This window comes from Sphingobium sp. SYK-6, from assembly GCF_000283515.1.
In the GTDB taxonomy this organism is placed as follows: domain Bacteria; phylum Pseudomonadota; class Alphaproteobacteria; order Sphingomonadales; family Sphingomonadaceae; genus Sphingobium; species Sphingobium lignivorans.
The window spans coordinates 1,651,142-1,708,812 of sequence record NC_015976.1; the positions used below are offsets into that span (position 1 = coordinate 1,651,142).

Here is a 57,671-nt window from a genome sequence, read left to right on the forward strand (position 1 = left end):
CCCAGCTCGATATTGTAGTGCGGTTCGAACAGCGAGCCCGTGTCGTAGCTCATGCCGATCTTGCCCGCCACTTCACGCGCGGTGGCCGGCATCAGCTGCATCAGGCCGCGTGCGCCGGCGCGGGAAATGATCGCACGGTCGAACTGGCTCTCCTGCCGGGTGATGGCATGGATCATCGTCCAGTTCATCTGCTGGCGATCGGGCACTTTCATGCGGGGGAAGCTCGCGTCCGCATAGCCGGAGAGGCCGTTCGCCATGGCGCGCCGGCCGACCATGACACCCAGGTCGGGGCGTCCCAGCATCTGGGACAGCTCGGCCACGAGCACATGGTCTTCGTCCGTCTCGGCCGTGGAAGCGAGAGCGCGCACGAAGCGGGACTGTTCCATCCATGCGCCATCCCTGCCCAGCTTGAGCGTTGCCTGCACGATCGGCCGCGAGAGGAAGGCCTTGCGCTGTGCCGCAGCAATCTCCACGCGTCGTTCGGCGGCTGGCGGTGCCGGAATGGCCTTGCCTTGCCGCTCCAGCGCGAGCTGGCCATAATATTGATCGGGGAAGGCGGCGGCCCGCGCGAAATGCTCGTTCGCGACGCTCTGACGACCAGCGGCAGCGGCGGCGCGGCCTGCCCAGTAATAGCCCTTCGATACGGTCTGCGGTGATCGGGCGCCGGTCGCATAGCGCACGAACATGCCTTCCGCGTCGGCCGGGCGACCAAGCTTGTTGAGTGCGGCCGTCCCGGCGAGCCAGACCAGGCTCGTATAATCGTCCCGCACGCCCAGCGGCTGGGCGCTCACGTCCGTTCCCGGCTCGAAGGCGTCGTCGACCTTGGATGCGATGGCGTAGGCGTTCGACCACTGGCTATCGGAGCCTGCGGCCCGCGCGTGGGCGAGCAGCAGTTCGTACCAGCGCTCGGCGTCGCCGGGCCGCTGCATGAGCGTCATGCGATTGGCAAGAAGGGTTCGCACCCCGGCGCTGTCGCCATTCTCGGCCATCCAGCGGGCCTTGTCGGCAAGATAGCCGGCGTCCATAGCGCCGACCGGATCGGCCGGCCCCATCTTCAACGCCGCGTCAGCCGCCTTCCGCTGGAATGCGATGCGCGCGGCGACGACGGCCTGGCGCGTCACGGGCACGGAGGGCAGCACGCGCTCGGCCACATCCGCGCGACGGCGCCAGAGCGCGGCATCGGCGCGTTTGAGATGGTCATCCGCCGTGAAAACCGAGAAGAACTGCCCGCGCAGCTTTTCCTCGTATTTCGGGTCCATCGGCCCCGCGATCCAGGCGGCGCGGGCCACGCCTCGCGCGTCCTCGAACCGGGCAAGGCGCGCCAGCGCCAGCGCATGGACAGCCTTGCCCTGCGCTGTCGTGGCCGGATATCTCTCGAAGAAGCGGATGATCTTGCCGGGGTCGTCCATGTCCGGATCGGCCAGGCGCTCGGCATTGCCGCGCAGCCGGCCCTCGTCCGGCCAGCCGGGATAGCCGAGCAGGAAATCGGCATAAGCGGCAAAGCCAAGCGCATCGCTGGAGGCCAGGCGCCGCCATTCGCCGATCGCCGAGGTGATCTGGGCATCGGAGGCGCTGTTGGCAGCGATCCGTTCCCGAACCGCCTCCCAGGTGACGGTCGTGGCGGACTGCGGTGCGGACGCGCTGGTCGCCCCCGAGGCAAGTGCCGCGGCGATGACGATGGCGGGCAAGCGAAGGTCTTTTCCCATGCGGTACATTATGGCAGAGCCTCGATGATCGAACGGTGAACGGGCGCGTGCATGGCCCCAATATGCCTGTCCGAGCGCGCGCTTTGAAGGAGTTTTTTCATGTTTTCCGGTTCGATTCCTGCACTTGTCACGCCGTTTCGCGACGGACGGGTCGATGAAGCAGCGTTTCGCGCCTTCGTGGACTGGCAAATCGCCGAAGGATCCAGCGCGCTAGTGCCGTGCGGAACGACCGGCGAAAGCGCCACGATGACGATCGAGGAACATAACCGCGTCGTGCGAATCTGCGTCGAGCAGGCGGCGGGGCGCGTGCCGGTGATCGCGGGGTGCGGATCGAATGACACGCGGATCGCTCTTGAGCACATGTTCGCCGCGCAGGCGGCCGGCGCTGCCGCCGCGCTGGTGGTTGCGCCTTATTACAACAAGCCCAACCAGGAAGGGGTCTATCAGCACTTCGCTTATCTGGCGTCGCGCTGCGACTTGCCGATCGTGCTGTACAATGTGCCCAGCCGGACGATCACGGACATCGGCATTCCGGTCATGCACCGGCTGGCGGAGGAATTCAGTTCGATCGTCGGGGTGAAGGACGCGACGGGCAATCTTGGCCGCGTGACGGCTCAGCGCCTCGCTTGCGGACCTGATTTCTGCCAGCTTTCGGGCAATGACGAGACAGCGCTCGGCTTCAATGCCATGGGCGGGCGGGGCTGCATCTCGGTCACGGCCAATATTGCGCCACATCTCTGCGCGCAGTTCCAGAATGCCTGCCTGTCCGGTGACTGGGACACAGCGCTTCACCTGCAGGACCGTCTCTATCCGCTTCATGATGCCATGTTCTGCGATTCGTCCCCGGGTCCGGTGAAATATGCCCTGTCCCGACTGCGCGAGGACATGCCGGCGGAGGTTCGACTGCCTATTACATGGCCATCCGGTGCAGCGCGCGCGACCGTTGACCGGGCCCTCGAGATCGCGGGTCTGGTTTAGCAGCGGTTCATCTCCTAGATATAGATTGCTTCACCGAAAGAGAGTTTCCATGGCCCGCCCGCGTCCATCCACCTTCAATAAGGTCAGGACCGTCGCCGAGAACCGGCGCGCTCGCTATGACTATGCCATCGAAGACGTGTTCGAGGCTGGCATCGCGCTGCGCGGCACGGAAGTGAAATCCCTGCGCTTCGGCGAGGGGTCGATCACGGAGAGTTATGCCGAAGTGAACGATGAGGAAGTGTGGCTCGTCAACAGCAACATTCCCGAGTTCAGCCACGGCAATCGCTTCAACCATGAGCCGCGCCGGGCTCGCAAGCTGCTGCTGCATCAGCGGGAGATCCAGAAACTCCATGGCGCCGTGGCGCGGCATGGCATGACCCTGGTGCCGCTGAGCGTCTATTTCAACGAGCGCGGCAAGGCGAAGGTCGAGCTCGCGCTGGCGCGGGGCAAGAAGGCCCATGACAAGCGCGAGACGATCAAGGAACGTGACTGGAAGCGCGAGCAGGGCCGGCTGCTACGGGAGCGGGGCTGATGCCTAGCAAGCGGCTGGTGCGGGCCTTTCGCGAGTCCATGCCCAGCCGGGAAAGCCTTGAGCAGAACCGGTTCGTCAAGCCAGTCGCGCACCGCGTGCTCGCGCCGGAGCTGTGGCGCTTCACCCGGCGGTCGGTGCCGCGCGGGGTCGCTCTTGGACTGCTGGTCGGCATCTTCCTGCTGATCCCGGGTCTGCAGATTGCAGGGGCGGCGCTGCTGGCATTGCCGGTGCGCGCCAATGTGCCGCTGGCCGCCGCCATGACCTTCCTGTCGAACCCGGCGACGACGCCTTTCATCCTGGCCGCCTCTTATTATGTCGGCTCCACCATGCTCGGGCGCTCGGGCGATCTCAGCCAGGTGATGGCACTCATCAACAATCATGCCGGCGTGGGCGACTGGATGCGCTGGCTGTTTTCCGAAACCGCGCCGGCTCTGCTGTTCGGCCTTGCGGTCGTTTCGGTCGTGTGTGCGGCGGTCGGCTATCTCCTCTCTTCGCTGCTGTGGCGCTCCCGCCTCGCACGGAAGTGGAGGCAGCGTGCGCACGCTCGCCTGCGCGAACCGGAGATGGAAGGCGACGCAATCGAACTCGGCCTGAGGGAACAGGCTTCGTGAAAGCTATCGGCCCGGGATCCCATCGTGGCGACTTGCTCAGCCTGACTGCTGACAGGCCCACCGTGAATCCCGTGCCGGTCATCGTCGCGGCGGCGTTCGTCAGTGCGCTTCTGCTGCTCTGGCTGCTGGGGGACGTTGTTCTGGCGGCCGGCTTCGGGGCAGCTGTGATCGGGGGCGCGGCACTCATCTGGTATGCCCAGCGGCTTTTCCCGTCGGCACAGGTGGATCAGGCTGTCGTGACCGACTGGACGGTCACGCGGGCGGCTGCCGAGGCGGCGGGGCATGCGATCGCGGTCACCGACCGCACGGGCCGCATGGTCTGCGCGAGCGATCAATATGGGGAGTGGTTCCCAGGCTATCCGGTGCCGGCGGAAATCAAGGTTTCAGCGCGCGATCAGGATCGGCTCGCCCAGGCCGCCCGCGCGGCATGGCGCGATGGAGAAGCCGAAGTGTCCGGCCTGTTGCGTGGCAGCCTGCAGCTCGATGTCCATGTGCTGCGCACCGGCCGCATTGACGACTATCTGCTCTGGCGCTTCGCAAGCGTGCGGCAGGCCAGCGTCATGGACGATTATCTGCGCATCATAGAAGGGCAGGCGGGACGGCAGCTCTCCGAAGCAGGCATCATGTGCGTGATGATCGGGGGCGAGGGACGCATCCGGGCCGCCAACCCCGCTTTCACCCTGCGCGCGACCGGCAGGCCGGACAGCAACATCATCGGCCGCGATTTCTCCGCCTATATGCGCGTGGATGCCAAGGGCCGCATCTTCTATGCGCAGGAGGAGCAACAGGCGACGCCGGTTCGCATGATGCAGATTCCGGTGCGTCCGGAAGATCCCGCCGGTCTGCTGGTGCTTGTGATGGTCGACGACAATGTGCCGTCGGTCGAGGGCATTTCCAGCCTCGCTTATGTCGAGACGCTGCTTTCGCTGCTGCCTTTCGGCCTTGGCATGGCCGATCGGGACGGGCGCCTGCTGTTCTACAACAATGCGTTCGCCCGGGCGGCCGGCATCGGGCCGGGCGACAAGCCGAGCTACCCCGGCGATCTGGTGATCGGCGAGGATCAGGCCGCTGTCGCCGAAGCGATCCGCCGCTATGCCATCGGCCCGCAGATGTCCGGCGATCTCCAGGTCCGCCTGCGCGGAGCCCCGGAGGAGTCCGTGTCGCTCAGCCTTGCCGGCGTGCGCGGTCTGGGCGAGGCGGCGGTGCTGCTCAGCCTCAAGGACAACAGCGAGGAGACACGTCTCAAGCGCCAGGTCGCCCAGCAGACCAAGATGCAGGCGGTCGGCCAGCTGGCGGGCGGCGTTGCCCATGATTTCAACAATATCCTCACTGCCATCATTGGCCATTGCGACCTGATGCTGATGCGCCATACGCCGGGCGACAGCGATTATGACGACATTCAGCAGGTCAAGGCCAATTCCAATCGCGCGGCATCGCTGACCCGGCAGTTGCTCGCCTTTTCGCGTCAGCAGACGCTCCGGCCGCAGGTCCTCCAGTTGCCTGACGTGGTGTCGGAAGTGTCGAGCCTGCTCAAGCGCCTGCTGGGCGAGAACATCAAGCTGGAAGTCTATCATGGCCGGGGCCTGGGCACCGTGCGGGCGGACCCGGGGCAGCTCGAGCAGGTGATCGTCAATCTCGTCGTCAATGCGCGGGACGCCATGCCGGACGGGGGCACGGTGACTGTCCGTACGTTCGCGGTGTCAGCGCAGGACGTGCGTGACCTTAAGAACGAGATCATGCCGATCGGAGACTATACCGGCCTCAGCATCGGGGACACCGGCGTCGGCATCGCGCCCGATCTGCTCGGCAAGATCTTCGAGCCTTTCTATACCACCAAGCCCGTGGGGCGCGGGACCGGTCTCGGCCTTTCCACCGTTTACGGCATCATCAAGCAGTCCGGCGGCTTCATCTTCCCCGAATCTCAGTTGGGTGAGGGCACGGTCTTCAAGATCTATCTTCCGGTCCACGCCACCAGCGCGGAAGTGGGCGGGAGCACGGCAGTGACTCGCAAGCGCCCCGCCACCGAGACCTGGGGCACGGGCACCATCTTGCTGGTGGAGGATGAGGACATGGTCCGCAGCGTCGCCGAACGCGCGCTCACGAGGCAGGGCTATACGGTCGTCAGTGCCAGCGATGGCGAGCAGGGGCTGGCCCGCCTTGCGCAGACCGAGAAGGTCGATCTGCTTATTTCGGACGTGGTCATGCCGGGAATGGATGGGCCGGCCATGGTGCGGGCCGCCCGCGCATCCTATCCGGATATCCCGGTGCTCTTCATGTCAGGTTATGCGGAGGAACAGCTGCGCAAATCGATCGATATCGATAACGTCGCTTTCCTTCCGAAGCCGTTTTCCGTCTCCCAGCTGGCAGAAGCGGCGCGCGACGTGCTTGCAGCCGCGCGCGCGGCGGGCTGAACCCGGCACCATTGTGCAGGGCGGCGCCCATCGCCATCACCGGGCGATCAGAAGGGACGTTCCCCGATATAATTGCCGGCCTGGGCATAGCGGCAGACCAGCACGTCTTCGTCTGCGCCCGTCGCACGCGCGCAGCCAACCTGCCTTGTCGCGCGCCACACGACCTGCGTGTAATGGCCTACATCTTCCACCCGGCCGGTGATGCTGTTGTCCGGGAAGGTGCCGCGACGGAAGTTGCGCTTTTCCCTCACCCATGCATCGACCATCGCCTCGGGGGTGTAGTGGCCTTTCGTGCCCGCCCAGAGATTCTCGCCGACTGGTTCGCGGGAATTCTCCGGAGCATGTTCGAACTCGCCGTTCCTGGCGAGATGATCGGCCCAGCTCTGGGCTGAGCGGGCCAGTGCCGCATTCCAGTTGAGCGGCTCGATCCCAAGCTTGAGGCGCTCCACATTGTGCGTAGTCAGCAGGCGCTGCTCGAAATTCAGCATCGGGTCCGTGGCGCCCATGGCGAATGGCGCCGCCAGGGCGAGAAGGCCGGTGCAAAGGCGGCTGTGCCAGCTGTGATCCGTCATCGCTCAGAACTCCCGCAGGTCCGCGGGATTTCTCTCACCAGCTCGTCACGAGCATGTGGACGAGGCTGGTTAACGGGATTTTAACGTCGAGGGTGTCGGCCGTTCATCGTGACGGGCAAGCGCTTGCTGGCGGTGGACTCGATCAGTCCGTTTGCCGGGACATCAGATCTGAGTCTGGCGGGGCGGCGAGCCGTTCTGATCGTCGGCGGGGACGATCACGACCATGTCTCCCTTGTGCATCTGCGCGAAGAGCAGCCGCGCAAAAGCCAGCGGCACGCCGATGCAGCCATGGGTCGCCCGGCCGACCCGCACATCGCTGCCATGGATCGCCACGCCATCATCTGTCAGCCGGAGCATGTAGGGCATGGGCGCATCATATGTACGGGAATGATAGTCCGCGTCCTTCTGCAGGACGGTGAAGCTGCCTGTCGGCGTGGGCTTGCCATCCGTGCCATAGAGAATGACCGCGGATCCGATCTCGTGCCCGCCACGGAATACGGAGAGGATCTGCCGAGCGAGGTCCACCCGCACCCATAGCGGCCCCTCGGGCACGCCTGCCTCGTTCCAGACATGCGTGCCGAAGCGCATCGGGCCGCTGACATTGAGTATGCTGTGGATGGCGCGCCGCTCGCCGTCCGGCATGAGCATGACAGGGTATTTGCCCGGCGGGTAATGCTGCCGCGTGCGTTCGCCGGAGCTCTCCGCGCTGATCCGGGACAGCTCGGGGGTGACACGCCGCGTCTTTGCTTGCTGGTGCAGGCCGAGGGCCGCGATGACGATGCCGGCGCCGAACAGCAGGAAGGACCGCATTCCCTTTCGCATCGATGGCGCTTCGCCCGGGCGGCCTATTGGCGCGCCATGCGGCGACGTCCGGTCACGCGCATCATCGCACCCACGACGCACAAGCCCAGCAAGATGGCGGCCCAGGTGGCCGGCTCGGGAATCGGCAGTGGCTGCGGATCAGGCGTGGGACCGGGGCCGGGGCCGGGCGGCAGGATACCGCCGCCGGGGCTCAGCGGCCCGGCGGGCAAGCTTGCAAAGGGCGTGCCTGCGGGGCCGGCAGGGCCGGAAACAGGCATCGCGGCCAATGCGGTTGGCATCACCTCGTCGAACAGCGGCATGTCGCCGAGGACGGCAGGCGTGGGATCGGGAAGCTCTATCAACGGGAACGGGCTGGAGGCCTCCCGCAGGCCGGGCAGCACGCGCTCGCGGGGAGATGCAGCGTGCTTGGCGCGGGATTTGATGGAGTATGTCGAGCCGGGGGTTCTCTCGCCGGGGGACCGCAGATCGAAGAGTGCGGCGGGATCGCGCAGGGCTGCCGCGATCCTCGCCAGGCTCGTCTCGCCGATCAGGAACTGGCTGCCGAGGGAGGCGATCAGAAGGCCGACGGCAAGCGGCCACAGGCCCAGGATCCGTCGGCGCCCGGGAGCAGCGGAGGATTCGGTCCGTCCGGCAGATTCGCGCCCGGGCCAGTCAGTCCATGACCAGAAGCGATCTGCCCGAAAAAAGCGGTAGAGCTGAGCCAATGAAAATAATGCCGAAATGTTGTTCCAAGGAATTCCAAGCGATCTAACAGAAAACTGCTAACATCATTTTAATGATTTTTGGCTTTTCTTCATGGTTAATTCATTAACCGAGTATTTCCATATTCGGTTATGCCTGCCTGATCGCTTTCACCTTTGTCAGCCATTAGCAGTGCATTCCGGAATGGCGCGATCACCTCCGGTCCGCTCGGCATGGAATCTGGCATCATCGGGAAGCCCACGAGACGTCCCTACTTCATGTTCCTCTCTTGTTCAACGAGAACAAATAGGATACAGACATATCTTGTACGGTCTGGACACTATGTTTTGACATCCATGGGGAGCGGCATCATGACGGTAAATCTCAAGCTCATAGACGGCGACAAGAAGGCAGGCACCATGGAACGGCAGAAGGCTCTGGAAGCGGCTCTGGCTCAGATTGATCGGGCCTTCGGCAAGGGCTCGGCCATGCGGCTCGGTTCCAAGGAAACGATGCAGATCGAGGCGATTTCGACGGGGTCCCTCGGCCTGGACATCGCGCTTGGCATCGGCGGATTGCCGCGCGGACGCATCATCGAGATTTACGGGCCTGAAAGCTCCGGCAAGACCACGCTCGCTCTGCATGCGATCGCCGAGGCCCAGAAGGCCGGTGGAACGGCAGCCTTCATCGATGCCGAGCATGCGCTCGATCCGGTCTATGCGAAGAAGCTCGGCGTGAACATCGACGAGCTCATCGTCTCCCAGCCCGATACGGGCGAGCAGGCTCTGGAGATCGCCGACACGCTGGTGCGCTCGAATGCGATCGACGTGCTGGTGATCGACTCGGTTGCGGCGCTGGTGCCGCGGGCCGAAATCGAAGGCGAGATGGGCGACAGCCATGTCGGGCTTCAGGCGAGGCTCATGAGCCAGGCCCTGCGCAAGCTCACCGGGTCGATCAGTCGCTCGCGCTGCATGGTGATCTTCATCAATCAGGTGCGCATGAAGATCGGGGTGATGTACGGCAATCCGGAAACGACGACCGGCGGTAATGCGCTGAAATTCTATGCTTCGGTTCGCCTCGACATCCGCCGCACCGGCCAGATCAAGGACAGGGACGAGATCACCGGCAATGCGACGCGTGTGAAGGTCGTCAAGAACAAGGTCGCGCCGCCGTTCAAGCAGGTCGAGTTCGACATCATGTATGGCGAGGGCATTTCCAAGATCGGCGAGATTCTCGATCTTGGCGTCAAGGCCGGGATCATCGAAAAGTCGGGTGCCTGGTTTTCCTACGATTCGGTTCGCATTGGTCAGGGACGGGAGAATGCCAAGCAGTTCCTGCGCGAGAATCCGGAAATGACGACCAAGCTGGAGCGCGCGATTCGGGCCCGTACCGAGGATGTCGCCGAAGGCATGATGGTCGGTCCTGAAAGCGATGATGCTGGCGAAGAGTGAACCATGACATGATCATCGGTAAATTGGCTCAAGTGAGTTCCAATGACCGTTGACAGACCGTGAAGCGAGCGCCGGATTTTCGGCGCCGCTTTTCGTCACGTCATCTACTGTAACGCCATCTGGGAGCGCTTCCTACGAGTGCTTCGTCACGCTTCTCTCGAGGGCGCGCCTGCGGAACTCGCGGGGAGCAACGGAATATTTCTCGTGAAATGTCCGGGTGAAATGCGCAGAGCTGTTGAAACCCCAGGAAAAGGCAATTTCGGTCAGTGTATGCATGCTCCACGCCGGGTTGCTCATCTGGCGGGCGCATTCCTCGAGCCGCCGCCGCAGGATATAGGCCAGTATCTTTTCACCGCCGCTTGCGAACACGGTACGAAGGTGACGGCCCGAGACGCGTAACCTGGCAGAAATCAGGGCAGGAGACAGATCGGGATCGCGCAGATTGTCCTCAATGAACTGGATGACATCCCGACGCCGTTGCCACGCGATGGCCGAGGCATCCGCGAGTGGGGCATTGCCGGATGTGTAGGACATCGAGATCATCTCGAGCAGATAGCGCGCGACCCGCTCCTCATCGAGCGGTGAGCAGCCCGGCCCCTGCCCGGAACCCAGTTCACGCACCATGGCCGCCGCCGCGCCAGTCAGGCCTGCCGCACGTCCGAGACGCTGCCCGCAGAATTGCTCGGGCGTCGGCAGGTAGGTGGACAGGATCTTGAGCGGCACGCGGACCATGATGTTGACTGCCGGTCCCTCGGTCTTGAAGAAATGGGGAAGCCCGGTGTCGCACAGCACGAAGTCGCCCGGCGTCAGTTCCGACTCCTTGCCGCACTGGTAGAAAGTGCCTGTCCCTTCCGCCTGAAGAAGGAAATTATACAGGCGTGGCGCCCCGATGACGATGTCGCTTCGCCTGCGCTCCACGCTGCAGCGATCCATGGCATGGCGCGCGATCTTGACCGGGCCGAGCTGCGTGATCCGCAGTTCCGCGTCGAACCTGTCCGTATCACCGGGCGTGAACTCGCATTTGCTCATACGCGTGGCATAGAGCGCGGCCCAGGCAGCCCCTCTGTCGGCACGGGGCAGGCCATTCGTGCTGATCAAGTCCATCAAGCGACCTCTCCCGGAGAAGCCCGCCATTTCAAGGGGCGGTGCGTCGATCTTAGGCCGAAATGGTCGCATCACCAATAATCCCTGTCAACGCATGAACCATACGTCACCTGTCGGGGGCCGGTTCCCGGCGCCGCCATCCGAGGCGCACCGGATCGCTCCGGGTGGTCGCCGGTCTGCCGGCCAAGGGGTGATCTTGACTGAAATGGCGCAATCTTCGGTGACTGAGTGCCGGCGCGGCGGTTCGGCCTTGCCCGCCGCTCGTACCCTGCACATGCTGACCAAAAACCGCCTGGGGAGGCTTGAGTGCCGCGTTTCATACTCCACCTTGTCACGCTTCTCGTCATTCTGGTGTGGCCGGCGATGCCGGCCTGCGCGCAAGGGCAGGCGGCGTCGGAGATCGACGAAGTGGCGCGCGATGTCGGACGCCTTGAATCGCTTCGGGCCGTGAAAACGCTTCAGCGAATCTATGCCCAATATGCGCAATATGGCTTGTGGCAGGACATGGCCGGCCTGTTTGCCAGCGATGGGAAAGTGATCTGGGGTGAGGAAAGGATCAGTGGCCGGGGCGCGATCGCATCATGGCTGGCGGGTCGCAGCGGCCCGGCGGGGCAGGCTGGTGCCCTGAACACGGAATTGATCGATGATCCTCTGGTGAACCTCTCGACCGATGGTCGCTCCGCGGAGGGGCGCTGGCGCGGGCTCGCTCTTCGCGGAGACGGCAAGGGCAGGGCGTGGATGGAAGGCGGCGTGTATGAGAACCGCTATGTGCTCGAGAATGGCGAATGGAAGATCGCCACGCTCCACTATCATCCGGAATATGAAGGACGCTACGAGACCGGCTGGAGCAATGTCGGGCAGAAGGACCTGCCGATCGTTCCCTATCATTTCAAGACGGATGAGGCCGGTGTCCCGATACCCAGGCCGCACGGCGCAGCGCCAGAGAGCGGAGCGACCCCGGACGCGCTTTCGCGCCGCGTAGCCGCACTGAACGCCGAAGATGACGTCCGCAATCTTCAGCACGCTTATGGCTATTATGTGGACAGGCGCATGTGGGACGATGTCGTCGACCTGTTCGCGCGCGACGGCGTGATCGAATTGGGCGGCAAGGTCTACAGGGGCCAGCAGGGTGTCCGCAGAGCCATGGAGATTATGGGGCCTCAAGGCCTCCGCCAGGGCATCCTCAATGACCATCTGCCTTTCGGCACCGTTGTGGAGGTCATGCCCGGCGGGCGCGAGGCCTATACGCGGGGCACCGAGCTGGCGATGATCGGCGACGCGGAAGCGGGTACCGCTCGCTGGAAAGTGAATGTGTTCCGCAACCGCTTCGTGCGCGAGCAGGGCGTGTGGAAAGTTCGGGAAATGCGGGTCACCCCGATCATGGACGTCGACTACAAGGCCGGCTGGGGCACGGACCCCCTCGGTCCGAAGAGTGCTGGCCTGCCGCCCATGCCGGTCTTCCCCCGGGCTTATGCGCCCGCAACTGGGCGGGCTTCTGCGGGCGGGCGCCGGATCGCCGCCGTGGCGCCGCTCACCGGGCCGATGCCAAAAGGGGAACGCGCAGTCAGAGCAAAGGACCTTGCGGACGTTCGTCGCCGCCTGCTCCGGTCCCAAGCCTGGGATGGCACGGAGAATGTCTCCTCCGCTTATGGCCATTGTCTGGACGATCATCAGTGGCCGTGCATGTCGGGGCTCTTTGCCGAAAAGGGGAACAAGCAATCGCCATTCGCCGGCTATTATTTCGGGCGCGATCGCATCGCTGCCGCGGCGACGGCGATGTACGGCGCAACGCGCGATCCCTCGACCGTGATGCGGCAGCGCATTGCCTATCACTGGCGCATAGCGCCGGTCATCCACGTCTCGCATGATGGACGCTCGGCCTTGCTTCGCACCTATCTCTTCCATCCCAACACGGCCCGGTATGACCCTTCGAGCGGCCAGCCGAACACGGGAAACACGATCCAGACCGGCATGTATCCAAACGACCAGGTCGTGCTCGAAAACGGGATCTGGCGCCTGTGGACCCTCACGATCGACGAGCCTTACATGATGATGCCTCACTGGCAGGGCGGCTGGTCTGCCGCCAGGGTTCCGCCGCCGGGCGGCGGCATGCGCGCGAGCCCCTTGCTGCAGAGATATCCGCCCGACCTGCTGCTCACCGATCTCGGCAAGCGCGAGGAAGGCTTCGCGGGAGGAACCGGAACCAAGATCGACTGGCCGGGCATCCTGCCGATGTGGTTCCACTATCGCAATCCGGTCAGTGGCCGCGTGCCGGAACGTTACTGGCCTGACTGCGTGCCCTGCGAGGCGCGCCCGGACGTGCGGCTGACCAGCAATGGCTACCAGATGCCGCCCACCGGCCCGTCCGTGGATGGCCTGGAGCTGGGTTCGTCGATGCGCGAGGAGGATGGTGCGGGGCGCCAATAGGGTCCCCGCGCCCCGGCGGAAGGAGGATCGGTCAACGCCTTGCTCAGTGTCGGGGCGTGAATATTCCGCTGTTCGGAAAGCTCCAAAACCCTCCTTTTCCAGCCATCACGCGGGAAATAGGCTCGTGCTTCCGACGGGCCACCAGTCGCATGGATTGTCCATCATGCAATGGGCTGCACCCGTCGTGAACGATGAGCCGTAACTGCTGCCAAAGCCGACAATTCTGGGCGCCGATCTGGGGAAGTTAAGAAATTTGGGCCGGGTAAACCCCTGTTCCTCGGTGGTCTTGCCGGATCATCCGGGGGCCGGAGACGCGGTGGTGGCCGGGGCTCTGGCGCCAATGAGACCGAAATTCGGAAAATAAAATTCAAGGGAGTGGAAATGAAAAACAGGATGAAAGAAGTCGCTTCGACTTTGGCACTGGCGTCCGCGATCGTGATCGCCTCGCCGGTTCTGGCCCAGGATACGGCAGCGGCGCCCCGCGAACAGGGAATCCAGGACATCGTCGTGACCGCGACGCGACAGGCGACGAACATGCAGGACACGCCGATCGCGATCACGGCCGTCACGTCCGAAGCGCTCGAAGAGCGCGGGCTGAAGTCCGTCGCTGACCTGACCGCCCTCGTGCCCAATGCCGAGTTCCGTCGGACCCATGGCGCGTTCGGACCCGGCGTCTCCGCCAGCATCCGTGGCATCGGGGCATCCGACACGAATATCGGGAACGATCCCACCGTCGCATATTATGTCGATGACATTTATTATCCGACCCTGCTGGGTTCCAACTTCGACCTGCTCGACATCGGCCATATCGAGGTGCTGCGCGGGCCGCAGGGAACGCTGTTCGGTCGCAACTCGCTGGCGGGCGCGGTCAACATCGTTTCCAAGCAACCGAATTTCAACGAACAGTCGGCTTATGTCGAGCTCAACGTCGGCCAGTATAACCGTACCGACGTTCGCGCGGGCTTTAACCTGCCGCTCGGTGAAAATCTTGCCCTGATGGTCTCCGGCGCGTTCAAGAAGCGGCAGGGATATCAGAAGATGCTGGACTTCACCTGCGAGATGAACCGGCGCGGCACGCCGGAGCTCGCCGGAGACGTGCCGGTCTACAATCTCGCGACGACCAGCAACCCGAGATACACGCCGGATGATTGCGTCGTGGGACATCTGGGCGGCGAGGACGTTCAGGCGGTGCGCGCCAGCATGGCGTGGGAACCGGCAAGCAACGTCCGCCTGACGGTCACTGGTGAATTCATCCGCGACCAGTCGGAAAATCCGGCCGATACCACCCTCTCGCTCAATCCGGCGCTCAACACGCCGAACGAGAATCTGACCTTCGGCTATTATGGCGTGGCCTATGATTCCCGGTTCATCACCGGCAATCCCTACACCACTTACGAGACCTACAATGATCCGATCGGTGCCGGCACGGTCATCCCCGGCCACACCTATTATAACGGCATGTCCACGCATGGCGGACACACGCTTCCGGCGCGGAATGACCTCACCAACTGGGGCATCTCGGCCAAGCTGGTCGTTGGCTTGACCAGCGACATCGATCTCACCGCGATCGCCGGTTACCGCAGCCTGGATGAAACCCACATCTACCAGAAGGACGGCACGCCCCTGATGACCGAGATGACGACCAATGTCGTCACCAATGATTACACCACGGGTGAGCTCCGCCTTTCCGGCCAGCATGGCTGGATCGACTGGGTGGCCGGCGCCTTCTATTTCGAAGCCTCCGGGTTCCAGCATGCGGTGATCGATCAGCCCCGTACCGGCCTGATCCGCTACCTCAACAACAGCTTCGATCCGGTGAGCAAAGCCGTGTATGCCAATGCGACGGTTCGTCCGTTCGACAATGGCCTGAGCTTCACGGGCGGCCTGCGCTATTCCGACGACAAGAAGGTCGTGTCGCTGTCCAACCTCGTGGAGACCACGCCCAATCCGACGGACATCGAATTCGATGTCACGCCGGAAGCCAAGGTGCTGAGCTGGAAGCTGGGCGTGAACTATGAACTGAGCGCCAACATGCTGGTCTATGCGTCCGCCGCGACCGGCTATACCTTGCCGGGCTTCAATCCGCGACCGCAGCAACCGAGCCAGATCGCGCAGTTCGATGGCAACGAGAGTGTCGCCTATGAACTCGGTGCCAAGCTGGACATGTTCGACCGGCGCCTGCGGCTGAACCTGGCGGGCTTCTACACGGACTTCAAGACGCGGCCGACGGCGCTTGCGGGGCAGGAGCTTCTCCTTGGCCCGGACGGACAGCCCAGTCCCGGGAACAGCATCCTGATCCCGCTGCCGGACGCACCGGAAGGATCGACCACCTGCCGGCCGCGCACTCCGGCGGAGATATCCAGCGGCGTCCCGGGCTTCTCGTGCATCACGCGCAGCTTCTATCTCAACACGCCGGCAACGATCTGGGGCGTCGAGGCGGAAGCCACCGCACGACCGATCGATGGACTAGTTCTGAACGGGGCGCTGGGCTACCACAAGTTCAGCTCGCCCGATGTGGACAATCGCGCGATCAATCCTCGCCAGCCTGAGCCCTTCTGGTCGGCAAATGCGGGCATTCAGTACACGATAGAAGGCATGCCGCTTGGGGGAACGCTGACCCCGAGGCTGGACTGGAGCTATCAGGGCAGCCGCGCGCCGAGCACGCGCACGACCGCCTGGAACCAGCCCGGCTATTCGTTGTTCAACACGCGGCTTACCTATGATCTGCCCGATGCGGGTTTCGCCATCTCGGCCGGCGTGACCAACCTCTTCGACAAGCTCTATTATGAGAATTTCTTCATCCTGCAGGATTCGGGACAATCGAACGTGCAGGGGCAACCCGCTGCGCCTCGCCAATGGTATCTGCAGGTCAAGAAGACGTTCTGATCGAAGACATGACAGGCGGCCGGAGCCAGAGCAGCTGATCCGGCCGCCCATCAGAAGGGCGTTCAGAGGACGCCGCTCGCCGGGAAGAAGAGGGGAGGCGTGTTGATGGCACCAGGTAGATCGATGGCATGGGCTATCCTTGTCGCGCTTTCCGGCTGCGCGGCTGCCTCGTCTCCGCCTGCCGACGGTTCGCCGGCTCCCATGCTGATCGCGCGGCAGGGCGCATTCGAAGCGGGTGGGACCCTTCTTCGCGAGGGCGATCGCACGCTGTCCTGCGATCATGGCCATGTCGAATATCAGATTCCCGTCAATGCGCGGCGCACGTCGCTGCTCCTGTGGCACAGCTCGTCGGTCAAGGTGTGGCAGAACCGGTGGGATGGCGGGGAGGGCTTCCAGTCGATCTTCCTGAGGCGCCGCTACCCTGTCTATCTCTGGGACGGGCCCCGCGTCGGTCGCGGCAACTGGGGGTGCGAGCGCTATGTCTATGAGCCCCGCACTGGCCGCGATCAGCAGAATTTCGTCTCCTGGCGGCTCGGCAGCCGTTATCCGGACTGGTTCCCCGGCGTTCAGTTCCCTACCGGCGACGCGGAGGCGCTGGATCAGGCGATGCGCGCGCGTTACTTCGAGTTCGACACCGTCGCGAATGCCCGGCTGGAGGCTGCTGCGGCGGCCAAGGCGATCGATCGCATCGGGCCCTCCGTCCTGGTCACCAATTCTGCGGGCGGGCTGCGCGCCCTGCTGACGGCCCTCGAGAGCGACAATGTGAAGGCGATCGTCGCTTACGAAAATCCCGGCTATGTGTTCCCTGACGATGAGCAGGCGCCCGAGGGGCCAGAGCGGTTCGGGCCCGTCATTGTCACGCCGGAGGTATTCGAGCGGCTCACCCGCATTCCGATCCAATTCGTTTTCGGAGACAATCTCGACAAGTCTCCGTCCTGGGCCGAGTTTGCCGAAACCGCGCGAAAATTCGTCGACATCGTCAATGCACGTGGCGGGCGCGCGGAAATCCTGATGCTGCCCTCGGCCGGGCTCAAGGGGAATACTCACATTCCCTTTGCTGACCTCAACAATGTCGCCGTCGCTGATCTGCTCTCCGCGTATCTGGGCCGGCATGGGCTGGATCTCGAGGTCGAGAAATGAGCGGGCTGATAAGGATGCGAACGGGCGGCGCGCGGGGAGTCCCTCTCACGCGGCTGCTGGCCGCCTTCTGCCTGCTGACGATCTCGGCTGCCGGACTGGCGGCATCCGACAAGGCGGCACCGCCGCCGCCCACGGTTGCCGCCGACACGCTTGACGCGCTGGCGCGGGACGTGGACCGGCTGGAATCCCTTCGCGCCGTCAAGGATCTCCAGCGACGCTATGCGCATTACAGTCAATATGGTCGGTGGCGCGAAGTCGCGAACCTCTTCGCCCGCAATGGCAGAATCGAATGGGACGACGAGCGGATCGATGGCGCCGCCGCGATTGCCCGCTGGCTGGAGGCGCGCCACGGTCCGCGCGGGCTGGCGGCCGGCGCGCTCAACACCGAGTTTCACGACATGCCGCTGGTCAATCTGTCGGCGGACGGCCGGACCGCGGAGGGACGGTGGGCTGGACTGGCGTTCCGCGGCGACGGCAAGGGGCAGGCCCGCATCGAGGGCGGCGTCTACCAGAACCGTTATGTACGCGAGGATGGTCGCTGGAAGATCGCGGCCCTGCACTATCACCCGCAATATGACGGCGATTATTCCACCGGCTGGCGCAACAGCGGCAATGCCGATCTGCCGATCATTCCCTATCATTTCGATCCGGACAGTGCCGGCGTGCCCCTGCCGGCCGCCAGCGGACCGCCGCCGCGCAGCAGCGCCTCACTGGCCGACCTCTCCGCGCGTGTCTCCAACCTCAATGACGAGGATGCCGTCCGGAATCTCCAGAATGCCTATGGCTATTATCTCGATCGCCGGATGTGGGACGACGTGGTCGATCTCTTTGCTGCCAATGGCGCGATCGAGATCGCCGGCGAAGGCCGGTTCGCGGGCGGGCAGGGCGTGCGCGCGGCGCTCTCCCGCATGGGGCCGCCGGGCCTGGCGCGCGGCAACCTCAACGACCGCCCTCTGTTCGACTTGATCGTGCGCGTCGCGCCGGGCGGCCGGGAGGCGCGGGCGCGCGGCATCGAGCTCGCGCAGCTCGGTGCGGAAGGCGGCAAGGCGGGCTGGGAAATCAATGTGGTCAGCAGCCGTTTCGTCAAGGACGGCGGCTTGTGGAAGATCAGGGACATCCACATCCAGCCGGTGATGAAAGCGGACTATGCAACGGGATGGGGCGGTGGCGCGCTGCCGGGAAGCACCGCATCGCCCCCTGTCTTCCTTTCAGACCGCGATCCGGCGACTGGCCCGGCGATCGGCCGGTCACCAGCGGCTCATGCTCTGAGCCTGGCAGACATACGCCGCCGTTACCAGCGATCGCTCGCCTATGACGGCGCGGAGAATGTCTCGGCCGCCTACGGCTATTATCTCGACGATTTCCAATGGTCGAAAATGTCGGCGATCTTCGCGGTCGAAGGGAACAAGCAGTCCCCCTTCGCAGGCTATTATATGAGCCGGGCACGCATCGCAGGCGCGGCGGATGCTCGCTACGGTGCCCCGCCGGACATGCGCGCGCGCGTCGTCTTCCACTGGCGGATCCAGCCGGTCATCCATGTCTCGCAGGACGGGCGATCGGCCTTGCTGCGCACCCGCCTCATTCACTTGCGCACCGGCAAATGGTCGCCCGAGCTGGGCCAGCCGAACGCCGTGGGATTTCAGGCCGGCATGTATCCGAACGACCAGCTCGTGCTCGAAGACGGTATCTGGCGGCTCTGGAGCCTGACGATCGACGAGCACTATTTCACGAGTCCCGAATGGAAAGGCGGCTGGGCAGCGGTGAAGCCGACGCCGCCCGGCTCGGGGGCGGGAGGCAGTCCGCTTCTCAAGACCTATCCGCCCGATTTGCCGATGACCGATCTGGGGATTCGTGCGGAGGGCTTTCGCGGCGGCACCGGTGCGGCTCTCTACTGGCCGGACATCCTGCCGATGTGGTTCCACTATCGCAATCCGGTGAGTGGACGGGTGCCGGAGCGCTACTGGCCGGACTGCGTGCCATGCGAACGGTTGCCGCAGGCGCGCATGACCCGGCACGGCTATCAAATGCCGGAGACGGGGCCGCAGGCTGATGGCGTGGCGGTGTCCGCCCCACAGGGGCGCTGAGCCGGGCAGGCAATCACCGGGCTCGGCCGGTCTGCCGATCTTGACGACATGAAGGTGCGTTTCTTGGGCGGCTCTGCTGCCGGTCATCCCGTGTTTCATTTGCCCAGGCGGGCTTGGCACGAGGCGGCGGTACCCGCCAGTCCCGGCCCTTCACTCCCCTGCCATCATTCGGGGGCGGCAGACGCCTTTTCGTCAGGCAGGCCGATCAGCCGCGCGGCATTGCCGCCGACCAGCCGGCGGATCGCGTCATCGTCGAAGCCGAGATCGATGCACAGGCGGATCACCGACCGGAAGCCGGTCACGGGCGTCGGATTGTTGACCTGCCCGAGATCGGAGCCGAGGATCGTCTGCTCGGTGCCGCCCGCATTGATGACGTCGCGCAGTTCCTCATGCGGATAATATTGGAACCGCGAGCCAGGGATGAACATGCACAGCGAATGCTCGATGAAGGCGCCGGTCCTCGTCAGCTCGGCGATGTCGTCATAGGTCGCGCCGATCGTATAGGTCGGGTGTTGCACCAGGCGGCGCTTCACGCCGCGCTTCTGCGCTTCCTCGAACAGCGGCCATATCTCGGAAATGTGGAGATGGCCCGCAGACAGCACAGCATCGAACTCGGCGATCTGGTCCAGGATTTCCTTCACCTCGTCCTTGAGCCGTCCGTCTTCGTCGACGACGGTGAGCATCTTGGGGCGGCGCATGCGCACGCTGGTCGGCAGCAGCTCGCCATGGCGGTTCTGCCTGATGTGGTTCGCGGCCGAGAATGTCGGCATCCAGACCAGCTTGGCGCCGAGCTTCAGGCCATGGTCCACTGCATAAGGATTGAGCCCGCCAGATGTGTCGTTCAGCGGCACGCCCGAGAGCATCGTCACGTCGAGATGAGCATAATGCGACGAGAGCAGGGCCGTGATCGGTGTGGCCGAATAGAAGTGATCCTTGAACAGCAGCGCGCGCATGCGCGCATCGGATGCCTCCTGCAGCGCCTCAATATGATCGATCATGCGCGGCATGACCGATGGGCCGCTGTGGCAATGCATGTCAATGGCGCCGACGAGTAGCGCGTCGACTCGCTCATCGAGCGTGCTCTGGGGCGCCACCTGCGCCTGGTCGGAATTGGCAGTGGCCATCAGAAAACCCTCTCTAGCCCGTTTTGGTCGTTGCGATCGCCAATCTAGAGCGTCGCCCGGCCAGCAGAACGGCGGATTTGGGGGTTTCCGTCACGCGAAAAGTCGGTGGCGCCGAGTACTGGTCGTCCGATATTGGCGATATCAACCAACACCGGACACTTCCCGCGTGAGGGAAGGAGATGTCGATGTTCCAGGGGAGGATGGGATGAAACGACGGAGGCTTTGGCTTCTGGCAGCGGCGATGGCGGCGACGTCGCTTTCCGGCACGGGCGCGCGCGGGAGCGAGGTCAACCTGCCCGGCGAGGCCACCGCTACAACCCCGGTGCACCGCATCGGCATCATCACCTATGCGGGGCCAGGCGGGGGCGAGCGGATCAAGCAGGAACTGGCCCGCATCGGCTATCGCGAGGGCGAGAATGTCGTCTACCGGGAGTGGGCAGGCAATCGCGACCTTGGCGCCATGGATGGTCATGCCCGCGAACTGGTGGCGTGGCGGCCGGACCTGATCGTTTCCCTGATGACGAACGCACATGTCGCCGTCCAGCGTGCCACGGCCCGGAACCCGATCCCGGTCATCTTCTGGTCCGCGGATCCACTGGGGACCGGTGTGATCCGCAGTTACCGGAAGCCCGGCACCAACTTCACGGGCTTCTCCTACGAGCCGTATGTGCAGCTTCTGCAGGTCCGGTTCCTCAAGCAGGCCGTCCCAGGCATTCGGTGCATCGGGCATCTCTATAACCACACTTACGCTCCCGCACCCGGGACCCTGCGAGAATTGCAGGCGGCGGGCGCACTGATGAACCTGCCGGTCAAAGTCTATGAAGTGCTGGAAAGCGAAGGGCTGGAGCCGGCAATCCGCCGCATTCGCGAAGATGGATGTAGCGGCTTCGTGGTCGGCCCGCATGAACTGTTCAACGCGAATGGCGCACGTATCGGTCGCGCCGCGCTCGAGAACGGGCTGGCCGCCGTCAGCATCCAGATCTCGGTGACGCGGGGCGGCGGTCTGGCGACCTTCGCACCCCCTTTCGAGCGCGGCTGGACGGCGATGGCACTTGTTGCCGACCGGCTTCTCAAGGGGGAGGCGCCGGGCGAAATCCCGGTCGAGCGCGGCTTCAAGAGTCCAATGACGATCAACCTGAAAGCGGCATCCGCCCTCGGGCTGACCTTGCCCGATGCCTTGATCGACGAAGCCGACGAGGTCATCCGGTAAGAAGCCTGCATTGTGCGCGACCTTTAGAGTGCCGCGATGTAGCCGCCATCGAGTGCGATCGTGGAGCCGTGGACATAAGCGCCCGCGCGCGAGGCCAGGAAGAGGCACAAGCCCTTCACATCGTCCGCCTCGCCGGGGCGTCCCAGCGGGATATGGGCGGCCACGCTGGCCTTCACCGCCTCGGACGTGGTGTCGGTCATGCGCGAGTGAAACGGACCGGGAGCGATGGCGTTGACGCGGATGCCATCCCGGCCCAGCCGCTTGGCAAGTGAGCGCGTGAGATGATGGAGCGCCGCTTTCGACGCGCCATAGGCATGCGCTTCCCAGTTGGGAACATGCAGCCCGCCGATCGACCCGAGATTGATGACGCTGGCATATGTGCCGGGCGCGGCGGCGGCGCGCAGCAGTGGCAGGGCCTGCTGAACAAGGAAGAAGGGGGCGCGGAGATTGACCTCCATGGCCGCGTTCCAGTCCGGTATGTCGACGGTCTCGATCGGGCCATTGCCGCCCGTGCCGGCGTTGTTCACGAGGATATCCAGTTTCCCTTCACGCTCGCCGAACGCTTCGACAAGCCTAGCCGGACCTTCCGGGTCGGCCAGGTCCGCCACCAGCGGCAGGCAGGTGCCTCCCGTGGAAGCAGAGAGGTCGGCCGCTATTCCCTGAAGCCGGTCGAAATCCCGGCCGGTGATATAAGTGCGCACGCCACGCTCCGCATAGCCTTCCGCGATCATCCGGCCGATCCCGCTGGTTCCGCCGGTGACGAGCGCTACTTTCCCAGCCACGTTGAACAGGTCGTCGGCCATCGGTTCCTCCGTGCGTTTTCGGTCGGCAGGGCTCTGCGCGACGCCATCATGACCGGCAATGGCCTGTTGCATGCTTTCCATCAGGCGGAAACATTCGCTATCAGTATTGCGTGTCCGCCGCGCGGCGGCAAACTCGCGATCGTCTATCGCAGGGTTCTTGGGAGAGGATGCGCCGGCTGCGGCCAGCGCGCGCAAGGAGGGCTGGCATGGTCAGCAAGAAGCAGGCAGGAGGCGGCTCGATAAGATCGGTTGAGCGTGCGATCGACATATTGATGGCGATGAATCGCCGTCCGTTCTCGACGCTCCATGATCTTCATCGCGACACCGGTCTGCCGAAACCCTCGATCGTGCGGCTTTTGCGTACGCTGGAAGCAAAGGGTCTCGCCATGCAATCGTCGAGCTATGGCGCATATCAGCTGCTCAGCGGCGTGAAGTCACTGGCCAGCGGTTTTCATCATGAGCCCGAGATCATTGAGGTCGCCGAGGATATCATGATCGACTTCACCCAGCGTGAGGGATGGCCCCTCTCCATGGCGCTGTTCGATCTCAACGCCATGACGGTGCGCGCGTGCACGATCCGGTTCACTGCTCTCTCACTGGAGCAATCGTCGCTCAATCGCAGGCTGAGCCTCGTCACCCGGGCATTGGGCCGAGCCTATTTCGCCCATAGCCTGCCGAGCGAGCGAGCCATCCTCCTCTCGATCCTCAAGGACAGCAAGGATCCCGAGGATGCCGGCGCGCAGAACGAGGAAGCCATCGAGCGCATGGTCGAGGATGTGCTCCAGCGCGGCTATGCGACGCGCGATCCGCTGATCGATGGCCGGTCATCGACCATCGCTGTGCCCATCCGTCAGCATTCCCGCGTCGTTGCGACGCTGGGCTTCACATGGATCACGGTCGCCATGTCGCTTCAGAAGGCGGTGGACAAATATCTGCCGCGGCTGGTCGACACGGCGGAAAGCATCTCCCGCATGATCGAGAGCGGCAATCCGGCGTCGCGCGAGCAGCCCCGGGCGCAGGGCAGGGCAATTGGTCCGGCGGCGGTGCTGCCGTGCATGTCCCTCAACGAGCTGCCCGTCATGGCGGGAGAAATGGCCGGCGGGCGCTCCTGAAATGGGGCAGCCGCAAGGGCGGTATCAGTGAAGTCAAAGACAGAAAGACAGGGAGCGGGACCATGAAAGGCAAGGTTTTTCCGGGCGCAGTGCTGGCGCTGGCGGCGATCGGCTGCATTGCCGCGGTTGGGACGCGGAGCATTGCACCAGCGAAGGCCGGCAATACCGCGCCTGCTGCCTCGCCCACAGCGAAGGCCTATGTCATCGCGGAAGTCAACGTGAAGGATCTCAAGGGATATCGCGACTATGTGGCCGCGGCATTTCCGGTCATCCAGAAATATGGCGGCAAGTTCCTGGTGCGAGGCGGCACGACCATCGCCGTCGAGGGAGCGCCGCCCGCGGGCCGTATCATGGTGATCGAGTTCGAGAGCCTGGAGCAGGCGAAGAAGTTCGAATATTCGAAAGACTATACCGACATCGCGCCTTTGCGGCATCGCACATCCGAAAGCCGGCTGCTGATCGTGGAAGGCACGACGGACGCTGCGCGCGACCAGCCCTAACACTCGCGCCAGGGGGTGCCCCCATTCCCGTCCCGCACGGATGGAATGATCTGGCGCATAACCGGTCGGCAACCAGTCGGCTTCACAGGATCGAAAATGCCCGGCAGGAGAGCGCCGTAGATGATTGCCGCTTCCGTTTCCGATTATCGTGAGCTGGCCAGGCGAAGGCTGCCCCGGTTCCTCTTCGACTATATCGATGGCGGCTCCTACGCGGAAATCACGTTGCGCCGGAATGTGGACGCGCTGCAGCAGATCGAACTGAGGCAACGTGTGCTGCGCGCGGTCAGCACGGTCGATCTTCGCGCGACGTTGTTCGGCCAGCCCTACGCGATGCCGGTTGGCCTCGCGCCCATCGGTCTTGCGGGGCTGACGGCGCGGCGTGGCGAGCGCCAGGCCGTGCGCGCGGCCGAACAGGTCGATATTCCCTTCACGCTTTCCACCGTCGGGGCCTGCACGCTGGAGGAAGTCGCCCAAGCCGCCAGCCGGCCTTTCTGGTTCCAGCTCTACATGATCCGCGACCGCGCCTTCATGCGGGATCTGCTCGCCCGGGCCCGCAGCCTTGGCTGCTCGGCGCTCATGTTCACCGTGGATATGCCGCTGCCCGGGAGTCGCTATCGCGATTATCACTCAGGCCTCGCCGGCGCACCGGGACTGCGCGGCGACATGCGCCGCCTGATGCAGGGCCTGCTGCGACCGGGCTGGGCATTCGATGTCGGCATCATGGGGCGCCCCCACACGCTCGGCAATGTCGCGCCCGTGCTGAAGGGCAGAAGCGGCATCGAGGATTTTTTGGGCTGGATGAAGAACAACTTCGATCCCTCTTGCAGCTGGAAAGACCTGGATTTCATCCGTTCTGAATGGGATGGGCCGTTGATCATCAAGGGGCTGCTGGATGTGGAGGATGCGCGCGAGGCAGCCGCTATGGGCGCGGATGGCCTCGTCGTTTCCAACCATGGCGGGCGCCAGCTCGATGGTCGCGGCGACGGCCAGCGCCTTGCCGGGCATCGTGGACGAAGTTGGCGATCGCCTGACGGTACTGGTCGATGGCGGCGTCCGCTCGGGGCTCGATGTCGTCCGCATGCTCGCCTTGGGAGCCCGGGGCGTTCTGCTCGGCCGCGCCTGGGCTTATGCCCTCGCGGCGCGCGGTGAAGCCGGGGTCATCCATATGCTGGAACTCATCGAAGCGGAGATGCGGGTCGCCATGACGCTGGGCGGCGTCGGGAAAATCGATGGATTGGACCGCTCATCCTTGTCCCGGATGGTCTGAATTGTCCCGCATGGTCTGATCGCATGGCGGGGCCGATCGGCGATGACCGGGCGCCTCGCGCGCGCGTCGTGATTTCAGCGCCGGCCGCCACCATAGACGTGGTTGGCGTTGCCATGCAGGAACTTCTGCGTCTCCACCGACGTGAGGGACGCGGCGGCTGATTGGGCCATCGCGACCTTCTCCGGATATGTCCAGAGCCTGCTCTGCCCGACGTCGGAGCCCCACATGAGGCGGTCCGGGCCAAATCTGTCGACCATCTGGCGCACGAAATCCGCGGATTTCACGCCCGCCTTGAGGAAGCGCTCCATGTTGATCTCGGTGATCTTGAAATAGACGTTGGGGTCGTCCTCGAAGATGTGAATGCTCGACTCGATTCCCCAGTCCGGCGGCGGCGGCATGACGATCGGCGTTCCAGCTTCCTCCGCGAGCGCGACCTCATATTGCGAGGCGCCGAAATATGTACCCGCATGGTCCAGGATGATGGGCAGTTGCGGGTAGCGCCGGGCCATGAGCTTCACGAGCGGCAGCACATAGGACAGCTGGTTGTTGAAGATGATGAGGGCCATCGGCGTGCCGAACTCGGCGCAGACATCCCAGACCTCCATCGCGACCGGGGAACTCATCCAGGCGGTATCCAGCAGCCATGGCCGTGACTGGGCCATCCGAAAGCCGAAGGCCTGGCCTTCCTTCACCAGCCTCCGATAGGTTTCCGGTGTTCCGGGATCCTGCGTGTCGAGGATGACGACCGGCCGGAAGCGATCGGGATATCGGATTGCCGAATCGAGGATATAGCTGTTGTCGTATCCATAGATGTGGCCGCGTTGCACCAGGCAGGCGAAGTCCACGCCATTGTCGTCCATCATGGCGATCAATTGTTCTGCAGTCACCGTGAACGGGGATCGCTCGGGCGTCGGCAGGCCCGGGCCGAAAGGGCGGGGCGGGTAGGTCTCCCAGTCATCGGAGACGAGATGGGCATGCGTGTCGATCAGTCTGAATGGCATGCATCTCGTCCTTGCCAGCGCGTTCGAGCCACAGTGCGCGATCGCGGCGCGGCCACCGTTTCGAGCTAAAAACCTATGGCCGGGAATGCCTTGCGCTTGACTGTAGGGGCTGAACGACTTGTTCTATATGCACCTGCTCCTTTGTGGTTCAGGTCGCTTTCGCCCGTGCGAATCCGAGACCCAGGAGGAGGCCGCGTGCATCGACGATGCCGTTTGAAGCGTGGCTGCCAAACAGGGTGCTGGCAGTCTCCTGTCGCTGACGGTCCCGGCGAGTAAGGAGGCCGACCGTCTGGCGTTATCCCAGGCGGCCCGGAACGCACTCGCCGCTTGTAGCTTGAGCTGCCATCCCTTAAGCGGCTCCCATGACGTCGACCAACGATATTCGCCGCTCCTTCCTCGATTATTTTGGCGCCAACGGGCATGAGATCGTGCCTTCGGCTCCGCTCGTCCCGAACAATGATCCGACGCTCATGTTCGTGAACGCGGGCATGGTGCCGTTCAAGAACGTGTTCACCGGCCTCGAGACCCGGCCCTATCGTACCGCGACTTCCTCGCAGAAGTGCGTTCGCGCCGGCGGCAAGCATAATGATCTCGACAATGTGGGCTATACCGCGCGCCATCACACCTTCTTCGAGATGCTCGGCAATTTCTCGTTCGGAGACTATTTCAAGGAACAGGCGATCCATCATGCCTGGAACCTGATTACCCGTGAGTGGGGCATCGATCCGGAGCGGCTCACCGTCACCGTCTACCACACGGATGACGAGGCCTATGACCACTGGAAGAAGATCGCCGGTCTGCCGGATGAGCGGATCATCCGGATCGCCACGTCCGACAATTTCTGGTCGATGGGCGAGACGGGACCATGCGGGCCCTGTTCCGAGATATTTTTCGATCATGGCGACCACATCTACGGAGGCCCCCCGGGAAGCCCCGAGGAGGATGGCGATCGCTTCGTCGAAATCTGGAATCTCGTGTTCATGCAGTTCGACCAGCAGGCGGACGGCAACCGGATCGACCTGCCAAGGCCCAGCATCGATACCGGTATGGGCATCGAGCGCATCGCCGCAGTGCTTCAGGGCGTGCATGACAATTACGATACGGACACCTTCAAGGCGTTGATCAGCCAGTCGGTCGCGCTGACGAAAGTGGCGGCGGAAGGCGAAGCGCGCGCAAGCCATCGCGTGATCGCGGACCATCTGCGTTCCTCGGGCTTCCTCATTGCCGACGGCGTCCTGCCGGCCAATGAGGGGCGCGGCTATGTCCTGCGCCGCATCATGCGCCGCGCGATGCGTCATGCGCATCTGCTGGGGGCTGCTGATCCGCTCATGCACAGGCTGGTCGGCGGTCTGGTGGCGGAGATGGGCGCGGCCTATCCCGAACTGGTGCGGGCTCAGCCGCTCATCGAGGAAACGCTGTTGCGGGAGGAAACCCGTTTCCGCCAGACGCTCGACAAGGGGCTGCGTCTGCTTGACGAAGCCGTGATCGATCTGGCGCCCGGGGGCACGCTTGCAGGCGAAACGGCTTTCCGCCTCTACGATACTTACGGCTTCCCTTATGATCTCACCGAGGACGCCCTGCGCGCGCGGGGCCTGGGCGTTGATCGCGCGGGCTTCGAGGTCGCGATGGCGGCGCAGAAGGCCGCGGCGCGGGCCGCCTGGAAAGGGTCGGGCCAGAAGGCATCCGAAGACGTCTGGTTCGATATCGCGGAATCCGAGGGATCGACCGAGTTCACCGGCTATATGGGCGAGAGCGGCGAAGGCCGCGTCGTGGCGCTGGTGAAGGATGGCGTGCGGGTCGATCGCGCAACGGCGGGCGATCATGTCTCGATCGTCACCAATCAGACGCCCTTCTATGGCGAAAGCGGCGGGCAGGCCGGCGACACCGGCATGGTCCGGGGCGCCGACGGCCTGGTGGCCACCGTCACCGACACGTCGAAGCCGCTCGGGCGCATTCATGCCCATCATGCCGTCATCGAGGCGGGCACGCTGTCGGTGGGCGATATCGTTTCGCTGGCCGTCGACGGCCCGCGCCGCGCCCGGGTGCGCGCCAATCACAGCGCGACGCACCTGCTGCATGCCGCACTGCGCAAGGAGCTTGGCGCGCATGTCACGCAAAAGGGCAGCCTGGTGGCGGAAGATCGCCTGCGGTTCGACTTTTCCCATCCCGAGGCATTGACCCCGCAGCAGATCGCCGCCGTCGAAGCGGACGTCAATGCGCAGATCCGGGACAATGCGGAAGTCACGACCCGCCTCATGTCTCCGGAAGATGCCATCGCCGCCGGCGCGATGGCGCTCTTCGGCGAGAAATATGGCGACGAGGTGCGCGTCCTCTCGATGGGACGCAGCGAGGAAGATATCTATTCGGTCGAGCTGTGCGGCGGCACCCATGTCCGGGCGCTGGGCGACATCGGTCTTTTCAAGATCATTGGCGAGAGCGCGGTGGCCAGCGGGGTCCGCCGCATCGAGGCATTGACGGGCGAGGCGGCGCGCCTCTGGCTGAGCCAGCGGGAGGAGCAGTTGCGCGCGGTCGCGGCGAGCTTGCGGACGACGCCGGAGGAAGCACCGGCCCGTGTCGCCATTCTCGTGGAGCAGGGTCGGCGGCTGGAGCGTGAACTTGCCGAGGCCAAGAAGGCACTGGCGATCGCCGGTGCGTCCGGAGGCAGTGGCGCAGTCGCCGCGCCGGAAATCGTGAATGGCTACAAGGTCATTGCCCAGCATCTTCAGGACCTCGACCCCAAGGCGCTGCGCGGCCTCGTCGATGAAGCGAAGGCCCGGCTCGCCAGCGGTATCGCCACCATCGTTGCTACCAATGACGGCCGGGCCGCCATCGCGGTGGGCGTGACCGACGATCTCGTCGGGACCTTCAGCGCCGTCGATCTGGTGCGCGCGGGCGTTGCCGCGCTGGGCGGGCAGGGCGGCGGCGGCCGGCCGGACATGGCGCAGGGCGGCGGGCCTGACGCGTCCGCGGCGGACGCGGCTCTGGATGCCGTGCGGGCCGCTATCGCGGCTGCCTGAAAGAGAGCGCAGGCCGTCTCCGGATCTGCCAGCTCATCCTGCCATCGAAGAGTGGGGCCTTGGCGGTGAGGAGCGATCCACCCGCCGGGCGGGCCAGCAGCCTGTGCGGCCAAGATGTTTCCCGCTGCATCCTGGCCCTGCTGCATCGAGAAAGCAGCGCCGCCTGAAAACCGCGCTGCCGACGGGCCTGGCCGGTTCGTGAGCCCTGTCGCGATCTGGGAGTCCGTTCGGCAGGCTGATCGCCCTGACCGCGCATGTTGCATCGGACCAGAGTGCCGGTTCAATACTGCGCTGCACCTCTGGAAGTTTACAAAGATGACGACCCGTCGGTGTCATCTTTCGCTTCCGTGAACTTTCGACAAGCCAGATGCCAGAGCCTGCTGCGGCAAGCCTGTAAGGCCCGACAGACGTGAAAGTTCTCCAATGAGAAAAGAAACGCGCGTTGCCTGTCACCTGTCTGTTGGAAGGGGTTCCACAGGCCTGCCATGACGGACGGTCTGTAGGACAGCGGAAACGAGGCTGATGGGGATGGATGGCGAGCGTTCATCCGCATAGTCTCGCCCGAGACGACTGGCTCGCGATGTGCCGGTTAGGCCGGCTCGCCGGTCTCTCCGCTTTCGCTCAGGCGATAGCGGCTCAGGCGCGGTGCTTGCTCCAGCTGAGCGGCGGCCTTGATGGCTTTCTGCAGGTCGTCTCGTTTCTGGTGAACCGATGCGATGACTGGCCCCACCGCGATGCCAAGATCGACGAGCGCTGTCTCGGCGAGATGGAGCGAGCTTTCCAGCGCTTCCGGCACAGCATCGCTGGCGCCGGCGCGGTACAGCTCGGCGGCGTGATCGGTATCGCGGGCCCGCACGATGATCGGCAGGTCGGGCGCCCAGCTGCGGACACGGCGCGTCACCCGGACCGCCAGCACCGGATCATCCATGGTGATGATGAGCGCGCGCGCATGCCCGATGCGCAGCCGGTCCAGCGTGTCGGGGCGCGCGACATCACCAAAGCGCACGACATAGCCGTCCCGCCGCGCCTGCCCCACGATGTCGATATTGCTCTCGACCGCGACATAAGGCTGATCATGTGTGCGCAGCAGGTCCGCCACCATGCGCCCGACGCGGCCGAAGCCCAGAATGATGGCGCCGCCGCTTTCCGGCCCCGGCTCCTCGCTCGCGCGATCGCTGGCGCGCGCTTCGATGCGGCGGGCCGTGTCGTGGCCGATCCGGGCCAGGATCGGCGTGATCGTCAGTCCGATGGCCGTTACCATTTGCCAGAACGCGGCCGTATCCGCGCTGATGAGGCCCGCGATGACAGCTGTGCTGAGAACGATCAGCGTTGTCTCGGAAGGGCTGGCCATCAGCGTTGCCGTTTCGAACGCCATCCCCCGTCGCGCCCCGGCCAGCCTGAGGAGCAGGCCGGTGACGATCGTCTTGGTGACAAGCACCGCCACGACGGCGAGCAGGACCTTGTCCCAGCTCCGCATCAGGGCCAGCGGATCGATTCCCATGCCGACCGTGATGAGGAAGACGCCGAGCGCCAGGCCCTTGAAGGGCTCGGTGATGCTTTCAACCTCGCCATGATAGTCGGTTTCCGCGATCAGCAGGCCAGCCACCAGCGCACCCACGATGGGAGACAGGCCCACTACGACAGTGATCAGGCTGGATACCATGACGACAAGCAGGCTTGCCGCGAGGAACACCTCCGAGCTTTTCGTCCGCGCCGCCTGGGCGAACAGGCGAGGGAGCAGCAAGCGCCCCGCGACAAACATGGCCACGACCGTGACAACACCCTGCACGAACACAGTGGCGAGGTTTGTCCAGCCATCGTCGCCCACATTGGGTGCCATGGCACCGAGCGCAAACACGATGGGCACCAGCGCGAGATCCTCGAACAGCAGCATCGAGAAGGCGGCCTTGCCCACGGGCGAGCGCGTGCCGCTGATCGGCAGCACAAGGGCCGTGGAGGAGAGGGCGAGGGCAAGGCCAAGCCCGATCGCGGAATACCAGGAGCTGTCGAACAGCAGGAAACCGGCGGCGATGACCAGCGCGCTGCCCAGCAGCTCGGCCGCGCCCAGCCCGAAGACCAGCGCGCGCATCGACCACAGGCGCTTGAACGATAGTTCGAGGCCGATCGAGAAGAGGAGGAGGACGATGCCGAACTCGGCGAAGGAGGATATTGCCGACGAGCTGCCGATCGTCACATGGGAGAGCGCAGGATAGCGGCCGATCAGCTGGCCAAGCCCGTACGGCCCCACCAGCATGCCCACCAGAATGAAGCCGATGACGGGGCTGATGCGGTAGCGCGCGAAAGCTGGAATGACGAGGCCCGCGGCACCAAGGATCACCAGCGCATCGCTGTATCCCTGACTGCCGAACGGGCCGTGGATCATGGGCGGTTCACGACCGCCGTCGCGGACCCCATGGGAGCGAATGCGCGACGCGATTCGTCCTCATGGAGTGCGCCGGGAGAGGGGATGCTGCTCGGCATCGCTCCCCTTATTGCCAGTTGCTCATCTCGGCCTCGAGATTCGCTCGAATGGCCTCGAAGAACTGCTCGGTCGTCATCCAAGCCTGATTGGGCCCGATGAGGATCGCGAGGTCCTTGGTCATCTGGCCATTCTCGACCGTCTTGATGCAGACTTTCTCCAGTGTTTCGGCGAAGCGGATGACCTCCGGCGTCTCGTCGAACTTGCCGCGGAACTTGAGGCCGCCCGTCCAGGCGAAGATGGAGGCGATCGGGTTGGTCGAGGTCGCCTTGCCCTGCTGGTGCTGGCGATAATGGCGGGTGACCGTGCCATGCGCGGCCTCGGCTTCCACGGTCTTGCCATCGGGTGTCATCAGGACCGAGGTCATGAGACCGAGCGAGCCGAAGCCCTGTGCCACGGTGTCGGATTGCACGTCACCGTCATAGTTCTTGCAGGCCCAGACGAACTTGCCGCTCCACTTGAGCGCGCTGGCCACCATGTCGTCGATCAGCCGATGCTGATACTCGATGCCAGCTTCCTCGAACTTCGTCTTGAATTCGTTGTCAAAAATCTCCTGGAACAGATCCTTGAAGCGGCCGTCATAAGCCTTGATGATCGTGTTCTTGGTGGAGAGATACAGCGGCCACTTGCGATCGAGCGCATAGTTCATCGAGGCCCGCGCGAAGTCGATGATCGACTGATCGAGATTGTACATCGACATGGCGACGCCCGAACCCGGGAAGTTGAAGACCTCGCGGTCGATCACTTGCCCGTCGTCGCCCTCGAAGACGAGGCGCAGCTTGCCGGGGCCGGGGACGAGGAAATCGGTTGCGCGATACTGGTCGCCGAAAGCGTGGCGGCCGATGACGATCGGATCCGTCCAGCCGGGCACGAGCCGCGGCACGTTCTGGATGACGATCGGCTCGCGGAAAACCACGCCGCCCAGGATGTTGCGGATCGTGCCATTGGGTGACTTCCACATCTGCTTGAGGTGGAATTCCTCAACCCGCGCCTCGTCGGGCGTGATCGTTGCGCATTTGACGCCGACGCCATGCTTCTTGATGGCCTCTGCTGCATCGATGGTGATCTGGTCGCCGGTGCGGTCGCGCTCCTCGACGCTGAGATCATAATAGTGAAGATCGATGTCCAGATAGGGTTTGATGAGCCGCTCGCGAATCCATTCCCAGATGATTCGGGTCATCTCGTCGCCGTCGATTTCGACGACGGGGTTCTTCACCTTGATCTTGCTCATGCGCGCCTGGTCTTTCCCTGTTGGAAGCGGTGGTCGGCTGGAAATGGGCTGATGCCCTTTGCTCTGCCTCTAGGCAAAGCGGTGCGGAGGATCAACCACCCGAGAAGGAAAAGCGCGTCGCGACGGCCGTCCTGCCCCTCGCGCATCCCCGGCGGCGATCAGAGATTGTGCGCTGCCGCTGGCGTGCCTAGACTGGAAGGCATGACAACAGAATTTTCAGGATCGCAACCAGTCCTTTCCACGCGCGCCGGCGTCAAGTGGAGCTTCCCGAGCATTCATCCCGAAGGGCGCAAGTTCGGCGCCATCGCGGTGGGCATCACTGCCTTGCTGGCCTTGCTTGGCTGGTCCGTGCTCGCCTGGCTGATGGCGGGGCTCACGATCTGGGTCTTCGCCTTCTTCCGCGATCCCGTCCGTGCCGTTCCGCAGGAAGAATCGGCGATCATCGCGCCGGCCGATGGTCTCGTGACGCTCATCCAGACCGTGATGCCCCCGCCGGAAATGGCAGGCCCGGAAGGGCTGGGGGAGGGGCCGCTTGTCCGGGTATCCATCTTCATGAGCGTTTTCGACGTGCACGTGAACCGGACGCCGATCTCGGGCGTTATCAAGGACGTGGTGTACATCAGCGGAAAGTTCATCAATGCCGATCTGGACAAGGCGAGCGAGGACAATGAGCGTCAGCACATCCTCGTTGAGCGCGGTGACGGCCTGCGCATCGGGTTCACGCAGATCGCGGGGCTCGTCGCGCGGCGCATCGTTCCCTTCGTCAAGCGCGGCGACATAGTGGCGGCCGGGCAGCGCATTGGCCTGATCCGCTTCGGGAGCCGGGTGGACGTCTATCTCCCGGTCGGCACGGCCCCGCGCGTGGTGCTTGGCCAGCGCACGGTCGCCGGCGAGACGATCCTGGGCCAGATCGACGACCCGAAAACCGTGACGGGCGTGCTGCAATGAACGAGAGTGATGGCCGTCTGGCGCTCTGCCCGCCTGCGCTGCGGAAGATGCCGGCATGACCCCGCCGCCGCGCCGGTTCGCGCAGCGCATGAGCAGCAGGGGCATCACGCTTCGGCAAGTGGCGCCCAACGCCGTGACGGCCATGGCCCTCTGCTTTGGCCTGACCGCGATCCGCTACGGTATTTCCGGTGACTGGGGCCGGGCAGTCGCGGCAATCATCTTCGCCGGCGTGCTGGATGGGCTGGATGGGCGAATCGCCCGGATGCTGCATGGGGAAAGCCGCTTTGGCGCGGAACTCGATTCCCTGTCGGACGCCATAGCCTTCGGTGTCTCGCCCGCCATCATCCTCTATCTCTGGTCTCTCCAGTCCATGCCTCGCTTCGGCTGGATCGTCAGCCTCGTGCTGGCACTGAGCTGCGCCCTGCGGCTCGCGCGCTTCAATGCCAGCATCGATGCCGCCGAGCATCCGCGCAAAGCGGCGGGTTTCCTCACCGGTGTTCCCGCGCCGGCCGGGGCCGGCCTGGCGCTGATGCCGCTTTATGCCTGGTTCATTACGGAGATGGACCTGTTTCGCGACTGGCGGCTGGTCGGGCCATGGGTGGTGGCGATGGCTCTTCTCATGATCTCGAACCTCCCGACTCTGGGCTGGAAGCGCTTGCGGGTGCCGCCCGCCTGGCGAATGTTCGCGCTGCTGCTGGCCGGTGTGTTTGCCGCCATGCTGATGGTCGCGCCCTGGCATGCGCTGCTGGCGCTGACCCTGGGCTATCTGGCGCTCATCCCGGCGGGCATCATCAGCTACGGACGCGTTACGCGGCGGCCTGCCGCGCCCGGATCGTCGCCGCCTGAAGGCTGACCGGCGCGAGGGGCGTGCATGCGACTTGTGCGCCTTTTCCAGCATCTTCGCCGCTCCAGCCATCCACGTTCAGCGTGCGCAGGGCCGCCAGCGCCTGGCGCCAGCTACGCGCGAACTCCCTGGCCATCAGGGTCGGAGCCATCACCAATGCGGCCATGAAGAGCAGGGATCCGAAAGCATAGAACATCGAGGCGTCCTTTCTGCGTAGGCGGCGCAAATGTTTTCCATTTGTTCCTGTATGATCTCTCTTTGTTCTCATTCACTCTCGTTGTCAACTCTTGCCTTGCTGCATTATCTCGGCTAAGGGCGCGGCCCTAATCCACATGGGATCCGATACATACCGGTGCCGCTTCGCGGTCACTGGATCCCAGAGGCTCAACCGGAAGGAGTAATTATCATGGCGGCACCCGTCGTCACCCTGCACCAATTGATCGAGGCCGGCGCGCATTTCGGCCATCAGACCCACCGCTGGAATCCCCGCATGAAGCCGTACATCTTCGGCGAGCGGAACGGCATCCACATCATCGACCTGTCGCAGACCGTGCCGCTGTTCGCGCGCGCGCTCGATTTCGTCTCGACGACCGTGGCCGCGGGCGGCAAGGTGCTGTTCGTCGGCACCAAGCGCCAGGCGCAGGAAGCGATCGCAGACGGCGCGCGTCGTTCGGGTCAGCACTTCGTCAACCATCGCTGGCTGGGCGGCATGCTCACCAACTGGAAGACGATTTCCGGTTCGATCAAGCGTCTGAAGTCGCTTGAGGAGAAGCTGTCCGGCGATACGCACGGCTTCACCAAGAAGGAAGTCCTCCAGATGACGCGCGAGCGCGACAAGCTGGAACTCTCCCTTGGCGGCATCCGCGACATGGGCGGCATTCCGGACGTGATGTTCGTGATCGACGCTAACAAGGAAGAGCTGGCGATCAAGGAAGCCAACACGCTCGGCATCCCGGTCGTCGCGATCCTCGATTCGAACGTCAATCCCGCGGGCATCGCCTTCCCGGTTCCGGCCAACGACGATGCGAGCCGCGCCATCCGTCTCTATTGCGAGGCTGTCGCGCAGGCTGCGACGAAGGGCAATCAGGGCGCGGCTTCCGCGGCCGGCATCGATCTGGGTGCCATGGATGAGCCCCCGGCCGAGGAAACGCTCGCGGCCGAGGCCTGAGGTTCGGTTTTTTCTCTCCGGCGCTGCGGGCGGGCATTGCCGTCTGCGCGGCCGGAGAGAGGTCGATGGAATGAATCGCCCGGCAGGGATCAGGTGACATCGGATTGTCACCTGTTCTGCCTAACGGGCGTGCAAATTTTTGACAGATGGGAGCCAACAGAATGGCACAGATCACTGCAGCCGCCGTCAAGGAACTGCGCGAGCGTTCGGGCGCGGGCATGATGGATTGCAAGAAGGCGCTGGCCGAGACCGACGGTGACGTCGAGGCGGCGGTCGACTGGCTGCGCGCCAAGGGCCTTGCCGCAGCGCAGAAGAAATCGAGCCGCACGGCGGCAGAAGGCCTCGTGGCCGTCGCGGTTGACGGCACCAAGGGTGTCGCGGTCGAAGTCAACAGCGAGACCGACTTCGTTGCGAAGAACGAGCAGTTCCAGAACTTCGTCCGCGCCGCAGCGGAAGTCGCACTGGCCGGCGGCATCGGCGATGCCGAGGCGCTGAAGGCTGCCGCGCATCCGGCGGGTGGCACGATCGAAGACGCGCTCGTCGCGAACATTGCCACGATCGGCGAGAACCAGCAGCTTCGTCGCGTGAAGGCTGTCTCGGTCGAGCAGGGCCTGGTCATTGATTATATGCACAATGCCGTGGCGCCCGGCCTCGGCAAGATCGGCGTGCTGGTGGCACTCGAGAGCCCGGCTGGCGCCGACGTGCTGGCCCCGCTCGGCAAGCAGATCGCAATGCACATCGCTGCTGCTTTCCCGGTCGCGCTGAAGGCCGAGGAAATCGATGCCGACATCATCGAGCGCGAGCGCAAGGTCGCGACGGAGAAGGCAGCCGAATCCGGCAAGCCCGCCGAGATCGTCGCGAAGATGGTGGACGGCGCCATCGCGAAGTTCGCGAAGGAGAATGCTCTTCTCTCGCAGCTCTTCGTGATGGATAACAAGACCTCCATCGCCGATGTCGTCGCCAAGGCTGCCAAGGACGCTGGAACGACCATCCAGCTGACCGATTATGTCCGCTTCCAGCTCGGTGAAGGCATCGAGAAGGAAGAAAAGGACTTCGCGGCCGAGGTTGCGGCCGCCGCTGGCGTCTGATCAGATATTCGCAACTTTGAGCGCGGGGAAACTCTCCGTGCTTGGCATGGCGGCGCGGGCTCTCTAAGGTCCGCGCCGCTCCCACGTTACGCACCGTATTGAAGGCTTTCATGACATCAGCTTCTCCCAGGCGCATTCTGCTCAAGCTCTCGGGCGAGGCGGCGATGGGTGACCAGAGCTTCGGCATAGATCCGGTCACGGTGGCGCGCGTCGCCGGGGAAGTGAAAGTCGCTAAGGACGCGGGCTACGAGCTGTGTCTGGTGATCGGGGGGGGCAACATCTTCCGAGGCATGGCGGGTGCCGCGAAAGGCATGGATCGCGCGAATGCCGATTATATGGGCATGCTCGCGACCGTGATGAACGCACTGGCGATGCAGGATGCGCTCGAGCATCTGGATGTCGCGACCCGCGTGCAGTCGGCGATCCCTATGGCGAGCATTTGCGAGCCCTATATCCGGCGGCGCGCGCTGCGCCACCTGGAGAAGGGGCGGGTCGTCATTTTCGCAGCCGGCGTTGGCAGCCCCTATTTCACGACCGATAGCGGCGCGGCCCTGCGGGCAGCGGAGATGAATTGCGACGCGCTTTTCAAGGGAACATCGGTCGACGGCATCTACGATGCTGATCCCAAGCTTGTCCCCGCCGCCAAGCGTTTCGACCAGGTCAGCTACGATCAGGTCCTCAACCAGAATCTCAAAGTGATGGATGCGAGCGCCGTGGCCCTTTGCCGTGACAACGCCATTCCCATCATCGTTTTCAATATTCGCGAGCAGGGCAATCTCGCGCGCGTCCTTGCGGGCGAAGGTATTTCGACGATCGTCAACGGCGGCTGAGCTGCCGCGACGGACATATTGCGGAGAGGCACAATGGCAAAATACGACAAGGCTGATCTGGAGCGTCGGATGGCCGGCGCTGTCGAGGCATTGAAGCATGATCTTTCCGGCTTGCGCACGGGGCGTGCCAACGTGGCGCTGCTCGATCCGGTGACGGTGGAGGTCTATGGGGCGCACATGGCGCTGAACACGGTCGCAACTGTCTCCGCACCCGAGCCGCGGATGTTGTCCGTGCAGGTTTGGGATCGCAGCAATGTCGGGCTGGTCGACAAGGCCATCCGCTCGGCCGGACTGGGCCTCAATCCCATCGTCGACGGGCAGAATATCCGTCTCCCCATTCCCGATCTGACCGAGGAACGTCGCAAGGATCTGGCCAAGCTGGCGAGCCAGTATGCGGAGAAGGCGAAGATCGCCGCCCGCAACGTGCGCCGCGACGGCATGGACAATCTGAAGACCGACGAAAAGAAGGGTGAGATCAGCGAAGATGAACGAAAGCGCCTCGAAACCGAGGTGCAGAAGATGACCGATTCCACCATTGCCGAAATCGATGTGGCGGCGCAGGCCAAGGAAAAGGAAATCCTTGGCAAGTAACCGGCCCGGTGGCTCCGCCAAGGGGAGGCATGGCGGCGATGATCCTGTCGCGTCATAAGCTGTCGCGTGAAGCCGCGTCGATGCCGGACGCAGGTGGGCATTCCGCGTTGCCACGTCACGTCGCCATCATCATGGACGGCAATGGCCGCTGGGCGAAGGCGCGGCGCCTTCCGCGCATCGCCGGGCACCGAGCCGGCGCGGAAGCCGTGCGTCGCACTCTGCGTGCGGCCAGCAAGCTCGGCATCGATTGCATCACGCTCTACGCCTTCTCGTCCGAGAACTGGAAGCGTCCCGAGCAGGAGATCGCGGACCTCACCGGCCTCATGAAGCAGTTCATTCGCGCCGAGCTTGACGAGATCCATCGGGGCAATATCCGCCTGCGCATCATCGGCGACCATAGGGCTTTCGAGCCGGAGGCCGCCGCGATGGTCGATGCCGCCGTTGAGAAGACCGCCGGAAACACCGGCGCCACGCTGGTGGTTGCGCTCAATTATGGCTCGCAGGATGAGTTGACGCGCGTGATGCGTGGCCTCGCAGAGCGCGTGCGGAGCGGTGATCTGGATCCCCAGGCCATTACGCCCGACATCGTCGCGGCCGAGCTGGATACGGCGGATCTGCCGCCGCTCGATCTCCTTATCCGGACGTCCGGCGAGCAGAGGCTTTCCAATTTCCTGCTTTGGCAAGCGGCCTATGCCGAGCTCTATTTCACCGAAACCCTCTGGCCGGACTTCGATGAAGCCGCGCTGGCAGCGGCGGTGGCGAGCTATGCCGAGCGCGATCGCCGTTTTGGTGGCCTCTGATGTCCTCGACAGCCCCACGGTCTGATCTTGCCGTGCGGACAGGGTCCGCCATCGTTATGCTGGCGGTCGCCGGTCTGGCGCTGTGGTCAGGCGGTGGGTTCTTCAGGCTGTTCGTGCTGGTCGGCGCTGCGCTCCTGATCTGGGAATGGAAAACGATGGTCGATCGCTTTCCGGACGATCGTACGACGCGGGCAACATGGCTGGCTTTTGGGGGCGTCTATGTGGTCCTCGCCGCCCTGGCTCTCATCGCGCTCGAGCGAGGGGGAATGGTTCTGCCGGTGCTTGGCGCCGTGATCGCGACCGATATCGGGGCCTATTTTGCCGGACGGACCATCGGCGGGCCCAAGATCGCCCCTGCCATCAGTCCATCCAAGACATGGGCTGGCCTTGCGGGGGGCATGATCGCGTCGGGCTTGCTCTTGATGCTTTCCGGCCCGGCGCTTCTGTCAGGCGCGGTCGGAGGACAGTTCGACGCTGATGCCATTTCCGGCGGCACCGGTTCGCTCCTGCTCCTTCTGTGCGGTGGCGCGATCGCCGTGCTCGCGCAGACAGGCGACTTTTTCGAGAGCTGGATCAAGCGCAGGGCGGGGGTCAAGGACAGCGGATTGTGGATTCCTGGCCATGGCGGGCTTTTCGACCGTGTTGATGGGCTCTTGCCGGTGAGTATTGCCGCCGCTCTGGCGCTTTGGCTGATAAGGATATCCTGGTGAGCGCCGTCCGCAGCATTTCCGTTCTCGGTGCCACCGGGTCCGTCGGGCAATCGACGCTGGATCTCATCGGCCGTGAGGCGGATCGATACGAGGTCCTAGCATTGACTGCCGGCAGCGATGTTGCTGGACTCGCGGCCACGGCGATCAGGCATCGGGCGCGCTATGCAGTGATTGCAGATGCTGATCGCTATGCGGATCTGCGGTCGGCTCTGGCCGGCACCGGCGTGGAAGCAGCAGCCGGCCCTACAGCCCTGATCGAGGCCGGGGCGCTTGGCGCCGACTGGACAATGGCCGCGATTGTCGGCTGCGCCGGACTCGCGCCAACCCTGGCCGCGATCCGCGAAGGGCGCACTGTAGCGCTTGCCAACAAAGAGGCGCTGGTCTCCGCAGGTGACGTCATGATGGCGGCGACGCAGGAAAGCGGAGCCAACCTGCTGCCCGTGGACAGCGAGCATAACGCGATTTTTCAGTGCCTCGCGAGTGGCGGGATCGATGCTGTGCGCAGGATCACCCTCACCGCGAGCGGAGGTCCGTTCAGGACGCTGTCACGCGATGAGATGGCGCGGGTGACGCCGGCGCAAGCCGTGAAGCATCCAAACTGGTCGATGGGGCGCAAGATCAGCGTCGACAGCGCCACGATGATGAACAAGGGGCTGGAGCTCATCGAAGCCTGGCACTTGTTCCCCGTGGGACTGGAGCGGTTCTCCGTTCTTATTCATCCGCAATCGATCATTCATTCCATGGTGGAATTCCGCGATCGCTCGACCATCGCTCAGCTGGGCTGTCCGGACATGCGCGTGCCTATTGCCAGCACGCTGGCCTGGCCGGCCAGAATGGAAACGCCCTGCGAGCCGCTTGATCTCGCCCGCATTGGCCGACTGGATTTCGAGGAGCCTGATGAGGTGCGCTTTCCCGCGCTGCGGCTCGCCCGCGAGGCCATTGAAGCGCGTGGGAGCGCGCCCGGAATCCTGAATGCGGCCAACGAAGTGGCGGTCGCGGCTTTCCTTGAGGGGCGGATTCGTTTTCTGGACATTGGCCGGATCGTGGAAGACGTGCTAGCGCGGACCGACATCATGCCGGTCCGAGGCATCGAGGACGTCTGGGCGATCGACAGGTCGGCACGGCATCTCGCCGAGCGCCTGGCAGCGGAGCTCATCACGTGACTGATAACCCAGGCTTCATCTTCACCATCATCGCTTTCCTGCTGGTGATCGGCCCGCTCGTCTTCATCCATGAGATGGGCCATTATCTGGTCGGGCGCTGGTTCGGCGTGCATGCTGAAACCTTCTCGATCGGTTTCGGGCACGAGCTCAAGGCCTGGCATGACAAGCGCGGGACGCGCTGGCGCATCGGTGCATTGCCGCTCGGCGGATATGTGAAGTTCGCCGGGGATGCTGGCGTCGCGAGCGAAGCTGATCCTGCCTGGCTCGAGCTCAGCCCTGAGGAAAGGCAGCGCTGCTTTCCGGCCAAGCCGGTCTGGCAGCGGGCGCTCATTGTCCTCGCGGGCCCGGTGGTGAACCTCCTGTTTGCTGCGCTTGTTCTCGCGGGCTTTGCCTATATCCACGGCGAGAATGTGACGCCGACCCGGATCGGCGCCGTCGTCGAAGGAGGCGCGGCGGAGGCGGCTGGCCTGCGCCCGGGCGACCGCATTCTCGCGATCGACGGCGAAAAGGTGGAGCTTTTTCCCCAGCTCAGCAAAGCTGTCATGACGCGTTTGCCCGGCGAGGAAGTGACCCTTGAGCTGGATCGCGCCGGGCGCGTCATGGAAATACCGTTGGCGCTGGGAACGCGAGTCGAGCGGGATCGCTTCGGCAACGAATATCGCATCGCCCAGATCGGGATCCAGGCCGCTGAATCCGTACAGCGCGATGTGTCTCTGGCCGAAGCGCCCATTGTCGGGTTGCGCCGCACGGGCGAACTGATCGCCATGATGGCCAACGGCCTCGTGGATATCATCACCGGCCGGCGGGCGATTTCCGAGCTTGGCGGCCCGCTCAAGATTGCCCAGATTTCCGGCGAGCAGGCCGCGCTCGGTCCCGAAGCCCTGATCGCGTTCATAGCTCTCGTGTCGATTAACTTGGGGTTCATCAACCTGTTGCCAATTCCCATGCTCGACGGGGGTCATTTGTTCTTCTACGGGATTGAAGCCATTCAGCGCAGGCCGGTCAGCCCTCGTTTTCAGGAAATCGCCTTTCGTTCGGGAATGGCGCTTCTGCTTGGACTGATGGTTTTCGTGACAGTGAATGATCTGGGGTCATTTGGTCTCTGGCGGGGTCTGTCCGGCTTGATTGGGTGAATATGTTGAGGCAGGAGCAGCGCGCATGATCGCTGATCGGGTCGACGTTTTTGGGTACTGGCGAGGAAGCAGGGTTTGAGCGAAATTAGACGAATGTCGGCACAGGGTCGCCTCGCGCCATTGCTTCTGTGCGGCACGATGCTCGCCGGGCTGGGGCAAGTGCCTGCGCATGCGCAGGAGACGCCTGCTCCCGCGCCATCCCTGCCGGCGGCCAGCGCCGTCAGCCCCACCGGCACGGTGCGTTCGATCACGGTAGAGGGCGCGCAGCGGCTGGAGCCGGACACCGTGCTTTCCTACACGCGCCTGCGTGTCGGCGCTTCCTATACCCGCGCCACGCTCGATGAGGCGTTGCGCGAGCTTTATGCGAGCGAGTTGTTCTCCGATGTTCAGATCCGCGACAATGAGGGCGCGCTGACCATCCAGATCACGGAAAATCCGGTGATCAATCGTATCGTCCTCGAAGGTAATCGCCGCCTCAAGGACGACAAGATCCTGCCAGAGATCAAGATGGCGCCCCGGCAGATCTACACGCGCTCCAAGGTGCGTGCCGATGTCGCGAGGATCATCGAGCTGTACAGGCGGCAGGGGCGCTTCGCGGCTGTCGTCGATCCCAAGCTCGTCAAGCTCGACCAGAATCGCGTCGATATCGTCTATGAGATCTCGGAAGGGCCCAAGTCCAAGGTCCGCCAGATCAATATCATCGGCAACAACGTGTTTTCCGACGGCCGGCTACGCGGAGAGATGGCGACGAAGCAGTCCCGCTGGTTCCGTCTTTTCTCCTCGGGCACCACTTACGACCCGGATCGACTGGCCTACGACCAGCAGAAGCTGCGCCAGTTCTATCTCACCGAGGGTTACGCTGAATTTCGTGTGATCTCGGCCGTCGCCGAGCTGACCTCCAACAAGCAGGACTTCATCATCACTTATGTGGTGGAGGAGGGCGATCGCTACAAGTTCGGCGATGTCACGGTTCGCAGCGACATTCGCGACCTCTCATCCGACGGTCTGACCCGTTCGCTGCGGATGAAGAAGGGGGACTGGTACAATGCCAAGGCCGTCGAGGACACGGTCGAGCAGCTGAACCAGACAGCCGGCCTGTTCGGCTACGCTTTCGCGGACGTCCAGCCCGAGTTCGAGCGGAGCAAGGACGATCGCACGATGTCGATCACCTTCCGCATCGCCAATGCGCCCCGCGTCTATGTCGAGCGGATCGACATCAACGGCAATACGCTGACGCAGGACAAGGTTGTTCGGCGTGAGTTCCGCCTGCACGAAGGCGACGCCTTCAACACCTTCATGGTGCGCCGCTCGCAGGACCGCATCAATTCGCTCGGCTTTTTCCAGGAAAGGCTGGAAATCGAGCAGAAGCCCGGATCGGCGCCGGATCGGATCGTCCTCGAAACCAATGTCGAGGAGAAGGCGACCGGCGAGCTTCAGCTTTCTGCGGGTTTCTCCAGTCTGGAGCGTTTCATTCTTGCAGCGTCCGTCACCCAGCGCAATTTCCGCGGCATGGGTCAGGAACTGAGGACATCGGTCAATTACTCGACTTACTCGAAGTCGGTGAACGTCGGTTTCACCGAGCCTTATTTCCTGGACAAGAACATCGCTGTCGGCGCGGATATTTTCCGTCAGGATGTCAACAGCTTCAATTACATCTCCGGCAACGACCGCAACACCATCTACAGTCAGGTACGCACCGGCTTCCAGCTGCGGGCGGGTATCCCGGTTACCGAATATCTGTCGATGGCCCTGCGCTACGGCCTGTCGTTCGACAATGTGACGCTGGATCAATCGACCTATTACAGCGACCGTATCACGCCAGGCCAGTTCCAGTGCGAGCCGCTGCTGGCAGGGCAATATCTCTGCGACGCGATCGGCAGGCGGACGACATCCACCATTGGCTACTCGCTCATCTATGACACGCGCGATAACCGCATTCGTCCGACCCGTGGTCACAGCCTGACATTCAGCCAGGATTTCGCGGGTGTCGGGGGAAGCGTCCAATATCTCCGCAATCGCATTTCTGCCGACAAATACTGGCCACTGGGCGGGGGGTTCATCTTCTCCCTTCGCGGCGAGGGCGGATATATCAAGTCGTTCGAGAAGTCCCGGAGCGCCAGTAGCGATCCGATCCGCCTCGTCGACCGCTTTTTCCTGGGCGAACCACAGATGCGTGGCTTCGATATCCGGGGCGTCGGCCCGCGGATCATTCGCAAGCCCTATATCTATGACGAGCAGGGCAACCCGACGGGCGTCAACGAGAGCCGGGACACTTGGTCGGACGACGCGCTGGGCGGCCGGGCTTATTATCTCGCCCATGCCGAAATCGAAATTCCGCTGGGCGCTGGCGCGCGCGACATGGGCCTGCGTCCCTCGATCTTCGTCGATGCGGGTGCCGTATTCGGCGTGCGCCGGCCGACCTACGAGAATGGCGGCCTGCTCGACCTGCCGCAGCTTGTCACTTTGCCCATCTATGATGCAAATGGCTTGCGCCAGTGCCAGAACACGACGGACGGCACCCTGGCGTCGATACCCAATGGCGCAAGCTGCCCGACCGGTACGACGCTTTACGGCCCGCAAGTGGGTGGTTTCCGCGAGTTCTATCTGGGCGATACGCCCAAGCCGCGCGTGTCGGTCGGCTTCGGCGTCAACTGGAATTCGCCCTTCGGTCCGTTCCGAATTGATATCGCCAAGGCGCTCATTACGGCAGAAGGCGACGACACCAAGCTTGTAACTTTCAATATAGGGACTCAATTCTGATGCGTAATTCCATTCTTCCGGGGCTCGCGACGGCGTCGGCCGCCGTCCTGCTTTCCGCCGCGCCTGCAGCCGCACAGGTCAAGCAGGCCATCGCTGTGGTCAATGTCGAGCAGGCAATCGGGCAGTCGTCCGCGGCCCAGACGGCCGGTCAGCAGCTGCAGGTGACCTACAAGACCAACATCGACCAGCTCAATACGCGCCAGGCAGCGCTTCAGGCCGAACTGAAGCAGCGGCAGGACGCTTTCCAGGCTGCAGCGACGGCAGCGGGCCAGAACCCCACGCCGGCCCAGCGGACCCAGCTCCAGACCCAGTATGAAGAGCTCCAGCAGCGCGCCCAGGCAGCGCAGGCCGAACTCACGCAGATCGGCCAGCCGATCCAGCTCGCGCGCGAATATGCTCTCGAGCAGATCGGGGCGAAGCTTGACCAGGCGATGCGGTCGGTCATGACCAAGAACAAGATCGACCTGCTGCTCAAGGCCGGTGCCGCCGAGGCCTTCGTGCCGGGCGCTGATGTCACCAATCTTCTGGTTCAGGAACTCAATGCACTGGTGCCGTCCGTCGGCATCGTGCCGCCGCAGGGCTGGCGGCCCGGCGGCCAGCAGGCCCAGCAGCCCGCAGCGCCCGGTACGGCTGTCGCACCCACCCCGGCGGCGCCCGCCACCGGCAACAATCGCCAGCCTGAAGGGCGCTGATCGACCATGGCGGCCGACGGGGAGAGCGAGGACGAGATGAGCGGTCTGGATATCCGCCGGATCATGGCGGCGCTACCGCATCGTTATCCACTTCTGCTCGTCGACCGCGTGGTATCCATGGTTCCCCGCACCTCGATCCACGCGGTGAAGGCCGTGTCGATGAACGAGCAGTTCTTCCAGGGACATTTCCCTGGTCGCCCGATCATGCCGGGCGTGCTCATCGTCGAAGCCATCGCGCAGACGGCGGGCATTCTGGCGGTTGAATCGCTGGGGCTCGCCGGCAGCGGCAAGCTGGTCTACTTCATGGCGATCGAGGGCGCCAAGTTCCGTGCGCCTGTGGAGCCGGGCCATCTGCTCGACCTGCATGTCGAGTTCACCCAGCTGCGCGGCGCGGTCTGCAAGTTCACCGGCAAGGCAAGCATCGCCGGCAAGCTGTGCGCGGAAGCGCATTGCGTGGCGATGATCGCGGATCCGCCGAAGGACTGACGCGCTTAACAACAAGCGCGCAAGCCCTTGCCAGCGTGGCCTGTTCCCGCTATGGGCCGCGCTTCCATATGCCCCAGACCGGTCGGAAACCGGTCATTTTTGGAGCCCGACGCATGAAAAAAGACACGCACCCCGACTATCACTATATCACCGTGCAGATGACCGATGGCACGAGTTTCCAGACCCGCTCGACCTGGGGCAAGGAAGGCGACACGATGACGCTGGACATCGATCCCACTTCGCACCCGGCATGGACAGGCGGCCAGCGCCAGCTCGATCAGGGCGGTCAGGTTGCTCGCTTCAACAAGCGCTTTGGCGGCCTCACGCTCAAGAAGGGCTGAGCCTTTCCGCATCCGCGGCATGAGAGCAGGGATTGGGTGTCACCATTTCCCAAAGACGGAAAAGGGCCTCGCATTTGCGAGGCCCTTTCCTTTTGTGTCGCTCGGATGGCCTTGGTTCAGGCAAACATGATCTTCCTCTTGCGACGGCGCATGGTGGCGCCCGCCAGCGCGAAGCCGCCGATCATCATGGCCCATGTGGCCGGCTCCGGAACGACCCCGGTGAAATCCGGCTTACCGAGGAAGAGGTTCGGTCCCCAGTAACCGTCGGTGGTGTCGTTCTGAACGAAGTTCAGGAAATCGGGCGTCGAACCCTCAAGCCAGCGATTGTCGTTATACTGGATGCTTGAGTCGGTGTAGAAACCGATGTTGTTCCAGGTATAGTTGTTTCCCAGGCTCACCCCGGAGATAAGATACTCACCCGGCAGCAGTGTCAGCTCGGGGATCGTCACATAACGGAAGTGACCGACGATCGGATAGGCATTGGTGACGACGGCGGACGCGAGCAGCGTCCCGGTGCTGAGACAGCCGGCGGTGTCGCAGCTATAGAGCGCGACCTGATTGTCCTCGACCTGGCCGTTGAATGGGTCGGCATAATAGCCCAGCCCGCTGACCGTCACAGTCTCCAGGACCGTGAAGCTGTTCGCGAATATCCAGTCGCCGTTGTTGAAGGAATTGGTCGCGGTTTCGAATTCCCAGGCCGGTCCGGCATGGGCTGCTCCCGATATCAGCGTGGTGGCCGCCAGAGCAGCCCAGATCGTGCTTTTCATTATCCACTCTCCCACATCTATGGCGCCTTGCACCATGCAGGGCGCCTACAGGCGATCGAGGTTCGATCGTCTGAATGCGCGGCCCGGTTTCGCGGACGTTGTCGAGTTGTCGGTCTTCCCCACCACAAGACTCGGCCGTCTTGTTAACCGTGTTAATTATCCTGTGCCGGGTGAACTTGCAAATATGATGGGAGCGCGCCCTGGCGGGTCACGAGGAGCTTTCCAAGAGCCCGGCGCGCGCACGAAAAAGCGCCCGAACGGCGGTTGCCGTCCGGGCGCTTTCTATACGGTTGGCTGAGAAGATGTTTAGCCCAGATCTTCCGTCGTGAAGTCCTCGCCTTGCACCTTCGCCAGCGGATCGTCTCCCATCGCGGCTTCGGCCGGCTGACGCAACTCCGCCTCATGCTCCTCAGCCGCCGTGTTCGGCGCCACCAGATGCGCTTCGTTGGCGACACGCATTGCAGCGCGCAGCGCAGCGTCGCGGCTGTTGGCGGCGATGCGCATGCGGCTCATCGAGGAGCCTGTGCCGGCCGGGATCAGACGCCCGACGATCACATTCTCCTTGAGACCGATCAGGGTGTCCTTCTTGCCCTGAACCGCAGCCTCGGTGAGGACACGGGTGGTCTCCTGGAAGGAGGCCGCCGAGATGAAGCTGCGCGTCTGGAGCGAAGCCTTGGTGATGCCGAGCAGCACCGGCTTGCCCTGTGCGGGCTGTTGCCCAGGCGTCAGCCGGGCATTCACTTCGTCCATCTCGTCGCGGTCGACCTGTTCGCCCGCCAGCAGGGTGGTGTCGCCACCATTGGTGATCTCGACCTTCTGCAGCATCTGGCGAACGATCGTCTCGATGTGCTTGTCGTTGATCTTAACGCCCTGCAGACGATAGACTTCCTGAATCTCCGACACGAGATATTCCGCCAGCGGCTCGATGCCGAGCACTTCGAGAATATCGTGCGGATCGGGCGAACCGCCGATCAGGTTGTCGCCACGCTTCACATAGTCGCCCTCCTGGACGTCGATCACCTTGCTCTTGGGGATCAGATACTCGACCGGCTCGCCGCCATCCTCGGGGAGGATCGCGATCTTCCGCTTGGCCTTGTAGTCCTTCAGGAACTGAACGCGGCCCGAGACCTTGGCAATGATCGCATTGTCCTTGGGCTTGCGGGCTTCGAACAGCTCGGCGACGCGCGGCAGACCGCCGGTGATGTCACGAGTCTTGGCTGCCTCGCGAGAGATACGAGCCAGCACGTCACCGGCCTGCACCTGCGCACCGTCCTCGACCGAGAGCGTGGCGCCCGGTGCAAGGAGATAACGCGCAGCCTCGCCCGACGCGTCGTCGAGCAGGGTGAGGCGCGGACGAAGATCGTCCTTGGAGCGCGACGGTGCGCGGTATTCGGTCACCACGCGCTGCGTGATGCCGGTTGCCTCGTCCGCCTGCTCGGTCAGCGTCTTGCCGTCGATCAGGTCCTGATACTTCACGACGCCCGGCTTCTCGGTGATCACCGGCTGCGTGAACGGATCCCACTCTGCGATCCGGTCACCCTGCTTCACCTTGCTGCCATCCGCGAAGAGGATGGCGGCGCCATAAGGCAGGCGATGGACGGCACGCTCGCGGCCTTCCTCGTCGATGATCGCCAGCTCGCCGTTACGGGCAAGGGACAGGCGACGCCCGTTCTTGTCCGTGATGGTGGGCATGTCGCGCAGTTCGAGCGTACCGTCCGCGACGGCTTCGAGGTTCGACTGCTCGTTGAGCTGCGCAGCGCCGCCGATGTGGAAAGTCCGCATGGTGAGCTGCGTGCCCGGTTCGCCGATCGACTGCGCGGCGATGACGCCCACGGCTTCACCGATGTTGACCGGCGTGCCGCGTGCGAGGTCACGGCCGTAGCATTTGGCGCAGACACCCATCTTGGACTCGCAGATGAGCGGCGAACGGATCTTGATCGCCTGGACGCCGATGGCTTCGATCTTCGCGACCATCGCCTCGTCGAGCAGTTCACCTTCAGGGACGATGACCGAGCCATCCTTGCTGTCGACCACGTCCTCGGCCGTGGTGCGGCCCAGAACACGCTCGCCCAGCGAAGCGATGGTCGAACCGCCCTGGATGATGGCTTTCATCTCCAGCGCCCGGTCCGTGCCGCAATCGATCTCGACGATCGTGCAGTCCTGCGACACGTCGACCAGACGGCGGGTCAGATAACCCGAGTTCGCCGTCTTGAGCGCCGTGTCCGCCAGACCCTTACGGGCGCCGTGGGTGGAGTTGAAGTACTCAAGGACGGTGAGGCCTTCCTTGAAGTTCGAGATGATCGGGGTCTCGATGATCTCGCCCGAGGGCTTGGCCATCAGGCCACGCATGCCCGCGAGCTGCTTCATCTGCGCCGGCGAACCGCGCGCACCGGAGTGGCTCATCATGTAGATCGAGTTGATGGGCTTCAGGCGACCGGTATCGGTGTCCTTGGGCATGGCGCGGATCTCGTCCATCATGGCAGCCGCCACCTGATCACCGCAACGGCTCCAGGCGTCGATCACCTTGTTGTACTTCTCCTGCTGCGTGATGAGGCCGTCCTGATACTGCTGCTCATAATCAGCCACCAGTGCCTTGGTCTCGTCCACCAGTCCGATCTTCGAGTCCGGAATGATCATGTCATCCTTGCCGAAGCTGATGCCGGCGCGGAAGGCGTGGCGGAAGCCCAGCGCCATGATGGCGTCGGCGAACAGAACCGTGTCCTTCTGGCCGGTGTGGCGATAGACCTGATCGATGACGTCGCCGATTTCCTTCTTGGTGAGAAGGCGGTTGATCGTCTCGAACGGCACCTTGTGGCTCTTGGGCAGGCATTCGCCGATGAGCATGCGGCCCGGCGTCGTTTCGACGCGCTTCATAAACTCGTTGCCGTGCTCGTCGACCTGCGGGACGCGGCTGACGATCCTGGAGTGCAGCGTCACGGCCTTGGCGAAGAGCGCCTGATGCACTTCGGCCATGTCCGCCAGCATCATGCCTTCGCCCGGCTCGCCTTCCAGCTCCATCGAGAGATAATAGAGACCCAGAACCATGTCCTGCGAAGGCACGATGATCGGCTTGCCGTTGGCGGGCGAGAGGATGTTGTTGGTCGACATCATCAGCACGCGCGCTTCCAGCTGGGCCTCGAGGCTCAGCGGAACGTGAACGGCCATCTGGTCGCCGTCGAAGTCGGCGTTGAACGCGGCGCAGACCAGCGGGTGAAGCTGGATGGCCTTGCCCTCGATCAGCACGGGCTCGAAGGCCTGAATGCCGAGGCGGTGAAGCGTCGGCGCGCGGTTGAGCAGCACCGGATGCTCGCGGATCACCTCATCGAGGATGTCCCAGACTTCCTTGCGCTCCTTCTCGACCCACTTCTTGGCCTGCTTGAGGGTCATGGAGAGACCCTTGGCATCGAGACGGGCGTAGATGAACGGCTTGAACAGCTCGAGCGCCATCTTCTTGGGCAGGCCGCACTGGTGCAGCTTGAGCTCCGGACCGGTCACGATGACCGAGCGGCCCGAATAGTCGACGCGCTTGCCGAGCAGGTTCTGGCGGAAGCGGCCCTGCTTGCCCTTGAGCATGTCGGACAGCGACTTGAGCGGACGCTTGTTGGCGCCGGTGATGACCCGGCCGCGACGGCCGTTGTCGAACAGGGCGTCAACGGCCTCCTGGAGCATGCGCTTTTCGTTGCGGACGATGATGTCCGGCGCGCGCAGTTCCATCAGGCGCTTGAGGCGATTGTTACGGTTGATAACGCGGCGATAGAGATCGTTGAGATCGGACGTCGCGAAACGGCCGCCGTCCAGCGGAACCAGCGGACGCAGCTCCGGCGGAATGACGGGGATCACCTCGAGGATCATCCACTCCGGGCGGTTACCCGAATCGATGAAGCTCTCGACGACCTTGAGGCGCTTGATGATCTTCTTGGGCTTCAGCTCGGACTTGGTCTCGGCCAATTCCTTGAGCAGCGCATCGCGCTCGCCCTCCAGGTCGAGGTCCTCGAGCATCTTCTTCACCGCCTCGGCACCGATGCCGGCGGAGAAGGCGTCCTCGCCATACTCGTCTTGCGCGTCGAGCAGCTCGTCCTCGGTGAGCAGCTGATACCGCTCCAGAGGGGTGAGGCCGGGCTCAGTGACGATGTAGCTCTCGAAATAGAGCACGCGCTCGAGCTGCTTGAGCTGCATGTCGAGCAGCAGGCCGATGCGCGAGGGCAGGGACTTGAGGAACCAGATGTGCGCGACCGGCGCTGCCAGCTCGATATGGCCCATCCGCTCGCGACGGACCTTGGAGACGGTCACCTCCACGCCGCACTTCTCGCAGACAATGCCCTTGTACTTCATGCGCTTGTACTTGCCGCACAGGCACTCATAGTCCTTGATGGGACCGAAGATGCGCGCACAGAACAGGCCGTCACGCTCGGGCTTGAACGTGCGGTAGTTGATCGTTTCGGGCTTCTTGATCTCGCCGAAGGACCAGCTGCGGATACGCTCAGGCGATGCGATGCCGATCTGGATCTGGTCGAACACGTCCGGCTTGGCGACGGGGTTCGCGAAATTGGTCAGTTCGTTCATATCTCAATTCCCTCTTGAGGGCTGAATTTCGGTCAAGGGTGAAAAGAGGGCACCGGCTTCGGCAGACAGTGCCCGCTTCCCTTATTCCGCGGCCTCGGGCAGTTCGCCGTCGCCGTCCTCGTCGCTCATGTCTTCCAGCGCTGCCAGCTCCACATTGAGGCCGAGCGAGCGCATTTCCTTGACCAGCACGTTGAAGCTCTCGGGGATGCCGGCCTCGAACGTGTCGTCACCCTTGACGATCGCCTCGTAGACCTTGGTGCGGCCGACCACGTCGTCCGACTTCACCGTCAGCATCTCCTGCAGCGTGTAGGCCGCGCCATAGGCCTGGAGCGCCCAGACCTCCATCTCACCGAAGCGCTGGCCACCGAACTGGGCCTTGCCGCCCAGCGGCTGCTGGGTGACGAGGCTGTAAGGTCCGATCGAACGAGCGTGGATCTTGTCATCGACGAGGTGATGCAGCTTCAGCATGTAGATGATGCCGACAGTCACCTTCCGGTCGAAGGCATCGCCAGTCCGGCCGTCGAACAGCGTCGACTGTCCCGAAGGATCGAGCCCGGCCAGCTCCAGCATGGCCGAGACGTCCGCCTCGCGGGCACCGTCGAACACAGGCGTCGCGATCGGCACGCCGGTCACCAGGTTGGATGCCAGTTCCACGATCTGCTCGGAGCTGCGCGCCTCGATGTCCGCGGCGTAATTGTCGCCATAGACAGTGAGCAGCCGCTCCTTCACCGCTTCCGGCATTTCACCGCCGGTCACGCCGGGATTGGCCTCGCGCCAGTCCTGCAGGGCTTGCTTGATCTGCTGACCAAGACCGCGTGCAGCCCAGCCCAGATGCGTCTCGAAGATCTGACCGACGTTCATGCGCGAAGGCACGCCGAGCGGGTTCAGCACGATGTCGACAGGCGTGCCGTCCTCAAGGAACGGCATGTCCTCGATCGGCAGGATGCGCGAGATGACACCCTTGTTGCCGTGACGGCCGGCCATCTTGTCGCCCGGCTGCAGCTTGCGCTTCACCGCGACGAACACCTTGACCATCTTGAGCACGCCCGGGGGCAGCTCGTCGCCGCGCTGCAGCTTCTCGACACGGTCCTCGAACTTCTCGACGATCAGCTTCACTGCCTCGTCATACTGCGCCTTCACGGCTTCGAGCTGCGTCTGGCGCGTGTCGTCCGCCACAGCGAACTTCCACCATTCATGACGCTCGACCTCGGAAAGCAGAGCCTCGTCGATCTCGACGCCCTTCTTCACGCCCTTCGGGGCCGCCGTGGCGACCTGCCCGATCAGCATCTCGCGCAGACGGTTGAACGTGGCGCGATTGAGAATGGCGCGCTCGTCCTCGCGGTCCTTGGCGAGGCGGTCGATCTCTTCACGCTCGATCGCCATCGCGCGCTCGTCCTTGTCGATGCCGTGGCGGTTGAACACGCGCACCTCGACGATCGTGCCGGCAACGCCCGGGGGCAGGCGGAGCGAGGTGTCGCGCACATCGCTGGCCTTCTCGCCGAAGATCGCGCGGAGGAGCTTTTCCTCCGGCGTCATGGGGCTTTCACCCTTCGGCGTGATCTTGCCGACGAGAATGTCGCCCGGCTCGACCTCGGCGCCGATGTAGACGATGCCCGCCTCGTCGAGGTTGCGCAGGGCTTCCTCGCCGACGTTCGGGATATCGCGCGTGATGTCCTCGGGCCCGAGCTTGGTGTCGCGGGCCATCACCTCGAACTCCTCGATGTGGATCGAGGTGAAGACGTCATCCTTCACGATCCGCTCGGAGATGAGGATGGAGTCCTCGTAGTTGTAGCCGTTCCAGGGCATGAAGGCGACGAGGCTGTTGCGGCCCAGCGCCAGTTCACCCAGCTCCGTGGACGGACCGTCAGCGATCACGTCTCCGGCGGAAACATGGTCGCCCACCTTCACCAGCGGGCGCTGGTTGATGCAGGTGTCCTGGTTGGAGCGCTGGAACTTCATCAGCGTGTAGATGTCCACGCCCGAACGGCCCGGCTCGACATCCTCCGTGGCACGGATCACGATACGGGTCGCGTCGACCTGATCGACGATACCCGAGCGCTTGGCGGCGATGGCGGCGCCGGAATCGCGTGCCACCGTCTCTTCCATGCCGGTGCCGACGAACGGCGCCTCGGCCCGCACCAGAGGCACGGCCTGACGCTGCATGTTCGAGCCCATGAGCGCGCGGTTGGCGTCGTCGTTTTCCAGGAACGGAATGAGCGAAGCGGCAACCGAGACAAGCTGCTTGGGGCTGACGTCCATCAGCGTGATATGATCGCGCGGCGCCATCAGGAACTCACCGGCTTCACGCGAGGAAACGAGTTCCTCGACGAACTGGCCGTCCTCGGTCAGCTCCGCATTGGCCTGCGCGATCGTGTGTTTCGCTTCTTCCATGGCGGACAGATAGACGACCTCGTCAGTCACCTTGTTGTCGACCACCTTGCGATAGGGCGTCTCGATGAAGCCGTACTTGTTGACGCGCGAGAAGCTCGCCAGCGAGTTGATGAGGCCGATGTTCGGGCCTTCCGGCGTCTCGATCGGGCAGATACGGCCATAATGGGTCGGGTGAACGTCGCGGACCTCGAAGCCGGCGCGTTCGCGGGTGAGACCGCCCGGCCCGAGCGCCGAGACGCGACGCTTGTGCGTGATCTCGGAGAGCGGGTTGGTCTGGTCCATGAACTGCGAGAGCTGGGAGGAGCCGAAGAACTCGCGCACGGCGGCTACGGCCGGCTTCGCGTTGATCAGGTCGTTCGGCATCACCGTCGAGACGTCGACGCTCGACATGCGCTCCTTCACCGCGCGCTCCATGCGCAGCAGGCCGACACGATACTGGTTTTCCAGCAGCTCGCCGACCGAACGCACGCGGCGGTTGCCGAGATTGTCGATGTCGTCGATCTCGCCCTTGCCGTCCTTGAGGTTCACCAGTTCCTTGACGACTGCGAGGATGTCCTCGCGGCGCAGCGTGGTGATGGTGTCCTCAGCGTCGAGGCCAAGGCGCATGTTGAGCTTCACGCGGCCCACGGCCGAGAGATCATAGCGCTCGCCGTCGAAGAACAGGCCTTCGAACAGGGCTTCGGCCGTCTCGCGCGTCGGCGGTTCGCCGGGGCGCATGACGCGGTAGATGTCCGACAGCGCGTGGTCGCGATCCTCGGCCTTGTCGACCTTCAGCGTGTTGCGGATCCACGGGCCCGTGTTGACGTGATCGATATCGAGCAGCTCGATGCGATCGATCCCGGCTTCATCCAGCTTGGCGAGATTCTCGGGGGAAACCTCGTCGCCCGCTTCGATATAGATCGCGCCAGTGGTCTCATTGATGAGGTCATAGGCGCTGTAGCGGCCATAGATTTCCTCGGTCGGGATGACGAGCGATTCAAGGCCGTCCTTCTGCGCCTTGAGTGCCGCGCGCGGACTGATCTTCTGGCCCGCAGCGAACACCACCTCACCGGTCTTGGCATCGACGATGTCGAACATCGGCTTCTGGCCGCGCCAGGCTTCCGCCGTGTAGGGGATCTGCCAGCCGTTCTGGCCGCGGACATAAGTGATCTTGTTGTAGAACTCGCCGAGGATATCCTCGCTATTCAGGCCGAGCGCATAGAGCAGCGCCGTCACCGGCAGCTTGCGCTTGCGGTCGATGCGGACATTCACGATGTCCTTGGCGTCGAACTCGAAGTCCAGCCAGGAACCGCGATAAGGGATCACGCGCGCAGCGAAGAGATACTTGCCGGACGAGTGCGTTTTGCCACGGTCATGGTCGAAGAGCACGCCTGGCGAGCGGTGCATCTGGGACACGATGACGCGCTCGGTGCCGTTGATGATGAAGGTGCCGTTGCCCGTCATGAGCGGCATGTCGCCCATGTAGACATCCTGCTCCTTGATATCGAGCACGGAGCGGGTCTCGGTGTCGGCGTCCACTTCGAACACGATCAGGCGAAGCGTCACCCGCATCGGGGCCGCATATGTGATGCCGCGCTGACGGCACTCCTCGGTGTCGTACTTGGGATCTTCGAGTTCGTAATGGACGAAGTCCAGCTCCGCCGTGCCGGCGAAGTCGCGGATCGGGAAGACGCTGCGCAGGGTCTTCTCCAGGCCGGACACATAGCCGATCGCGGGATTGGAGCGCAGGAACTGCTCATAGCTCTCCCGCTGCACTTCGATCAGATTCGGCATCTGCACCACTTCGTGGATGTTGCCGAAAACCTTGCGGATGCGCTTCTTGGCGCTTTCGCCGGCCGTGGAGGGGGGGAGAGCCTTGGTTGCCATGCCTGTCCTGCCTGAATTGGTCCCAAAAAACTTCGCATCACAGCGAACTTCAGCCGCGCGGGTGCTCGATCGCCCGGGAGGGGTGCTCAGCCACGCAAAAAAGTGCGGGCCGGGGCTGTCCGATCCGCACTGCAGCGTCTGGAGGACCTGTCACTCGCCCCATACTTGTTGCTTGCCGTACGCAAATCGGCATGCTGGCCCGGGCGAGGGCAGGCGACTCATCCGGTTCGGCCAGCGATCTGGCGAACCCGATGAATCGTTCAGAGGGCCGATATAATCCTATTCGGCGCGAGTGCAAGAGCCTGCAACGCTTTGCAGGCTCTTAAGCTCCCTACGAGCCGGCGCCCTGCTTGCGATAAAGGACGCCGCACAGAACCCGAGCCCCGCTGTTGCCGGTCGGGTCCGTCTTCATATCATCGGGATCGGCGTGCACGACGAATGAGGCGCCATCGAGATCGAAAAGCGCAGTGAGCGACGTGTGTGCCGTGAACTTCAGGGAAGCCTCCCCGCGCGCATCGGCGGTCAGCATCGGCAAGTCGCCCTGATGCGGGCCGGCCGGATTCTGGGTTCCGTGCTGCGCACTGGTGGGGTTGAGATGCGGTCCGGCAGACGTGAAGTCCGGCAGTTTGCATTCGCCGATCGTATGGATGTGCATGCCATGATTGCCGGGGGTCAGCCCGCCACGCACAGTGATCGACCCTGCGAGCGCTTCCCCTTGCGGGAGCAGGGTGACCTTGCCCATCGGCAGGCCGGTGTTGTCGTAGAGAATCGCTTCTGCGTAAGGCACGGGCGGCGGAGGCGCGCCGGGAGGTGCCTTTTGAGCGCAGGCCGCGAGCGCGAGCAGGGCGATTGCCGTTGCGGCGTGAGGAAGCGAAGAAAGTCGGGCCATCTGGACCTCTCTTGTTAAGGCACACAGTTCAGTCAACGGACAAGCCTATAGAGTTGTTCTGGTAGCTCAAGTGTTACCGCGTCAGAGCCGCGCGATGAGCCGCTCCATACCGGCTGCTGCGCGTTGCGATGCAGCCAGGAGGTTGGCATGAAAATCGCCTGCGCTCTCATGGTTGGCGTCGTCGGTGGTCGCCTTGATGCCCGCCCATGGCAAGCCGAGATTGCCGGCATATTGCGCAACGGCCGCCGTTTCCATGTCCACCACGTCCGCATCGAGCGCGGCGACCAGGTGCTGGGCATAATGCGCGTCCTCGATGAAGGCGTCGCCGCTCGTGATGCAAGCCTCCGGGAGCCCGGTGCCGGGATCGGGCATGGCGTGATAAGGTTCGACATTTGCCGGCCCCATCGGCCACTCACCCGGCGGATAATGGACGAACGCGTCCGCCTTGCGCGCGCCATAGTCGTGCTGGATCGCGCGCGCGAGGTAGAAGCA

At 63.8% G+C, this 57,671-nt stretch carries 43 protein-coding genes and 1 pseudogene (2 of these 44 running past the window's edge); 28 read left to right on the forward strand and 16 right to left on the reverse strand.

All coding sequences use genetic code 11. The features are described 5' to 3' along the window. Positions 1 to 1,715 carry the 5' portion of a lytic transglycosylase domain-containing protein gene (locus SLG_RS07460; protein WP_014075841.1) on the reverse strand. Its footprint begins 304 nt before the window's first position, so 1,715 of the gene's 2,019 nt are visible here — the first part of the coding sequence; the start codon lies at positions 1,713 to 1,715; the stop codon falls past the left edge of the window. Positions 1,716 to 1,805: 90 nt separating this feature from the next. Between SLG_RS07460 and dapA the strand changes: the two genes are divergently transcribed. The 4 genes from dapA to SLG_RS07480 all read left to right on the forward strand — a co-directional run bounded on the left by dapA (position 1,806) and on the right by SLG_RS07480 (position 6,238). Further along, entirely contained in the window at positions 1,806 to 2,684 is an 879-nt protein-coding gene (dapA, locus tag SLG_RS07465; protein WP_014075842.1) for a 4-hydroxy-tetrahydrodipicolinate synthase, read from the forward strand. A 49-nt stretch (positions 2,685 to 2,733) separates the two neighbouring features. Next, positions 2,734 to 3,216 carry an SsrA-binding protein SmpB gene (smpB, locus tag SLG_RS07470; protein ID WP_014075843.1) on the forward strand — a complete coding sequence of 161 codons (483 nt, stop codon included), beginning with the start codon at positions 2,734 to 2,736 and terminating at the stop codon, positions 3,214 to 3,216. Beyond that, positions 3,216 to 3,827 (forward strand): DUF2062 domain-containing protein, encoded by a 612-nt coding sequence (locus tag SLG_RS07475; protein ID WP_014075844.1) that lies wholly within the window; start codon positions 3,216 to 3,218, stop codon positions 3,825 to 3,827. The genes smpB and SLG_RS07475 overlap by 1 nt, the downstream gene beginning before the upstream one ends. A 62-nt stretch (positions 3,828 to 3,889) precedes the next feature. Continuing rightward, the gene (locus tag SLG_RS07480) at positions 3,890 to 6,238 is read left to right on the forward strand and encodes a hybrid sensor histidine kinase/response regulator (protein WP_014075845.1); all 2,349 of its coding nucleotides are present in this window, start codon (positions 3,890 to 3,892) and stop codon (positions 6,236 to 6,238) included. Between the two features lie 47 nt (positions 6,239 to 6,285). Here the strand turns inward: SLG_RS07480 and SLG_RS07485 are convergent, their stop codons facing one another. From SLG_RS07485 to SLG_RS07495, 3 genes are all read right to left on the reverse strand, one after another. Then, entirely contained in the window at positions 6,286 to 6,810 is a 525-nt protein-coding gene (locus SLG_RS07485) for a CAP domain-containing protein (RefSeq protein ID WP_014075846.1), read from the reverse strand. A 162-nt stretch (positions 6,811 to 6,972) separates the two neighbouring features. After that, positions 6,973 to 7,620: a L,D-transpeptidase family protein gene (locus SLG_RS07490; protein ID WP_173385002.1), complete on the reverse strand. Its 648-nt coding sequence runs from the start codon at positions 7,618 to 7,620 to the stop codon at positions 6,973 to 6,975. 35 nt (positions 7,621 to 7,655) lie between these two features. Continuing rightward, the gene (locus SLG_RS07495) at positions 7,656 to 8,336 is read right to left on the reverse strand and encodes a PEP-CTERM sorting domain-containing protein (RefSeq protein WP_014075848.1); all 681 of its coding nucleotides are present in this window, start codon (positions 8,334 to 8,336) and stop codon (positions 7,656 to 7,658) included. Positions 8,337 to 8,684: 348 nt separating this feature from the next. Between SLG_RS07495 and recA the strand changes: the two genes are divergently transcribed. Then, positions 8,685 to 9,764, forward strand: a complete 1,080-nt coding sequence (recA, locus tag SLG_RS07500) for a recombinase RecA (RefSeq protein WP_041392879.1) — start codon at positions 8,685 to 8,687, stop codon at positions 9,762 to 9,764. A 132-nt stretch (positions 9,765 to 9,896) separates the two neighbouring features. Here the strand turns inward: recA and SLG_RS07505 are convergent, their stop codons facing one another. Next, positions 9,897 to 10,868, reverse strand: coding sequence for a helix-turn-helix domain-containing protein (locus SLG_RS07505; RefSeq protein ID WP_014075850.1), 972 nt, complete (start codon positions 10,866 to 10,868; stop codon positions 9,897 to 9,899). Between the two features lie 306 nt (positions 10,869 to 11,174). Between SLG_RS07505 and SLG_RS07510 the strand changes: the two genes are divergently transcribed. From SLG_RS07510 to SLG_RS07525, 4 genes are all read left to right on the forward strand, one after another. Next, entirely contained in the window at positions 11,175 to 13,295 is a 2,121-nt protein-coding gene (locus SLG_RS07510; protein WP_014075851.1) for a nuclear transport factor 2 family protein, read from the forward strand. Positions 13,296 to 13,688: 393 nt separating this feature from the next. Next, positions 13,689 to 16,181 (forward strand): TonB-dependent receptor, encoded by a 2,493-nt coding sequence (locus SLG_RS07515; protein WP_041391811.1) that lies wholly within the window; start codon positions 13,689 to 13,691, stop codon positions 16,179 to 16,181. A 123-nt stretch (positions 16,182 to 16,304) separates the two neighbouring features. Then, positions 16,305 to 17,321 (forward strand): alpha/beta hydrolase, encoded by a 1,017-nt coding sequence (locus SLG_RS07520; protein ID WP_051003715.1) that lies wholly within the window; start codon positions 16,305 to 16,307, stop codon positions 17,319 to 17,321. A gap of 14 nt (positions 17,322 to 17,335) precedes the next feature. Beyond that, the gene (locus SLG_RS07525; protein ID WP_041391813.1) at positions 17,336 to 19,405 is read left to right on the forward strand and encodes a nuclear transport factor 2 family protein; all 2,070 of its coding nucleotides are present in this window, start codon (positions 17,336 to 17,338) and stop codon (positions 19,403 to 19,405) included. Positions 19,406 to 19,569: 164 nt separating this feature from the next. On the opposite strand, the gene SLG_RS07530 is transcribed toward SLG_RS07525, so the two are convergent. Beyond that, positions 19,570 to 20,529, reverse strand: a complete 960-nt coding sequence (locus tag SLG_RS07530) for a DUF6282 family protein (protein ID WP_014075855.1) — start codon at positions 20,527 to 20,529, stop codon at positions 19,570 to 19,572. Positions 20,530 to 20,734: 205 nt separating this feature from the next. Here SLG_RS07530 and SLG_RS07535 point away from each other — a divergent pair, with 205 nt between their 5' ends. After that, positions 20,735 to 21,739 carry an ABC transporter substrate-binding protein gene (locus SLG_RS07535; protein ID WP_158512693.1) on the forward strand — a complete coding sequence of 335 codons (1,005 nt, stop codon included), beginning with the start codon at positions 20,735 to 20,737 and terminating at the stop codon, positions 21,737 to 21,739. A gap of 23 nt (positions 21,740 to 21,762) precedes the next feature. On the opposite strand, the gene SLG_RS07540 is transcribed toward SLG_RS07535, so the two are convergent. Continuing rightward, positions 21,763 to 22,623 carry an SDR family NAD(P)-dependent oxidoreductase gene (locus SLG_RS07540; RefSeq protein WP_051003716.1) on the reverse strand — a complete coding sequence of 287 codons (861 nt, stop codon included), beginning with the start codon at positions 22,621 to 22,623 and terminating at the stop codon, positions 21,763 to 21,765. A gap of 125 nt (positions 22,624 to 22,748) precedes the next feature. Here SLG_RS07540 and SLG_RS07545 point away from each other — a divergent pair, with 125 nt between their 5' ends. From SLG_RS07545 to lldD, 3 genes and pseudogenes are all read left to right on the forward strand, one after another. Beyond that, the gene (locus SLG_RS07545; protein WP_051003717.1) at positions 22,749 to 23,654 is read left to right on the forward strand and encodes a DNA-binding transcriptional regulator; all 906 of its coding nucleotides are present in this window, start codon (positions 22,749 to 22,751) and stop codon (positions 23,652 to 23,654) included. 62 nt (positions 23,655 to 23,716) lie between these two features. Next, a complete protein-coding gene (locus tag SLG_RS21660) occupies positions 23,717 to 24,154 on the forward strand; it encodes a DUF1330 domain-containing protein (RefSeq protein ID WP_014075859.1) in 438 nt (145 codons plus the stop codon). 120 nt (positions 24,155 to 24,274) lie between these two features. Next, a pseudogene (lldD, locus tag SLG_RS07555) lies at positions 24,275 to 25,421 on the forward strand (FMN-dependent L-lactate dehydrogenase LldD). Positions 25,422 to 25,495: 74 nt separating this feature from the next. On the opposite strand, the gene SLG_RS07560 reads toward lldD, so the two are convergent. Beyond that, positions 25,496 to 26,422: an amidohydrolase family protein gene (locus SLG_RS07560; RefSeq protein WP_014075862.1), complete on the reverse strand. Its 927-nt coding sequence runs from the start codon at positions 26,420 to 26,422 to the stop codon at positions 25,496 to 25,498. A gap of 362 nt (positions 26,423 to 26,784) precedes the next feature. Here SLG_RS07560 and alaS point away from each other — a divergent pair, with 362 nt between their 5' ends. Next, entirely contained in the window at positions 26,785 to 29,439 is a 2,655-nt protein-coding gene (gene alaS, locus SLG_RS07565; RefSeq protein WP_014075864.1) for an alanine--tRNA ligase, read from the forward strand. A gap of 589 nt (positions 29,440 to 30,028) precedes the next feature. Here the strand turns inward: alaS and SLG_RS07570 are convergent. Then, entirely contained in the window at positions 30,029 to 31,822 is a 1,794-nt protein-coding gene (locus SLG_RS07570) for a cation:proton antiporter domain-containing protein (protein ID WP_014075865.1), read from the reverse strand. Between the two features lie 106 nt (positions 31,823 to 31,928). After that, the gene (locus SLG_RS07575; RefSeq protein WP_014075866.1) at positions 31,929 to 33,149 is read right to left on the reverse strand and encodes an NADP-dependent isocitrate dehydrogenase; all 1,221 of its coding nucleotides are present in this window, start codon (positions 33,147 to 33,149) and stop codon (positions 31,929 to 31,931) included. Positions 33,150 to 33,350: 201 nt separating this feature from the next. Between SLG_RS07575 and SLG_RS07580 the strand changes: the two genes are divergently transcribed. Together SLG_RS07580 and SLG_RS07585 are read left to right on the forward strand one after the other, a co-directional pair. Beyond that, positions 33,351 to 34,097, forward strand: coding sequence for a phosphatidylserine decarboxylase (locus SLG_RS07580; protein WP_014075867.1), 747 nt, complete (start codon positions 33,351 to 33,353; stop codon positions 34,095 to 34,097). Between the two features lie 88 nt (positions 34,098 to 34,185). Beyond that, a complete protein-coding gene (locus SLG_RS07585) occupies positions 34,186 to 34,950 on the forward strand; it encodes a CDP-alcohol phosphatidyltransferase family protein (RefSeq protein WP_041392884.1) in 765 nt (254 codons plus the stop codon). Here SLG_RS07585 and SLG_RS07590 read toward each other — a convergent pair. Beyond that, positions 34,904 to 35,137 carry a hypothetical protein gene (locus tag SLG_RS07590; protein WP_041391814.1) on the reverse strand — a complete coding sequence of 78 codons (234 nt, stop codon included), beginning with the start codon at positions 35,135 to 35,137 and terminating at the stop codon, positions 34,904 to 34,906. The genes SLG_RS07585 and SLG_RS07590 overlap by 47 nt on opposite strands. Positions 35,138 to 35,347: 210 nt before the next feature. Between SLG_RS07590 and rpsB the strand changes: the two genes are divergently transcribed. From rpsB to rpmE, 12 genes are all read left to right on the forward strand, one after another. Further along, entirely contained in the window at positions 35,348 to 36,109 is a 762-nt protein-coding gene (rpsB, locus tag SLG_RS07595; RefSeq protein ID WP_014075869.1) for a 30S ribosomal protein S2, read from the forward strand. A 161-nt stretch (positions 36,110 to 36,270) separates the two neighbouring features. Continuing rightward, positions 36,271 to 37,197, forward strand: a complete 927-nt coding sequence (gene tsf, locus SLG_RS07600; RefSeq protein WP_014075870.1) for a translation elongation factor Ts — start codon at positions 36,271 to 36,273, stop codon at positions 37,195 to 37,197. Between the two features lie 110 nt (positions 37,198 to 37,307). Continuing rightward, a complete protein-coding gene (pyrH, locus tag SLG_RS07605) occupies positions 37,308 to 38,027 on the forward strand; it encodes a UMP kinase (protein WP_014075871.1) in 720 nt (239 codons plus the stop codon). Between the two features lie 33 nt (positions 38,028 to 38,060). Next, complete coding sequence (frr, locus tag SLG_RS07610) at positions 38,061 to 38,618, forward strand: ribosome recycling factor (protein ID WP_014075872.1); 558 nt, start codon at positions 38,061 to 38,063, stop codon at positions 38,616 to 38,618. Positions 38,619 to 38,647: 29 nt separating this feature from the next. Continuing rightward, positions 38,648 to 39,418 (forward strand): isoprenyl transferase, encoded by a 771-nt coding sequence (locus SLG_RS07615; protein ID WP_014075873.1) that lies wholly within the window; start codon positions 38,648 to 38,650, stop codon positions 39,416 to 39,418. Between the two features lie 56 nt (positions 39,419 to 39,474). Further along, positions 39,475 to 40,128, forward strand: a complete 654-nt coding sequence (locus SLG_RS07620; protein WP_014075874.1) for a phosphatidate cytidylyltransferase — start codon at positions 39,475 to 39,477, stop codon at positions 40,126 to 40,128. Further along, positions 40,125 to 41,291, forward strand: coding sequence for a 1-deoxy-D-xylulose-5-phosphate reductoisomerase (gene dxr / locus SLG_RS07625; protein WP_014075875.1), 1,167 nt, complete (start codon positions 40,125 to 40,127; stop codon positions 41,289 to 41,291). The genes SLG_RS07620 and dxr overlap by 4 nt, the downstream gene beginning before the upstream one ends. After that, a complete protein-coding gene (rseP, locus tag SLG_RS07630; protein ID WP_014075876.1) occupies positions 41,288 to 42,424 on the forward strand; it encodes an RIP metalloprotease RseP in 1,137 nt (378 codons plus the stop codon). Before dxr ends, rseP begins: the two co-directional genes overlap by 4 nt. A gap of 93 nt (positions 42,425 to 42,517) precedes the next feature. After that, a complete protein-coding gene (gene bamA, locus SLG_RS07635) occupies positions 42,518 to 45,184 on the forward strand; it encodes an outer membrane protein assembly factor BamA (protein WP_014075877.1) in 2,667 nt (888 codons plus the stop codon). Further along, a complete protein-coding gene (locus SLG_RS07640) occupies positions 45,184 to 45,876 on the forward strand; it encodes an OmpH family outer membrane protein (RefSeq protein WP_014075878.1) in 693 nt (230 codons plus the stop codon). The genes bamA and SLG_RS07640 overlap by 1 nt, the downstream gene beginning before the upstream one ends. Before the next feature lie 6 nt (positions 45,877 to 45,882). Continuing rightward, positions 45,883 to 46,362 (forward strand): 3-hydroxyacyl-ACP dehydratase FabZ, encoded by a 480-nt coding sequence (gene fabZ, locus SLG_RS07645; RefSeq protein WP_014075879.1) that lies wholly within the window; start codon positions 45,883 to 45,885, stop codon positions 46,360 to 46,362. Positions 46,363 to 46,475: 113 nt separating this feature from the next. Then, positions 46,476 to 46,703 (forward strand): 50S ribosomal protein L31, encoded by a 228-nt coding sequence (rpmE, locus tag SLG_RS07650; RefSeq protein ID WP_014075880.1) that lies wholly within the window; start codon positions 46,476 to 46,478, stop codon positions 46,701 to 46,703. 116 nt (positions 46,704 to 46,819) lie between these two features. Here the strand turns inward: rpmE and SLG_RS07655 are convergent, their stop codons facing one another. The 5 genes from SLG_RS07655 to SLG_RS07675 all read right to left on the reverse strand — a co-directional run. Continuing rightward, the gene (locus SLG_RS07655; protein WP_014075881.1) at positions 46,820 to 47,470 is read right to left on the reverse strand and encodes a PEPxxWA-CTERM sorting domain-containing protein; all 651 of its coding nucleotides are present in this window, start codon (positions 47,468 to 47,470) and stop codon (positions 46,820 to 46,822) included. A gap of 306 nt (positions 47,471 to 47,776) precedes the next feature. Beyond that, a complete protein-coding gene (rpoC, locus tag SLG_RS07660; RefSeq protein ID WP_014075882.1) occupies positions 47,777 to 52,033 on the reverse strand; it encodes a DNA-directed RNA polymerase subunit beta' in 4,257 nt (1,418 codons plus the stop codon). An 81-nt stretch (positions 52,034 to 52,114) separates the two neighbouring features. Beyond that, a complete protein-coding gene (gene rpoB, locus SLG_RS07665) occupies positions 52,115 to 56,290 on the reverse strand; it encodes a DNA-directed RNA polymerase subunit beta (RefSeq protein ID WP_014075883.1) in 4,176 nt (1,391 codons plus the stop codon). A gap of 331 nt (positions 56,291 to 56,621) precedes the next feature. Beyond that, a complete protein-coding gene (locus tag SLG_RS07670) occupies positions 56,622 to 57,179 on the reverse strand; it encodes a superoxide dismutase family protein (RefSeq protein ID WP_014075884.1) in 558 nt (185 codons plus the stop codon). 81 nt (positions 57,180 to 57,260) lie between these two features. Continuing rightward, positions 57,261 to 57,671, reverse strand: partial view of a 5'-methylthioadenosine/S-adenosylhomocysteine nucleosidase family protein gene (locus SLG_RS07675; protein WP_014075885.1) — the 3' portion only. Its footprint extends 96 nt past the window's final position; only the last 411 of its 507 coding nucleotides appear in the window; its start codon lies off the right edge, out of view — the gene reads right to left on this strand; the stop codon is at positions 57,261 to 57,263.

Bases quoted from the DNA above. Each gene is read 5' to 3' on its own strand.
- pyrH (WP_014075871.1), top strand. From the start codon at position 37,308: ATGACATCAGCTTCTCCCAGGCGCATTCTGCTCAAGCTCTCGGGCGAG.
- SLG_RS07585 (WP_041392884.1), top strand. From the start codon at position 34,186: ATGAGCAGCAGGGGCATCACGCTTCGGCAAGTGGCGCCCAACGCCGTG.
- SLG_RS07615 (WP_014075873.1), top strand. From the start codon at position 38,648: ATGGCGGCGATGATCCTGTCGCGTCATAAGCTGTCGCGTGAAGCCGCG.
- bamA (WP_014075877.1), top strand. From the start codon at position 42,518: ATGTCGGCACAGGGTCGCCTCGCGCCATTGCTTCTGTGCGGCACGATG.
- SLG_RS07525 (WP_041391813.1), top strand. From the start codon at position 17,336: ATGCGAACGGGCGGCGCGCGGGGAGTCCCTCTCACGCGGCTGCTGGCC.
- rpoC (WP_014075882.1), bottom strand. From the start codon at position 52,033: ATGAACGAACTGACCAATTTCGCGAACCCCGTCGCCAAGCCGGACGTG.
- SLG_RS07475 (WP_014075844.1), top strand. From the start codon at position 3,216: ATGCCTAGCAAGCGGCTGGTGCGGGCCTTTCGCGAGTCCATGCCCAGC.
- SLG_RS07670 (WP_014075884.1), bottom strand. From the start codon at position 57,179: ATGGCCCGACTTTCTTCGCTTCCTCACGCCGCAACGGCAATCGCCCTG.
- SLG_RS07590 (WP_041391814.1), bottom strand. From the start codon at position 35,137: ATGTTCTATGCTTTCGGATCCCTGCTCTTCATGGCCGCATTGGTGATG.
- SLG_RS07535 (WP_158512693.1), top strand. From the start codon at position 20,735: ATGAAACGACGGAGGCTTTGGCTTCTGGCAGCGGCGATGGCGGCGACG.
- rpsB (WP_014075869.1), top strand. From the start codon at position 35,348: ATGGCGGCACCCGTCGTCACCCTGCACCAATTGATCGAGGCCGGCGCG.
- SLG_RS07640 (WP_014075878.1), top strand. From the start codon at position 45,184: ATGCGTAATTCCATTCTTCCGGGGCTCGCGACGGCGTCGGCCGCCGTC.
- SLG_RS21660 (WP_014075859.1), top strand. From the start codon at position 23,717: ATGAAAGGCAAGGTTTTTCCGGGCGCAGTGCTGGCGCTGGCGGCGATC.
- rpoB (WP_014075883.1), bottom strand. From the start codon at position 56,290: ATGGCAACCAAGGCTCTCCCCCCCTCCACGGCCGGCGAAAGCGCCAAG.
- SLG_RS07560 (WP_014075862.1), bottom strand. From the start codon at position 26,422: ATGCCATTCAGACTGATCGACACGCATGCCCATCTCGTCTCCGATGAC.
- SLG_RS07485 (WP_014075846.1), bottom strand. From the start codon at position 6,810: ATGACGGATCACAGCTGGCACAGCCGCCTTTGCACCGGCCTTCTCGCC.
- SLG_RS07620 (WP_014075874.1), top strand. From the start codon at position 39,475: ATGCTGGCGGTCGCCGGTCTGGCGCTGTGGTCAGGCGGTGGGTTCTTC.
- SLG_RS07575 (WP_014075866.1), bottom strand. From the start codon at position 33,149: ATGAGCAAGATCAAGGTGAAGAACCCCGTCGTCGAAATCGACGGCGAC.
- SLG_RS07540 (WP_051003716.1), bottom strand. From the start codon at position 22,623: ATGGAAAGCATGCAACAGGCCATTGCCGGTCATGATGGCGTCGCGCAG.
- SLG_RS07570 (WP_014075865.1), bottom strand. From the start codon at position 31,822: ATGATCCACGGCCCGTTCGGCAGTCAGGGATACAGCGATGCGCTGGTG.
- fabZ (WP_014075879.1), top strand. From the start codon at position 45,883: ATGGCGGCCGACGGGGAGAGCGAGGACGAGATGAGCGGTCTGGATATC.
- SLG_RS07530 (WP_014075855.1), bottom strand. From the start codon at position 20,529: ATGGCCACTGCCAATTCCGACCAGGCGCAGGTGGCGCCCCAGAGCACG.
- tsf (WP_014075870.1), top strand. From the start codon at position 36,271: ATGGCACAGATCACTGCAGCCGCCGTCAAGGAACTGCGCGAGCGTTCG.
- frr (WP_014075872.1), top strand. From the start codon at position 38,061: ATGGCAAAATACGACAAGGCTGATCTGGAGCGTCGGATGGCCGGCGCT.
- SLG_RS07515 (WP_041391811.1), top strand. From the start codon at position 13,689: ATGAAAGAAGTCGCTTCGACTTTGGCACTGGCGTCCGCGATCGTGATC.
- SLG_RS07545 (WP_051003717.1), top strand. From the start codon at position 22,749: ATGGTCAGCAAGAAGCAGGCAGGAGGCGGCTCGATAAGATCGGTTGAG.
- SLG_RS07505 (WP_014075850.1), bottom strand. From the start codon at position 10,868: ATGGACTTGATCAGCACGAATGGCCTGCCCCGTGCCGACAGAGGGGCT.
- smpB (WP_014075843.1), top strand. From the start codon at position 2,734: ATGGCCCGCCCGCGTCCATCCACCTTCAATAAGGTCAGGACCGTCGCC.
- alaS (WP_014075864.1), top strand. From the start codon at position 26,785: ATGACGTCGACCAACGATATTCGCCGCTCCTTCCTCGATTATTTTGGC.
- SLG_RS07520 (WP_051003715.1), top strand. From the start codon at position 16,305: ATGGCATGGGCTATCCTTGTCGCGCTTTCCGGCTGCGCGGCTGCCTCG.
- SLG_RS07580 (WP_014075867.1), top strand. From the start codon at position 33,351: ATGACAACAGAATTTTCAGGATCGCAACCAGTCCTTTCCACGCGCGCC.
- SLG_RS07490 (WP_173385002.1), bottom strand. From the start codon at position 7,620: ATGCGGTCCTTCCTGCTGTTCGGCGCCGGCATCGTCATCGCGGCCCTC.
- SLG_RS07655 (WP_014075881.1), bottom strand. From the start codon at position 47,470: ATGAAAAGCACGATCTGGGCTGCTCTGGCGGCCACCACGCTGATATCG.
- dapA (WP_014075842.1), top strand. From the start codon at position 1,806: ATGTTTTCCGGTTCGATTCCTGCACTTGTCACGCCGTTTCGCGACGGA.
- recA (WP_041392879.1), top strand. From the start codon at position 8,685: ATGACGGTAAATCTCAAGCTCATAGACGGCGACAAGAAGGCAGGCACC.
- rpmE (WP_014075880.1), top strand. From the start codon at position 46,476: ATGAAAAAAGACACGCACCCCGACTATCACTATATCACCGTGCAGATG.